Genomic DNA, 43,422 nt, shown 5'->3' with positions numbered 1-43,422 from the left:
TGCTGTTCATCAAGCGCGGCATGGCGGCCGGCTATGCCGGCGTCGAGAACGAGCTGTTCTTCCGCGACAACACCATGATGCTCTTCGCCGACGCAAAGAAAATGGTCGAGGATATCGTCAAGAACCTCTGACGGGCGGACGACATCCTTCCCCTCGACGCGAAAGGCCGGGCGAAAGCCCGGCCTTTTCGTTGTCTGCCTCTGCGTCAGCCATGCTGCGGCGCGGCGACTCTTTTCGTTGACGTCAGGTGTATTGCATACCAGACTTAGACAAAAGAAGAAGATGAAGTGACGGTCACGGCTCCAAGATCAGAGGGAAACGCCATGCTTGTCGCCGATCTCATGAAGCTGAAAAACGCTCGCGTGCCCACGATCCGCATGTCGGAAACCGTTGAAATGGCAGCGACCTTGCTCAACCGCGAACGTATCGGCGCCGTCGTCGTCAAGGACGCGTGCGGTTCCGAGGGCGACACGGTGGTGGGCATCTTCTCCGAGCGCGACGTGGTGCGCGCCATCGCCGAGCGCGGTGGCGCCGCGCTCAAGACCAGCGTGGCCGACCTGATGTCGCGCAACATGATCTCGTGCCAGATGGACGACAGCGTCGACCAGGTGCGCGCGCTGATGGACGAGCATCACGTGCGCCATCTGCCGGTGCTGGAGGAGCACCAGCTGGTCGGCGTGCTCAGCATCCGCGACGTGTTGGCCCATGATGTGCGCCTCGCCGCCAGCCGCGCCGGCGCCGCGATGCGCCCGACCACCGAAGGCTCGGCGCTGTCGGCCTGACGGCCCGCAAACCGATCCTCCGTCCCGCGGCCGGTGCGAACGGCTGGACGGGCCCACCGGAGATGTGCGCCGACTCCCCGATCTTATGTGCGCTTTACGGAAAACGCCCTCGCGATTCCGGACCGCTCGGACGAGGGCCGGCTCGCTCGTCAGAGCGGTCGACCCCTACCGTTCCGGCCGAACGTCCCGGCGGGCGGGATGCTGGCGCACCCCGCGCGCCGGAACGCCGCGTCGTGGTTTACGGATGTCGCTCAGTTCGCCGATTCCAGGCTGGGCGAGGCCGACTCCATCTGATGCACGCGGTCGATCACTGCCTTCTGCACCTTCTCGAACGCCCGCACCTCGATCTGGCGCACGCGCTCGCGCGAGACGCCGAACTCGGAGGCGAGGTCCTCCAGCGTCATCGGGTCGTCGGAGAGGCGGCGCGCCTCGAAGATGCGCCGCTCGCGGTCGTTGAGCACGGAGAGCGCGCCGGACAGCGCGCTGCGGCGATTGTCCATCTCCTCGCTTTCGGCGAGGATCTGCTCCTGGCTGTCGTGATCGTCGGCGAGCCAGTCCTGCCACTCGCCGCCGCCTTCCACGTCACCGCGCAGCGGCGAGTTGAGCGAGGCGTCGCCGGACAGGCGCCGGTTCATGTCGATCACGTCCTGCTCGGTGACGCCGAGCTTGGTGGCGATCTGCTGGACCTGGTCGGGACGCAGGTCGCCTTCCTCCAGCGCGGAGATCTGGCTCTTGGCCTTGCGCAGGTTGAAGAACAGCTTCTTCTGCGCCGCCGTGGTGCCCATCTTGACGAGACTCCACGAGCGCAGGATGTACTCCTGGATCGACGCCTTGATCCACCACATCGCATAGGTGGCGAGGCGGAACCCCTTGTCCGGCTCGAAGCGCTTCACCGCCTGCATCAGGCCGACATTGCCCTCCGAGATCACCTCGGAAATCGGCAGGCCGTAGCCGCGATAGCCCATGGCGATCTTGGCGACGAGACGGAGATGGCTGGTGACCAGACGGTGCGCGGCCTCGGAATCCTCGTGCTCGCGCCAGCGCTTGGCGAGCATATATTCTTCCTGCGGTTCCAGCATCGGGAACCGGCGGATCTCGTTCAGATACCGGCTCAGGCCGCCCTCTGCGGACGGCAAGGTCATGGCGGAACGGGCCATATCAGCACCCTCCTTATTCGCGGTCCCCATTATTGGGCGACCGGTCTGCGGCCGCACGGAGCCAACCGCTACGCTATATTAGCAGCAACGGCGCTTTTTTGCGAAACCGCAAGGCGACGTGGTGTCACGAAGCCTTGAGCGGGCGTCGCTGCGCCATCTAGCCCGCCTCTTCCAGCGCGCGGTGCAGCCGGGCGAGCTCCGCGGGAAGAGGGCTCTCGAACAGCAGGAAGTCGCCGCTTGCCGGGTGTTCGAAGCCGAGCCGGGCGGCATGCAGCGCCTGCCGGCCAAGCGCGTCGAGCGCGCCGCGCGCCTTCTCGCCGAGCCGGTTGGCCTTGGTGCGCTGGCCGACCCCATAAACCGTGTCGCCGAGTAAAGGATGGCCGATATGGGCCATGTGGACGCGAATCTGGTGGGTGCGCCCGGTCTCGAGCTGGCACTCCATGAGGCTGGCGACCGGGCGACCGGCGGCGTCGGCGAAGGTCTCGAGCCGCTGCCAATGGGTGATCGCGGCCCGCCCGTCGCTGCGCACCGTCATGCGCTCGCGCGACACCGGGTGGCGGCCGAGCGGCGCGTCGACCGTGCCGCTCGGCAGGTCGGGCACGCCCCAGACAAAGGCAAGATAGGCGCGCTCCAGCGGCCCGCTGCGCCCGTGATCGGCGAACTGGGCGGCTAGGGCGCGGTGAGCCCGGTCGTTCTTGGCGACCACGAGCAGGCCGGACGTCTCCTTGTCGAGCCGGTGCACGACGCCCGGCCGGCGCACGCCGCCGACGCCCGAGAGGCTGGCGCCGCAATGGAACAGCAGCGCGTTGACCAGCGTGCCGTCCGGATTGCCCGGCGCGGGATGGACGACAAGGCCGGCCGGCTTGTCGATGACGATCAGGTCGTCATCCTCATGGACGATGTCGAGCGGGATGTCCTGGGCGACCGGCGCCGCCGGCTCGGGGGGCGGCACGCGCAGGACGAATCGATCGCCAGGCGCGACCTTGACCGACCCGCTGGAGACGAGGCGGCCCTCGCGGGTGAGGTTTCCGCTGCCGATCAGCGCCTGGAGGCGCGTGCGGCTGAGCTCGGGCAGGTGGCGGGCGAGCACGCGGTCCAGCCGAAGGCCTTCATCCTCGCGTGCGGCGATGATATCGACGCTGGTCGCCTCGTCCTCGGGCGCGGCCTCGTCCAGATCATCCAAGGGTTCCTGCGGTGCCGGCATGACATCTCCCGATTCCGAAGACCAACTCGATCCGGCCGCCGAGCGCGTGCTGCGCAAGATGCGCGGCTTCGCGGCCTTCTCCGGCCTGTTGATGGGCTTCGGCTTTCTCGCCGTGTTCGGTGCCATCGGATACAGGGTTGTTGTCGGCTGGAAAAGCAAGCCCGCCGAGATCACCGGCACGATCCGGCTGCCCGAGGGGGCGCAGGTGCGCTCCGCCATGGTCTCCGGCGACCTGATCGCGGTGACGGTGGAGCGTGCGGGCGTGGTCGAGACCCATTTCTTCGACGTCGCGACCCGCGCGCCGCGCGGCGTGCTGACCTTCGCCAGCGAGCATTGAGCGGCCCGCGAAAAATAGGCTCGGGAAAGCGGCCCTGGCGCCTTGATCCCGGTGCCGAATGGCTCTAAGAGAGCCGCCTCTGCCGCGCAGCTCCCATCGTCTAGCGGTCTAGGACGTCGCCCTCTCACGGCGAAAACACCGGTTCGAGTCCGGTTGGGAGCGCCACTCCGGCCGCAGCCTTCTCCATCAGTACCGATCAGGTTTGCCCGGGCGTGATGGCTGCCCCGCCATTTCCCCACCTGCGTCTCCATTCCCGCTTGCGGCTTATGTCGCGTGAGACGATCGTCTATCTTGCCGAAAACGGCTCGGACGGCGATTGCAGCGCCTTCAAGAGCCACAACGACAAAAGTCGGCGTCAAGAGGGGAACGTGCGATGGATGGGCTGCTCGCGCTCAGCCGCGGCATCGATTGGCTGAATGAGAAGTTCGGCCGCCTCGCCGCGTATTTCGTGCTTTTCGCGGTGCTCATCAGCGCCGGCAACGCGACCGTGCGCTACCTGCTGAGCTTCAGCACCAACGGCCTGCTGGAAATCCAGTGGTACCTGTTCGGCGCCGTGGTGCTGCTCGGCGCGCCCTATACGCTGAAGCTGAACGGGCATGTGCGGGTCGACCTGCTCTACATGATGCTGTCGCCGCGCGGGCGGCTCTGGCTCGACACCGGCGGCTTCATCCTGGTGCTGATCCCGGCGGGCATCTACCTCACCTCGCTCTGCTTTCCCTTCTTCTGGCAGTCCTTCCTCTCCGACGAGGTGTCGCAGAACGCCGGCGGGCTTATCCTGTGGCCGGCGAAGATGCTGCTGCCGCTGGGCTTCTCGCTGCTGACGCTGCAGGGCCTTTCGGAGCTGATCAAGCGCGTGGCGGCGCTGCGCGGGCTCATCACGGTCGAGACCGAGTACGAAAAGCCGATGCAGTGAGGCTCGGCGCGACCCCACCCCTTTCCCGATCCCGATAGCAGAGAGTTCGGCATGTTCTCCCACGGCGTAATGCCTCCGCTGATGTTTGGCGGCATGATCTGCTTCATGCTGGCCGGCTTCCCGGTCGCCTTCTCGCTGGTCGCGGTCGGCCTGTTCTTCGGGACGATCGGCATCCTGACCGATCATTTCCATCCGAGCTTCCTGCAGGCGCTGCCGCTGCGCTTCTACGGCATCATCTCGAACGATCTGCTGCTCGCCATCCCCTTCTTCACCTTCATGGGTGCGGTGCTGGAGCGCTGCGGCCTCGCCGAGGACCTGCTCGAGGGCACCGGCAAGCTGTTCGGCAAGCTGCCGGGCGGGCTCGCCTATGCCGTCATCCTGGTCGGCGCGGTGCTGGGCGCCATCACCGGCACGGTGGCGGCCTCGGTCATCGCCATGGGCGTGATCTCGCTGCCGGTGATGATGCGCTATGGCTACGACCAGCGCCTCGCCACCGGCGTGATCGCCGCCTCGGGCACGATCGCCCAGCTCATCCCGCCTTCGCTGGTGCTGATCGTGCTGGCCGAGCAGCTCGGCCGCTCGGTCGGCGACATGTATCTGGGCGCCATCGGCCCCTCGATCCTGCAGGTCACGCTGTTCCTGACCTACATACTGGTGCTGTCCTTCATCCGGCCGAAGATGATGCCGCCGCTCCCGCAGGAGGCGATCGGCGACAGCGGCTGGCAGGTCGTGAAGCAGGTGCTGCGTGGCATGATCCCCTCGATCGTGCTGATCGGCCTCGTGCTCGGCACGCTGGCGCTGGGCCTCGCGACGCCGACCGAGGCCGGCGCCATGGGTGCGGTGGGCGCCATCGTGCTCGCCGCCGCGCATCGCCGCCTGACCTGGGACCTGCTGCGCCAGGCGATGAACTCGACCATGCGGCTCACCGCCATGGTGGTGTTCATCCTCATCGGCGCGACCTGCTTCAGCCTGGTGTTCCAGGGCATGGACGGCGCGCTGTGGATCGAGCACCTGCTCTCTCAGCTTCCCGGCGGGCGGCTCGGCTTCCTGATCTTCGTCAACATCTTCGTCTTCTTCATCGCCTTCTTCCTCGACTTCTTCGAGATCGCCTTCATCATTGTGCCGCTGCTGGTGCCGGTGGCGCAGAAGCTCGACATCAACCTGATCTGGTTCGGCGTGCTGCTGTGCGCGAACATGCAGACCTCGTTCATGCACCCGCCCTTCGGCTTCGCGCTGTTCTACTTGCGCGGCATCGCGCCGCCCTCGATCCGCACCTCGCAGATCTATCGCGGCGCGATCCCGTGGCTGTTCATCCAGCTCATCGTGGTCGCGGTGGTGACGCTATGGCCGGAGATCGTGACCTACTGGCTCGACAGCGGGCCGAAGGTCGATCCCTCGACCATCGAGCTCAACATTCCCCAGTTCGAGCCGCCGGCGATGGATATGGGCCCGCCGCAGTTCTGAGGCGGGCCGCTTTCCAGCCCCGCGTCAGGCCGCGGCGCGCGTGAGGCCGCGCGAGCCGCGCACGGCGACGAAGCCGGCGACGGCGAACAGGACCAGCACCACGAGCTCGGCGATGGCGAAGGGCGGCTCCGACTGGGTCGGGGCCAGCGCCTGCAAGGCCGGGACCTTGGCGAAGGCCTGCGCCACGCCGACGAAGACCAGCAGGTAGAGGCTGACGACGACGCCGACCGCGTAGACCGCGTTCCAGAACCCCGCGCGGTGGAAATGGTAGCGGGCGGGCAGGGTCACGGCGAGCACCAGCAGCGCCACGATGCCGACGATGTGGGACGGCAGCACGCCGGTGAAGGGGAAGCCGAAGCCGGTCGCGCTGGTGCCGACGGCGGTGGCGAGGAAGACGGCCGTCCAGCCCGGGCGATCCCGGCCGCCGATCAGGTCGCTCAGAAGTACGAAGCCGGTGACGATGGCGATAAGGCTCAGCCAGGTGTGGAACCCGGTCCAGGTCGTCGGATCGAACATGGTGGCAGCTCCCCTCCGCGCTCCGTTCCCTGCGGAGCGGCACCGACTCGCTGCCGGACCATCCGACGTTTCGAGCGGTGGCGTTTTGAGGATAGCCGTCATCGAATCGGCCGACTAGCGTCTACGAAGGTAGCAGAGTCCCGTCCGCTCCCGCGCTTGTGAGCCCGGGCAGGCCGCGCGGCGGCGCGGCTTCGTCTTCCGTCGAGTTGGGGGCGCGGCACTTTTGGGGCATAAGTCTCGGTGCGGCGCGTTCGCGCCGTGCTCAAGCATCGGACATCACATGACCACCGTAGCTCCCACGCCGGAGAGCCCTCATCCCGGCATGGGTTTTCGCCAGTTCGTTATCTTCGTCGCGATGATGATGGCCACCAACGCCCTCGCCATCGACTCGATGCTGCCGGCCCTGCCGTCGATCGGCGTGGACCTCGGCATCGACACCGCCAACCACATCCAGCTCGTGATCACGGCCTATCTGCTCGGCTTCGGCGCCGCGCAGATCATCTACGGAACGCTCGCCGACCGCTACGGCCGGCGGCCGGTGCTGCTGTTCGGGCTGTCGCTCTATACCGTCGCCTCGCTCGGTGCCGTGTTCGCGGGCACGTTCGAGGCCATGCTGACCGTGCGCATCCTGCAGGGCGTCGGCGCGGCGGCGATCCGCATCCTCGCCATCACCATCGTGCGCGACTGCTATGCCGGGCGGCAGATGGCGCGAGTGATGTCGCTGGTGTTCATCGTGTTCCTCGCCGTACCCATCGTGGCGCCGTCGGTGGGCCAACTCATCGTGCTGTTCGCGCCCTGGCGCGGTATCTTCCTGGTGCTGTGCCTCATGGGCGCCGTGCTCATCACCTGGACCCTGCTGCGCCTGCCGGAGACGCTGCATCCGGAGGACCGCAGCCCGCTGTCGATAGCGAGCATCCGCCACGCCTTCGGGGTCGTGTTCAGCAACCGGGTGACGGTCGGCTACATGCTGGCCATGACCATGGCGATGGGCTGCCTGTTCGGCTTCGTCAGCTCGGCCGAGCAGATCTTCACCGACACGTTCCAACTCGGGCCGACCTTCACCCTGATCTTCGCGGGCATCGCCTGCAGCATGGGGCTCTCCTCGCTGGTCAATGCGCGGATCGTCGAGCGGCTCGGCATGCGGCGTGTGTCGCATGCCGCCCTCATCGGCTTCCTGCTGACGGCGCTGCTCCATGCCTGGATCGTGCTGGCGGGCGGCGAGAACCTCGTCACCTTCTCGCTGATCCAGGCGGGGATGATGTTCTTCTTCGGGCTGATGGTCTCCAACTTCAACGCCATGGCGATGGAGCCGGTGGGCCATGTGGCGGGCACCGCCTCGTCCTCGCTCGGCTTCGTCAGCACGGTCGGCGGGGCGCTGCTCAGCTTCCTGGTCGGCCAGAGCTTCGACGGTACTACGCTGCCGCTGACGGTCGGTTTCGCGCTGCTGTCGTTCTTCGCGCTGTGCTTCGTGCTTATCGCCGAGCGCGGACGGTTGTTCCATGCCCATGGTGCGGCGGGGCTCGGTCATCCGCATCACGCTGAAGAGATGATGGAAGAATAGAGTCCAGTAGTTTTAATATACCGTCGGCGTTTTCGTACCGCATGGAACTCATCGCGCGGTCGCACGTTGCTCAGCACACTGGATGGGCAAGGGACGACAGGAGATTACCATGATACGTCACGCCGTTATTGTTTCTGCTCTGCTTCTTTCCGTTCCGGTCGCCGCGAGCGCCCAGCAGTCCGGCGTCGGCGCCGCAGCCGGTGCCACCACCGGCGCCGTGGGCGGCGCGATCGTCGGCGGTCCGGTAGGGGCCGTTGTCGGCGGCGTTGCCGGCGCGGTGGTCGGCGGCATCGCCGAGGACAACCAGACCCGTTTCCATCACTACGTGGTGGAGGAGCAGACCCCGTCCTACGCCTATGACGGCCAGGTGGCGGTCGGCACCGCGCTGCCCGCCGAGGTCCACTATTACGAGGTGCCCTCGCGCTTCGGCTCGACCAAGTACCGCTATACGGTGGTGAACCAGCGCACCGTGTTGGTCGACCCGCGCACCCATGAGGTGGTTCAGGTCATCAACTGACCCGCGGGAGCGTCGAGCGCGAGCCGCGCGGCCCCGCGCTCACGCCCCTGCCGGAGAGAGCTGCTCGCCTTCGCGCCTCACCGGGCGTGACGGCAGCAGCTTTCGCCATGTTTGGGACTGCGCAAACTCGGTGATCAGCGCGCCGAGATCGGTCTCGTCCACCAGCAGCGCCGCATCCTCGGGCGTCATCCAGCGCCGCTCGCGCTCATGCCGCTCGGGCCAGTCGCCGAGTTGGCGGCGCACCGCGAGCGGGAATACCGAGACCTTCACCAGCGCGAAATGCGTGTCCAGCCGCTTCCAGTAGAGATACTGGCCGATCCGCTTGCGGCTGATGTCGCCGACGATGCCCGCTTCCTGCCGGGCTTCGATCTGCGCGGATTTCCAGTCCTTGCGGTTCCGCATCGGCCAGCCCTTCGGAATCACCGCGCGATGGGTCTCCCGCGAGCTGACGAGAAGGATCTGCAACCTTCCCTGATCGTCGACACGAAAAGGGAGGGCACCGACCTGCTGCAGAGGTCGGCCGTCGCTGGCGCGCCGATTTTTCTGTTTTACCTTCGCCATGCTGCTAATTTAGGTCGAACGGCGATCAGATGCGACCGGTCGCGCGACAAATCAACTGCCGCGGTACGTCATGACCACAGAGCTGACGCTGCTAGCCTGGACGCTCGTTCTCGCCCTCGTGCAGATCCTGCTTCCGGCGGCGATCAGCACGCGCAGGGTCGGGCTCACCTACAAGGTCGGGCCGCGCGACGTGCCCGAGCCCGACAGCGGCGCGGTGACGGCGCGGCTGCGGCGGGCGCAGGCCAATCTTTTCGAGACGCTGCCGCTCTTCGCCGCCGGAATCCTCATCGCCCATATCGCCGACCGCAACGGGGTGCTCACCGAGGCGGGGGCGTATCTGTATTTCCTCGGGCGCCTCGCCTATCTGCCGCTCTATGCGGCGGGCGTGCCCTATCTGCGCACGGCGGTGTGGACGGTCGCGATCCTCGGGCTCGTCCTGGTGCTGCTCGCCCTGCTCATGCCGGCCTGATCCTCTCGCGGACCTCTCCCATGCCGATCGATTTCAGCTCCTTCGATTTCCTCGTCGTTCCCGGGCGCGAGAATGCGCCGGCGGACCATTGGCAGTCGCATTGGCTCGGTGCCTTTGCCAATTCGACCCGCCTGCTGCAGGAGGACTGGAGCCGCCCGCAGCTCGGCCCCTGGACCGGCCGCCTCGGCGCGGCGGTGGAGGCGGCACCGCGGCGCGTGGTGCTGGTCGCCCATTCGGTCGGCGTCGCTACCGTCATTCGCTGGGCAGCCGCGGCGCCCGAGCTCGCCGCGTCGAAGGTGGCGGCCGCTTTCCTCGCGGCGCCGACCAATGTCGACGACCCGCACCCGTCTTTCGACGTGGTGCGCAATTTCGGGCCGATGCCGCTCGGCCCGCTCCCGTTCCCGGCGCTGGTGGCGGCGAGCCAGGACGACCCGCGCGTCGCGTTTCCCCAGGCGAAGGCGTTCGCCGAGGCCTGGGGCGCGGATTTCGCCGATGTCGGCGCGCTGGGGCATATCGGCAGCGCCGCCCGGCTCGGCATCTGGCCGAGCGGCCTGCTTCATCTCGGCGGGCTTCTGGCGCGTATCTGAGTGACGCCGGAACGGCCCCTCGAGGCGCTTCAGTGCTGGGCGAGCATCTGGGCGATGGCCTGCGCGACCGGCCTGGTCACGCGGCGCCGGTACCGGCGGTGGACGAGCTGGCCGTTGTGGTAGACGTCCTGCTCGACGTAGAGGTCGGCGCCGTCCCAGCGCAGGATATTGTCGGATTCGACGGTCTCGATGACACCGATTCCCGGGAGCAGCTGACCTTCCGGCACCGTGGCTGACATGCCTTCCTCCTTGTACCAACACGCGGGCGAGGCTCTTGGGGCCTCTAGCGCCGGAGGATAGCGCCTTGTCACCGTCCCGTCATGGCCGGCGTGCGTCTACGCGCGCGTCCGGCGGCGCGTCGCCCGGTTCGATCCGACCCTCGCGCTGGAGCACCAGCGCGATCAGCCAGCACAGCAGCGCCCAGGCGCCGCCGGCGCACCAGCCGGCCGCCACGTCGGTCGGCCAGTGCACGCCGAGATACAGGCGGCTGATGCCGATCAGCAGAGTCAGCCCGACCGCCACCCCCAGCACATAGGCCTTGATGCGCCGCTCCTGTTCGCTGCGCACGATCAGCACGCCGAGCGTCAGGTAGGTCACCGCCGAGCCCATGGCGTGGCCGCTGGGAAAGCTCAGCGTATGCACGTCGACGAGATGGGCGACGAGGTCCGGGCGCGGGCGGTCGAAGCCGATCTTGAGCAGGTAGTTCATCAGCGCGCCGCCCACCACCGCCAGCAGGACGAAGGCGGCGGTGGCGCGCTTGCGGTCGACGATGAAGAAACCGACTGTGATGAGCGTCACCAGCGTCAGCACCGTCGTGCTGCCGAGCGCGGTGAGGTCGCGCACCGCGATCTCGAGCCAGGCCGGGCCGAGCGGATCGGCCGGATCGCCGGGGGAGCGGAAGGCGAGCAGGATTGCCTCGTCGAGGGCGTGGGTCTCGCCCTCGACCACCTCGTCGGCAATGTAGGCGAAGACGAGGAGGCCGGTCGCCACACCGACCAAAGCGATGAGCACGCTGATCTCGGCCGCGGCCCATTTCGGCAGCAGCCCGCGTGCGCGCTTGCGTAGTCCCGCCAGCCTGTCCCGCATGCCTTGCTCCCTTTCGTATCGTTCCGGCGCTACCCGCTGGAACTAAACGGACCAGCTTCGTGTTGCTCTACCCGAAGTTCGCGCTGATGGGGATGTGATCGAGCGCGACGGGCATCATGAGTCGGATTGGCGTTTCCATTCGGCCCCTTCGGGCTTATGGGCACCGCGGGCGGCAAAGATGCGGGGATCGGGAGTCTCGGACAGGTGACGATGGATGTGGTCGGCTCACATGATCCAGTGCTCGTGGCACTGTCGATCCTGATTGCCATCGCCGCCTCCTACACAGCACTGGATCTCGCGGGGCGCATTCCGGGCGCGGCCGGGGCCGCAAAGGCCGGCTGGCTCATCATCGCCGCGATCGTGCTGGGGGGCGGCATCTGGTCCATGCATTTCGTAGCCATGCTGGCGCTCTATCCGGGCTTGCCGGTCTCCTACGACATCGGCCTCACGGCGCTGTCGCTGGTCATCGCCATCGTGGTGACGGGGCTGGCCTTCCTCTGCACCAGCCATCCGCATGTGACCCGGCGGCGCGTTATGGCGGCCGGCATCTTCATGGGGCTCGGCATCGTCGCGATGCACTATGCGGGCATGGCCGCGATGCGGGCGCAGGCCGAGACGGTCAATGACTGGCGCTACGCGCTGGCCGCGACGGCGGTGGCGATCGTGGCCTCGACCGCCGCGATCTGGCTGGCGCTGCGCCATCATTCGCTGGGCGAACGCATCGTCGGTTCGGTGGCGCTGGGATGCGGCATCTCCTGCATGCACTACATCGCCATGTTCGGCGTCAGTTTCGTCGTCAACGAGAATCGGCTCTCGCCGGATGTGGCCCCCGGCATCGGCAATGTCGACATCGTCATCGCGGTCAGCGCCGCCACCTTCGTGATCCTCGCCGCCGCGCTGATGGCGGCGATGTACGACCGCCGCTCCAGCCTGCTGGCCGAGCGCGAGGCGCAGATGTGGCGCGAGGGCGAGGAGCGCTACCGGCTGCTCTATCGCCGCACCCCGCTGCCGCTGCACTCGCTCAACGATGAGGGGCGGATCGAGCAGGTCAGCGACACCTGGCTGGAGCTGCTGGGCTATCGCCGCGACGACGTGATCGGCCGGCGGCTGACCGACTTCATGACTGCTGAGTCGGCACGCCAGCGGAACGAGGAGCACTGGCCCCGCCTGCTCGACGTCGGCGAGCTGCGCGAGGCCGAGTACAAGCTCGTCGCCCGCGACGGGCGGATACTCGACTGCATTCTCTCGGCCGTGGCCGAGAAGGACGAGCAGGGCCATCTGGTCAAGACGCTGTGCGGGCTGATCGACGTCACCGACCGCCGTCAGGCAGAGGAAGCGCTGCGCCAGGCGCAGAAGCTCGAAGCCGTCGGCCAGCTCACGGGCGGCATCGCCCACGATTTCAACAATCTGCTGGCGGTGATCCTCGGTAATCTGGAACTCGCCCGCAAGCGCGCGCCCACCGACCCGCGCCTCGTCACGCTGATCGACAACACCATGCAGGCGGCCCAGCGCGGCGCCGCCCTGACGCAGCGCATGCTCGCCTTCGCGCGCCGGCAGGACCTCAATCCCGAGCCGGTCGACGTGCCGGAGCTGGTGCTCGGCATGGCCGACCTTCTGCAGCGCTCCATCGGGCCGGGCGTGCGGATCGAGACCCGCTTCCCGCTCGGCCTGCCGAAGGCGAGGGTGGACGCCAACCAGCTCGAGCTGGCGCTGCTCAATCTCGTGGTCAATGCGCGCGACGCCATGCCGGACGGCGGCGCTGTGACCATCGCCGCCCGGGAGAACACGATCGCGGCTACCGAGAGCGAGGAGGAGGGCGGCGAGCTGCGGCCCGGGCGCTATTTCTGCCTCAGCATCACCGATACCGGCACCGGCATGGACACCGAGACGCTGGTGCATGCGGCCGAGCCCTTCTTCACCACCAAGGGGGTCGGCAAGGGCACCGGCCTCGGCCTCGCCATGGTGCACGGCCTCGCGGCGCAGTCGGGCGGGCGGCTCAAGCTGACCAGCCAGCCGGGCAAGGGCACCTGCGCCACCATCTACCTGCCCGTCGCCGATTGCATCGCCGGGGCCTCGCCCGAGGTGGGCGCGGAATCCGGGACGGAGACCGGATCGGAAGGCGGGGGCGCCCGCATCCTTGTGGTCGACGACGACCCGCTGGTGCTGTCGGCGACCGCGGCGATGCTGGAGGATCTCGGCTACGGCGTCTGCGAGGCGTCGTCCGGCCCGGAAGCGCTGGTGATCCTCGACCGGGAAGGCCCGTTCGACGCGGTGCTCACCGACCAGGCGATGCCGGGCATGACCGGGGTCCAACTCGCCGCCGCGATACGCGAGCGCCAGCCGGAGCTGCCGATCGTTCTCGGCACCGGCTATGCCGAGCTGCCCGCCGACGCCGGCACGGGGATGCTCAGGCTCGGAAAGCCGTTCGGCCGCGAGGCGCTGCACCGGGCGATCAGCACCGCCATGCGGCGCACGCCCGCCAATGTCGTCAACCTGTCGTCCCGGCTGCGATGACACCGGAATAATGTCGACGGCACGGTGACATTTGCCGGTTGCGCGACTATATCAACAAGCGTCCAGGGGAGCCTCGTCAGGAGGCTGAGAGGCCATCGGCGCGTCGGTGACGCGGCATGGCGACCCTTTGAACCTGATCCAGTTGAGACTGGCGGAGGGAGGCGTGCATGACATCCCCGAATGGAGCGCATGACGGAGCGGTGACAGGCCGTGCCGCCAATGCGATGCGTGTCACCGTGGTCGGTGCCGGCGTGGCCGGGCTGACCTGCGCCCATGCGTTCGCCCAGCGCGGCGCGCAGGTGACCGTGATCGAACGCAGATCGGGCTCCGGGCAGGGCTGCTCCTGGTATGCGGGCGGCATGCTGGCGCCGTGGTGCGAGCGCGAGAGCGCCGAGCCGCTGATCGCCGAGCTCGGCCTCGAGTCGCTCGCCTATTGGCGGCGCGAGGTGCCGGACGTGCCGAACGAGGGCAGCCTGGTGCTCGCCCAGTCGCGCGACCTGCCCGACCTGAGGCGCTTCTCGCGCCGCACGGAAGGCTATGAGTGGGTCGACGGCGCGCGCATCGCGGCGCTGGAGCCGGACCTCGAGGGGCGTTTCGACCAGGGACTGTTCTTCCCGACCGAGGCGCATCTGGAGCCGCGCAAGGCGCTCGCCGCGCTGACCCGCCGGCTGACCGACGAGTTCGGCATCGACGTGCGCTTCGAGGCCGACGGGCCGGACGGGGCGGGCGACGAGGCCGATCTGGTGGTCGATTGTCGCGGCCTCGCGGCGCGCGACCAACTCGCGGATCTGCGCGGCGTGAAGGGCGAGATGCTGGTGCTCTATTCCACCGAGATCGCGCTGAAGCGCCCGGTGCGGATGCTGCACCCGCGCATCCCGGTCTATATCGTGCCGCGCGGCGACGGGCATTTCATGATCGGCGCCACCTCGATCGAGAACGACGAGCGCGGGCGCGTCACCGGGCGCTCCATGCTGGAGCTGCTGGGGTCGGTCTATGCGCTGCACCCCGCGTTCGGAGAGGCCGAGATCGTTGAGATCGGTGCGGATGTGCGCCCGGCCTTCCCGGACAACCTTCCGCGCCTTCGCCGGCGCGGCAAGACCATCTATGTGAACGGGCTGTATCGCCACGGCTTCCTGGCTGCGCCGGCGCTGGCGCGCCGGGCGGCGGAACTGGCGTTCGACGGGACCCGTTTCCCGGAGGTTATGGATGAAGATCCTCGTGAATGGTGAATCGGCCGACACCCGGGCCGGCACGCTCGCCGAGCTTCTCGGCGAGCTGGGCCTCGGCGAGGCCATCGTCGCGACGGCGCTGAACGGCGCCGTGGTGCGCGCGGTCAAGCGCGCGGCAACGCCGATCGCTTCCGGCGATCGCGTGGAAATCCTCGCTCCGATGCAGGGAGGCTGAGATGGACGCTCTGACACCCAATGCGGCCGGCCTTGCCGACGCCGTGGAATTCTATGGCACGCGCGTGGCCTCGCGGCTGCTGCTGGGCACCGCGCAATATCCCTCGCCCGCCATCCTCTCCGAGGCGATCCGCGCCAGCGGAGCCGAGATCGTCACAGTCTCGCTGCGGCGCGAATCCGGGGCCGCCAAGGCGGGGCAGAGCTTCTGGCAGATCATCCGCGACCTCGGCGTGAAGGTGCTGCCCAACACTGCCGGCTGCAAGACGGTGAAGGAAGCCGTCACGACGGCCGAGATGGCGCGCGACCTGTTCGACACGCCCTGGGTCAAGCTGGAGGTGATCGGCGAGGACGACACGCTCCAGCCCGACGTGTTCGGCCTCGTCGAGGCCGCGCGCATCCTCTCGCGCGACGGCTTCCAGGTGTTCCCGTACACGACCGACGACCTCGTCGTCGCCGAGAAGCTGATCGCGGCCGGCTGCGAGGTGTTGATGCCTTGGGGCGCGCCGATCGGCTCCGGCCGGGGGCTCAACAATCCCTATGGCCTGCGCTCGCTGCGCGCCCATTTCCCGCGCGTGCCGCTGGTGGTCGATGCGGGCATCGGTCTGCCCTCGCACGCCACGGCGGCGATGGAGATGGGCTATGACGCGGTGTTGCTGAACACGGCGGTCGCCAAGGCGGGCGATCCGGTGCGCATGGCGCGCGCCTTCGCCCGGGCCATCGAGGCCGGGCGCGAGGCGGTGATCGCCGACCCGATGGAGGTGCGCGACATGGCCGCGCCGTCCACCCCGGTGATGGGCCGCGGCGTTTTCGGCGAGTGAGTTGTCCGGCAGGCAGGTTATGAAGCTCGATCCCTTCTATCTCATCGTCGACCGGGCCTCCTGGCTGCCGCGACTTCTGCCGCAGGGCGTGAAGCTGGTGCAGCTTCGCGCCAAGGACATGGAGCAGGCCCAGCTTCGCAGCGAGATCGCCGAGGCGCGCGACATCTGCCTGCGCTACGGCGCCCAGCTCGTCGTCAACGACTACTGGCGGCTCGCCATCGAGGAAGGGTGCGATTTCGTCCATCTCGGTCAGGAAGACCTCGCCGAGGCCGACGTGGCGGCGATCCGGCGCGCCGGGCTCAAGCTCGGCATCAGCACCCATGACGAGGATGAGCTGGAGACCGCGCTGAAGGCGGAGCCCGACTATGTCGCGCTCGGCCCGGTCTACCCGACCATCCTGAAGAAGATGCGCTGGGACCCGCAGGGGCTGGAGCGCGTCACCCAGTGGAAGCGCCGCATCGGCGACATACCGCTGGTGGGTATCGGCGGGCTGACCATCGCCCGCGCCGATGGCGTGTTGCGGGCCGGCGCCGACAGCGTCGCCGTCGTCACCGACGTGCTGCTGAACGAAAATCCCGAAGTGCGCGCACGCGAATGGGTGGTCGCCACCCGCGAGGCGCCCATCTAGCACCCAGCCCGGCGAAACGGGCTTTCCTGGCGTGTGGACCGGTTGGCGTTCGTGGTAATTTTTTCCGGTGCGGGAGATACCGAGTGCGGCCCGCACCGTGGCCGATCCGTTTTGCGTTCCTGAGTGGCATGAGCGAAACGCGCGTGCCGCGTCCCGACGGGCTCCAGCGCGGGTGAAGTGCATTGCGTCGGACGGTCTTCGCTGGCGGCGTTACGCGCCGCTTGCAGGTTGTGTCTCGGCCCCCTAAAGGTATCGGGATCATGTGCGCTCTGGAGTGGACTCCGCATTGATGATCGAGCTCTTTCTGCATATCGGCATGGGAAAGACGGGAACCACGTCGATTCAATATGCCCTGGGCTCAAATCAGGACTGCCTGAGCCGACAGCACACGCAATATCTGGGGTTGTGGTTCGACCTGATCGATCCGCGCTTCTTCGGGGCCATGGGACATGAGGTCTTCGGCGCGCTCTCCGAGGCCGAGATGCGACGGGCCGCCGGAACCTTCGTCAAGCGGCTCGAGCAGTTGCGGGCGGAATCGGGGATCACGCGCTTCATCATTTCCAGCGAGGCGATCTATGGCCTCACCGAGGAGAACTCCATCCGACTGGCCGATCACTTCGCGCCCTTCATCGCGACGCTCAGAAGGCATCTGAAGGTCCGGATCATCGTCTATGTGCGCGATCCGTATGACTGGCTTCCCTCGGCCTATACGCAGTGGGGAATCCACCACAAGACCATGCAAGGACCCGTGCGGCCCTATGGCGAGATGGCCCGCGCGCTGGTCGGCAGCTATGCGGGGCTGCCGCGGTGGAAGCACCATCATCCCGACTTGCTGGAGGTGCGCCGCTTCGACAAGTCGATCGATGTGGTCGACGATTTCTGTTCGACCGTGGGCATAGAGCTCGAGAACGCGCAGGACCGCGTGCTTGAACGCACCTCCGTTGCGGAATCGGTGTTCAGGTTGGTCTTCAATAATCGCTTCGAGGAAGATGTGATGCCGGACCGGTTCGACATCGCCATGGGCGGGCTGAGCCTTTCCGACGCGCCAACCCTGCACCAGATCATCCGCGACGGCTTCTGCTATCGCGAGACGGCCGACATCGTCGAGGAGAACCGTGAGATGTTCTCCTCGATCCGCGACAGCATCGGGATCGACTTCCTTTCCGGGCCGCTGAACGCCGAGCTGCCAAAGGAGGGGCCGGTGCGGGAGCGCCTGCTCGAACAGCTCGTCTATGTCGTCGCGGCCCAGTCGGACCGGATCGCCTCGCTGGAGGCGGCGGTCGCGAAGCTCAAGGGGCGGCGGATGCGCCGGCTGCTCGGGCGCCTCGGAGCCTCGTTTCCCGACATGATGCGCACGAAGACCATGCGCTAGCCGCCCGGGAGGCCGCGCGGCTACGCGCTCGCCCGGTGCCGGTGATGGGGAAGGCCCGGTCGGGCCTATTCCGCGGCGAGCGACGTGCCGGCGAAAGCGCGCTCCATCTCGCGGCGCAGGCGGATGATGGCGCTGTCGCCCGCATCCACGTCCGCCCAGCCGACGACCTCGCCGGCGAGAATGTCGCGCTTCAGCGTCATGTGATGGGCAAGCCCGATCGGCAGCGCGCCGCGCGCGAGCGAGGTGGCGGCCGGCAGCAGCTTGCCCCACACGGTGAAGCCGCCTTCGCCGTCCAGCACCTCGCCGGCCTTCAGCGCCCGCTTGGCGACGGCGACGACGTCGCCATTGAACGCGTCGGTGGTGCCGGTCGGCTCGCCGCGCAGCGCCGCCGAGGCGACGCTGACGCCGAGCTCCAGCCCGATCAGGTGATTGGGGCGGTAGAGTGCGGTGTAGCGGCCGGTGGAATCGGTCACGACGCCATATTCCTTGAAGCAGCGCCGGGCATAGTCGCCGCTCGGGCCAGGATCGGCCTCGAACACGACATAGACGCCCCAGCGCAGGTCCCGGTAGACCGGGCGCCCGTCGCGCTCCAGGCTGGAGATCGTCTCGACGATGCCCGCCTGCTCCATCAGCCCGCCCGCCGCGCGAGGGCGCAGGATGGTGGCGAGGTCGTCGACGCCGCAGGGCGGGAAGACGAGCCCGTCGGACGGCGCCCGCAGCCCGGCGGCATTGGCGATGGCGGCCATCTCGATCGCCGACTTGGTGCCGTCGAGGAAGGAATTGAACATCTGCGGGTTCATGCCGCCCTCGGCCGCCTGCTCGGGGGTGAGGCCGTAATGGTCCCACACCGTGTCGGGCGTCGAGGCGTGGTAGGCGGGCAGGTACTTCGTGCCCTTGCCGGCAGCCACCACCGAGAAGCCGCAGCAGCGCGCCCAGTCGACCATCTCGCACACCAGCGCCGGCTGGTCGCCATAGGCCATGGAATAGACGATGCCCGCCTGCCGGGCGCGGGCGGCGAGCAGCGGGCCGACCAGCGCGTCGGCCTCCACCGTCACCATCACGATGTGCCGGCCGTGCTCGATCGCCTTGAGCGCATGTGCGGCGCCGGCGGCCGGGCTGCCGGTCGCCTCGATCACCACGTCGAGCCCGTCGGCCGTGATCAGCGCCTCGGCATCCTCGGTCAGCATGGTGCGGCCAGTGCGGCGCGCCTCGTCGAAGGAGGCGGCGATGGCAGCGTCCGCGTCCCAGCCGGTCCGCTCAAGCGCCGCGCGGGCGCGGGGCGCTGACAGGTCGGCGATGCCGAGCAGGTGCAGGCCGGGCGTGGTGCGCACCTGCGACAGGAACATGGAGCCGAACTTGCCGGCGCCGATCAGGCCGACGCGGACCGGGCGGCCGGCATCAGCGCGCTCTTTGAGCAGGCGGGCGAGATTCATGGGACGCGTTTCCTCCTGGCGAAGCGCCCTTCGGCGCCTTTGTCACGGGGCGCCCGTTGATGGACGCTCCACTTGCGGGACCTTCCGGCGCGTCCCGTCGGTCGGTGGCTGGGCGCGGGTCTGGCGCCCCGCGCGGCCGTTCCTAGCCGGCGACGGCCCGGTTCTGGGCCGGGCGCTCGGCGGGAGCCGTGCTGGCGTTGGAAGCCCCGTTCGCGGCTCCATTGTTGGCGGTCGGCGCCTTGGCGGAATCGGCCGCCTTGCCGGCATCGCCTGCCTTGGCGGCCTTTTCCTGCAGCGCGCGGATGCGGTCGGCGAGCGGGAGCGGGTTGTTCTTCTTGCGCTTGCCCGCCGGCGCGGCCGCCAGCAGGGCGTCGATCGGCGAGCCGGGGCCTTCCAGCGCTGCGGTCAGGGCGGCTACCTCGGCGGCGATGTCGCTGATGCGCTCGCGGAGCTGCGCGCCGTCGTCGACGTCCTCCGGCACGCCGGCGGCGGTCGGGATCAGCGCGTCGAGGCGCTTCTGCAACTCGGCGCGGTCCTCGCGCGCCTTCGCCAGCGCGCCTTCCAGCATCGCCTTCTCGGCGCGCACCATCTCGGCGGCGTCGTTCGCCTGGCGGGCGGCGGCCTCGGCGCTCGCCTGCGCGGCGCGGGCCGAGCCGGTGACCTCCCGGGCGTCGGTCTCGGCGGCGTCGCGCCGGGCTTCGGCGCTGCGGGTGCGCTGCTCAAGGGAGTCCGCGCGCAGGCTTAGCGCGGCGACCTCGGCCCGCAGCGCGGCGGCTTCGGCGCTGACGGTGCCGAGCTCGTTCTCGGTCTCGGCGAGGCGGGTCTTGAGGTCGCGATTGCTCGTCACCTCGACCGACAGGCTCTCGGAGGTGGCGCGCAGCGTGGTGCGCTCGGTCTCGAGATGGGCGTTGGTCGCGGCCAGCAGCCGCTCGAGCTCGGCGACGCGGCCGTGAAGCGTGCCGCGCTCGGTGGTCAGCGCGACATGCTCGATCTTGAGCTCGTTCTCGCGCGAGGTGGTCTCGTCGAGATCCTGGCGGGCGGTGGCGAGCTCGGCGAGCGTGGCGGCAAGCCGGGCGCGCGTCTCCTCCAGCTCGCGCTCGCGCAGGGCAAGGCTCTCGCTGGTCTCGACGTCCTTCCGGGTGAGGCTATCGTGGCGGGACTGAAGATCCTGGAGCCCGGCCAGCGCCTCGTCGAGGCTGGCCTTGCGCGCGCGCAGCTCCTCATCCCGGCGGGTGACGTCGGCGAACAGCTCGGCGGCGCGGGCCTGATGGCGGTCGACCTCCAGCTCGAGCCGGCGGGTCTCGACGGCGAACTCTGCGCGCTGCTCGTCCTTGTCGGCCTGGATCTCGGCCAGCGTGACGGGAATGGCGTTCTCGACGCGGCGGCGGGTGAGCCGGACCGCGCGGCGCCAGACCGCCGGCAATACCAGCAGCGCCAGCAGCGTCGCGGTCAGGAAGCCTATCGCGGCATACATGATCGGCTCGATCATGTGCGGTCTCACCTCGTGCGTGGCGTGTCGGGCGTGTCGATCGGCACAGCCTAGCGGCCAACGGTTACAAACACCAAAACGGCCGGGGTCACCCCGGCCGCTATCCTGCAACGCCCCGTTAACTCAGAACGGATTCCAGGTCGCGGTGGGCGTGAACTTGAGGTAGCCGATATTGGCGCCCAGGCGTACACCGACGCCGGAGCGGATCGGTACCACCACGATATTGTCCGAGGCGAGGGCCGTCATGCCGAATCCGGCGACGAAATAGGCCGAGCCCGAAATGCCGCCGAAGCGGCGGAAGATGTCGTTTATCGAGTTCAGATTGTAGACTAGGATCATGGTCCGCGCGCCGTCGCCGCCGAAGTCCCAGCCGAGCGAGGGTCCCTGCCAGAACACCTTCATGTCGCCGGCATTGCGGGTGTAGAGCGTGCCCTCGCCGTAGCGCAGGCCGCCGACGAAGGCGCCGGAGCCTTCCTGGCCGAGGATGTAGCCGTTTGGCTGGCCCCACTGGTTGACGGCCTTCTCGATCGACAGGGCGAGGCCGCGCGAGACCTCGCCGAAGAAGCCGTGGCCCTGCTGGAGCAGTTCGTCGCTGGAATAGGTGCTCTGGGCCGGCGCGGCGGCGGGCTGCTGGTACTGGCCCTGGGGGTACTGTCCCTGCGCGTACTGGCCCTTGCCGGCCGGGGCCTGGGCATAGGGACCCTGGCTGTACGGGCCCTGATTGTACTGTCCCTGGTTGTACTGGCCTTGGGGATACTGGCTCTGTCGGGGCTGGCTCTGGGCGTAGGGGTCTTGCGCATATTGGGCCTGCGCGGGCGCTGCGGCGATGGGTATGGCGGCGAGCGAGGCGAGGCAGGCAAGAAGGGCGCGCAAGGTCGGCATTGGCGGTCTCGCGTTCTGATCTGAAGACGTGTGCAACGGCCGTGAGGGCCGCCGGCCCGGGTATCATTAGCATGGAGTAAGACCTTAGGAAGGCGTCAGGGACCCCCTCGCGCCCGGTTGCGCGCGGGTGTGATCCACAAGCCTCGCCCCGGACGTCGCCGCGACCTCACGTAACGTCCCGATGCGTTCTGCCGCCTCGCGGCGCCCGCCGGTGCCGGCGCACCGGGCGAGTGGACAGGGTATGGGATGCGGCTCGGCGCGAGGTTGGCGGGAGCAGGCGCGCGGTGTATCCAGCGATGAAACCGCGCCGCGCCACAGCCGGTGATTCGTCCAGATCCGACAGACAGAGGGACGCGATGACGACCGCCATCGACCTCGACAAGCTCGACCTTGCCGCCCTTTTGTGCTCGCGCGTGTGCCACGACGTGATCAGCCCGGTGGGCGCGATCGTGAACGGGCTGGAGGTGCTCGAGGACGAGGACGACCCGAGCATGAAGGCGTTCGCGCTCGACCTCATCGCCAAGAGCGCCAAGCAGGCCTCCGCCCGGCTCCAGTTCGCGCGGCTCGCCTTTGGCGCCGCCGGCTCGGCGGGTGCGCAGATCGACACCGGCGACGCGGAGAACGTCGCCCGCGGCTTCATTCAGGACGACCGCACCAGTCTCGAATGGACCGTGCCGCGCGCGCTGCTGCCGAAGAACAAGGTCAAGCTGCTGCTAAACCTGCTTCTGGTCGCTGTCTCCACCATTCCGCGCGGCGGGCGCATCGCGCTGAGCGCGACCGGGGAGGGCGAGGCGGGCGGCTTCCAGCTTCGCAGCGAAGGCAGCCACGCGCGCATTCCCCCGCATCTGGCGGACCTGCTGGCCGGCAACGCGCCCGATGGCGGCATGGTCGACGCGCACGCCATCCAGCCGCATTATACCGGCCTGCTGGCGCGGGCGACGGGCTTCGCCATCCGGCTCTCGCACGAGGGCGATGCCGTGGCGATCACGGTCGAGACGGCCTGAGCCCGATTCACCCAGCGGCATCTTTCAGAAGACATTAACGCGATCCGGGGAAAACTCTGGCTGCGCGCCCTGCGTGGGGCGCGTGAGTTGAGTTTACCCGTGGTTGCCCATGTTGATGCCCGACGCCGATCGCTTCCTGTCCGCCACTGCCCGCCCGGTGCGTGTTCCACCGGCGCCGGAGCGTGCGCAGGTGCTCGTCTTCTCGCTGCACGGCATGCAGTTCGCGCCGCCGGCGAGCCGCGCCATCAACGTGATGCCGCTCTCCGGGGAGCGCTGGGACCGCATGGCCCGCATGGCGCAGGCGGGAACGCTCGGCACCAGCGGGCTGCCGCTGGTGCGCCTTTCCGACCGGCTCGGCCGCGCGGAAGCGATCGCGCCGGGCGAGGGCGCGCTGGTTCTCTTCGGCACCGAAGGCCGGGTGCGCGCGACGTTGCTGCTCGACGCCATGCCGCAGCGCGTGACGGCCGAGGTGGCGACGCTGCCGGCCGACTGGCGCGACCGCTTCGCGCCCTGCGAGGATATGATCGCCGGCATCGCCCGGCTGGCCGATGGCAGCCAGGCGGCACTGCTCGACATGCCGATGGGCATCGCCGCGGCGCGCCCGCGGGTGAGCGTGCCCTGCGCGCGAGACACGGCCCATCTTCTGGTGCGCGCCGGAAGGCGCGAGCTCGAGGCGGTGCGCGTGGCCGCGCTGCGCGGAATGAACCCGATCGACGGGCGCAGCGGGCGCATGCTGCTGCTGCTCGGCGGGGAGGGCGAGGCGGTGGCGGTCGACGAAGTGGTCGGGCTGGCGCCGGCCGGGCGCATCGAGCGGCTCGGCGGCGAACGCTTCCTGGTGACGGGCGAGACCCGCTATCGCCTGCTCGAGCCGGGCGAGACCGTGCCGAGCACGACCGGGGCGGCGCGCGTGCTGCTGACCGCGCCGCAGGGGCCCGGGCGGGCGCTCATGTGCGACATCGTCCGCTCCATGGGGCACGACGTGTCGTTGGCCGACGACCCGCGCGCGGCGCGGCTGGTGGGCGATCGCTTTGACGTGGTGCTGGTCGACCTCGACGCCTATGAGCTGGCCGGCCGGATGGACGGGGGCCGTGCCCGGCGCATCGGCTTCACGGCCGCGGGACACCCCCCGGTGCCGGACGGCTTCGACGCCGTGGTGCCGGCCGGCGACGGCGTGGCGCTGGTCGCGGCGCTGCTGGCCCGGCGCGCCCGCGCCGCCTGATCGCGTTCCATCGTTCACGGTCGCGGCATCCGGCAACGCCCGTGCTTTCCGGCGGCTGCGGCGGTGATATCCTCGCGCCAGTGATCCTCGGAGCGAGCCCTTTCCCGCATGAACATCGTCCGGCTCTGGTTGCGGCTTTCGCGGCTGGTCGTCGCCCTGCTGGCGCTGGGAGCGATGCTCGCCGCCCATGACGCGGGCGCTCCTCTCGCGGCCACGCACGACCATGCCGGCATGACCGGAGCGGCCCCGCCGGCCGGCCCAGGGCGCGCCATGCTCTTCCTGCATCTGTGCTGCGCGCTCGGCCAGCTCGCCATGGCGCCGTCGGACGGGGCGGGCCTTGCCCGTCCCGAGGCGCGCCCGCTCGCCTTCGACGCGGCCGCGTCCCGCCTGCCCGCCGGCTGGACGCTCGCCATCCCGGAGCCTCCGCCCCGTTCCGTCTGACCGCATGCCCAAGCGCCGGGCGTCCATGCGGGCGCCCGATCACACGGAACAGACGGAGATTCCAATGAGAACCCTGATCACGGCGGCGCTCGGCGCCGCAGCCATCCTCGCGCTTCCCACGCTAGCGGCTGCCCAGAGCAGCCCGATGCCGATGGACCCCGGCACGATGAAGCACGGCACGATGGAGCCTGGCACCATGGGGCACGACATGTCGATGCCGGGAAGCGCGGCGAGCGGCTCGACCCGCGCCTTCGAGGAGGCCAATGAGCGCATGCATCACGACATGGGGATCGAATATTCCGGCAATGCGGATGTCGATTTCGTGCGCGGCATGATCCCCCATCACATGGGGGCGGTCGAGATGGCGCGGGTCGAATTGCAGTTCGGCAAGGATCCCGAGCTGCGCAAGCTGGCCGAGGACATCATCGCGGCGCAGGAGAAGGAGATCGCCTTCATGAAGGGCTGGCTGGCCGGCAACGCCAAATAGCCGCGCCTTTCCACGGTGCCGGGCCGGCGATGCCGCGCCCGGTGCTTCGCCCGAGGGCGCCAAAAACGAAAACCCCGCCGTGAGGCGGGGTTTTTTGCGATCGGGCAGGGGAGGCCGGTTCAGGCCGGGATGCGCTGGGGCTCCTCGCCCATGTCGCGCAGCACGTAGCCGCGGCCCCATACGGTCTCGATGAAATTGTGGCCCTGCGAGGCGTTGGCGAGCTTCTTGCGCAGCTTGCAGATGAAGACGTCGATGATCTTCAGCTCGGGCTCGTCCATGCCGCCATAGAGATGGTTGAGGAACATCTCCTTGGTGAGCGTGGTGCCCTTGCGCAGGGAAAGCAGCTCCAGCATCTGGTACTCCTTGCCGGTGAGGTGCACGCGGTTGCCCGCGACCTCGACCGTCTTGGTGTCCAGGTTGACCACCAGGTCGCCGGTGATGATGACCGACTGGGCGTGGCCCTTGGAGCGGCGCACGATGGCGTGGATGCGGGCCACCAGCTCGTCCTTGTGGAACGGCTTGGTGAGATAATCGTCGGCACCGAAGCCGAGGCCCTTCACCTTGTCCTCGATGCCGGCGAGGCCGGAGAGGATGAGGATGGGCGTCTTCACCTTGGCGACGCGCAGGCCCTTCAGCACGTCATAGCCCGACATGTCGGGAAGGTTCAGATCCAGCAGGATGATGTCGTAATCGTAGAGCTTGCCGAGATCGACACCCTCTTCCCCGAGATCCGTCGTGTAGACGTTGAAGCTCTCGGACTTGAGCATCAGCTCGATGCTCTGCGCGGTCGCGCGGTCGTCCTCGATGAGCAAGACGCGCATGCCAATCCCCTTCCCTCGCCATGGCCCCGGGGGTTTTCAGCGCTCAATCGGACAACTCCCGTACCGAGCGTGACCCCACCCCGCGCCCGGCTCAGCACACCGATTCGTTCTTCCGTGCGATATGGGTAACAAAATCTGATTCCCAAGCACAAGCGGGAACTCGAATTTTCTTCGAGTCTTCCCGCAAGAGGCTGGCAGCGAACCAGAAAATTTGAACTCAGTCGCTAAAGTCGAACGTTAAGATGCACCCATAAGTGAGTCAGCCGACTCTGCTTTTGGCATTGATCGGCAGTCCACACCGGACGATGACGCGATCATTAATGAGGCCGGTAAACAAATCGTTTCCATCGCCTTGAAGAGTCGTGGATTCCCGTGCCGCGGTACCTTTAAGGCGCAACGAGTAAGGAAGCGGCAACATCTGTTGGCGATCATGAGGCTGCCGCCGCGTAAGGGCGGACCGAACCGGATGCGTGCCCGCCAGCCGAGAGAGCCCGGCGTGCATACGGCCCGAGCAGGAGTAAAGCCGGCCATGAAGTCGCTCGATACAATCGTCCGCCTCAAGCGGTTCCAGATGGAAGAGAAGCGTCGCCATCTGGTGCAGATCCAGACCATGATCGCGGATTTCGACCGCATGGCGCGCGATCTGGAGCGCGAGATCGAGGCCGAGGAGCAGCGCTCCGGCATCGTCGACACCCAGCATTTCGCCTATTCGACCTATGCCCGCGCCGCCGCCAACCGGCGCGACAATCTACGCCGCTCGGCCGACGAGCTGAAAGGCCAGCTCGACGAGGCGCAGGTCGCGCTCGACGCCGCCCGCGAGGAACTGGAGAAGGTTGAGGCGCTGAGCGAGCGCGAGCGCGCCGACACGCCGGTCGAGATCGCCCCGCGCAATGCCGGCGGGCGCGCCCGCGCCGTCCTCGGCGCCTGAGGCGCCGTCCTTTCAGTCGATCAGAGGGGCATGGGGCGCGGCATCGGCCGCCAGAAGCCCCGACAGGCGCGGATCGCGCGCCACCTCGATGGCCCGCGCATAGGGCACGAAGCCGGCCCGCCGGTAGAACTCCACGGCGCCCTGCATGTCGAGCGTGCAGGTGTGGACATGTACCCGGCGTGGATCAGCCGCCCAGGCCAGCGCCAGCGCGCGGTTCATCATGAAGCTTCCCGCGCCGCTACCCACCATCTCCGGCACTACGCCGAAAAAGGCCAGCTCCACCTCGCCCGGCCGGCGGAAGTCGAGCTCCAGCAGGCCGACCTCCACGCCCGCACGCTTCAGCACGTAGACGCCCACCATAGGGTCGGCGAGCAGCGCGCCGAGCGCCGCCTCGTCCATCTCCAGCCGCGAGAACCACAGCCAGCGCTCGCCCACGCGGCGGAACAGCGCACGGTACCAGCGCGGATCGGGCGAGGGGACCTTCTCCAGCACCAGGCTGTGGCCGGGCTTCTCGGGCAGCGGCGGCGACGGTGCTTTCATTTCCATGAAGGTCACGACCGCCGCGATGCTGCCCGCCGGCAGGGGCGTATAGCCGTTGAGCTCGAGCGTCGGGGCGGCCTTGGCCGGGTGGTCGGAGGTCGTCATTCGGGTGCCCTGATGAACCGCTTGCGCTATATCATGAGCGTGCGCGGCGGGCTTCACAGGCCGGTAATTTCCGATATTATGCGGATAATTATATTCAATACATAGAATGAGAGTGAATTAATGACGGTGGCGGTCACCATCGAAGAGGTCGGCAAGTCGTTCGGCAGCGGCACGCCCGCGCTCGCCGGCATCTCGCTCGACGTGGCGCCGGGCGAGCTGGTGGCGCTGCTCGGTCCGTCCGGGTCGGGCAAGACCACGCTGCTGCGCATCGTCGCCGGGCTGGAGCAGCCGAGCACCGGGCGGGTGCTGTTCAATGGCGAGGACGCGCTGTCGGTGCCGGTGCGCCGGCGCGGCATCGGCTTCGTGTTCCAGAACTACGCGCTGTTCCGGCACATGACGGTGGCCGAGAACGTCGCCTTCGGCCTGCGCTCGCGCCCGCGCGCCCAGCGCCCGCCCGAGGCCGAGATCAAGGGTCGGGTGGCGGACCTGCTCGCGCTGGTGCAGCTCGAAGCCTTCGGCGGCCGGTTCCCGGCCCAGCTTTCCGGCGGCCAGCGCCAGCGCGTGGCGCTCGCCCGCGCGCTCGCCATCGAGCCGCGGGTGCTGCTGCTCGACGAGCCGTTCGGCGCGCTCGACGCACTGGTGCGCAAGGAACTGCGCCGCTGGCTGCGCGAGCTGCACGACCGCACCGGCCACACCACGCTGTTCGTCACCCATGACCAGGAGGAGGCGCTGGAACTCGCCGACCGCGTGGTCGTGATGGGCCGCGGCCGGATCGAGCAGGTCGGCACGCCCGACGACGTCTATGACCGCCCGGCCACTGCCGCGGTGTTCGGCTTCATGGGCGAATCGAGCCGTATCGAGGTCGATGTGCGCGAGGGCGTCGCGGTCGCCGGCTCCACGGCCATCGCCGCCGCGACCCAGCCGGTGCCGGACGGGCCGGGCCTGCTCTATGTGCGCCCGCACGACATCTCGCTCGGCCTGCCGGGCACGCCCGGGCTGAGGGGCGAGGTGCGGGCCTTCCGCCGCCACGGCGCGATCCGCCGGGTCGAGGTGGAGGTGGGCAACGCGCTGTTCGAGGCCGACATCGCCCCGACCGTGCGGGTGCCGATCGGCGAGAAGGTGGCGGTGCGGCTGGACCGGGCGCGGCTGTTCGCGTCCGGCGGGCCGGGCGTGGACTGCCGCCCGCCGCCGCCCCAGCAGCCGGGCGATTACGCGATCTGAGAACGCATCAGACGGCGTCCCCGTGCGGGCGCCATCCCGCGGGCGCCGTCCGGTCAGCGCGGCGTGAGGAGGTAGGCCGCCTCGCGAGCGGGATGGCCGCCCTTCAGCCCGCCCTTCATCTCGTGCATCTCGGCGCAGGCGACGTGGTAGGCGGCGCCGTAGTGGCGGCGCACCTCGTGCTCGGTCACCGAGAAGGGCGGGCCGATCGCCAGCGAGGGGTCGTATTCGAAGGTGATGAGAAGCTGCGGCGCGTGGCGGGTCACGGCCGCGAGATGGGCGGCGTAGCGCCCGCGCATCGGCTCGGGCAGGGCGACGAGGGCGGCGCGGTCATAGACGCCGGCGACCTCGCCCAGCGTCTCGCGGTCGAGATCGAGGAAATCGCCGACGAAGACGGTGAGCCGGCCCGCCTCGAAGCGCTCCAGCGGCCCCTGGTCTGTCACTTCGGGGTCGAGGCCGAGCTCGGCGAAGAGCTGCTCCACCGCCAGCCGGCTCAGCTCGGCGCCGACCACGGCGTAGCCCTGTCCCAGCAGCCAGTGAACGTCGCGGCTCTTGCCGCATAGGGGCACGAAGACGCGGGCACCGGGAGCGAGGCCGAGCGCGGAAAAGTGCCGCAGCAGCAGCGCGTTGGTCTCGCCCTGGTGGAAGCCGATCTCGTCGCTCCGCCACTTCCGATGCCAGAATTCCTCGTCCATCGCAGCGACCTCCGGAGTGTGCGCGGGCGGCGCGCCCGCGGATCCGCATCCATAGGCCGGCCTCCGGCGCCGTTCAATCGGCCGGACGTCGCGGCGTCAGGGTCCAGTGCGGCGGATGAAGGCGCCGAAGGCGCGCGGGCCGTCGGCGACCGGGATGTCGGCGAGGAGCTTCAGCGTCTTCGCATCGATCACGCCGAGCGTGTTGGTCTCCCAGTTGGCGACATAGACCAGCGTCCCGTCGCGGCTCGCCTCGATGCCTTCGGGATAGTCGCCGACCGGGATGGCGGCGAGCTTCTCGAAGCTCGTCACGTCGAACACGGTGACGGTCGAGGCGTACTGGTCGGTGCTGAAAGCGCGACCCTGCGCCAGTGCCACCACATAGGGGTGATCGCCCACCGGCACGGTGGCGACGACCTTGCGCGCGGGAATGTCGATCACGCTGACGTCGTTCGAGACCACGTTGGCGGTGTAGGCGCGCTTTCCGGCCGCGTCGATGGTGACACCGAAGGGCCGTGTGCCGACGGCGACGGTGGCGACTCGCTTGAGGCTCGCCGTGTCGATGAGGCTCACCTGGTTGGAATCGCGGTCGGCGGAGAGCAGCAGCCGGCCGTCCGGCGTCACGGCGAGGCCGGAGGGGGAGTCGCCCACCTTCACCTCGCCGGTGATCGCTCCGCTCGCCGCGTCGACCGCGACGATGCGGTGCTGGTACCAGTCGGCGACATAGACCGGGCTGCCGGAAGGATGTACCGCGACGCCGAGAGGCCCGCCGCCGACATCGACGCGATGCAGCACCTTGCGGGCGGCCGCGTCGATGATGGTCAATGCCTTGCCGTCCGGCGAGGTGACGAAGGCGCGGGCGCCGTCGGGGGAGACGGCGATGCCGGCCGGCTTGCCGGGAATCGGCAGCGTCGCCACCACCTTGCGGGTGGGCAGGTCGACGATGGAGAGCATCTCCGCCGGCTGCGAGGTGACGAACGCCTCGTCCGCCCGCGCGCCGGGCGCCATCAGCGCGGCGCCGAGGAGGGCGGCCGGCAGAAGCGCGCGGAGCCGGCGGGCGGCGGGGCGCGGGAGATGGGCTGCGAGGTGTTGCGGCATGGAGCTTTTCCTGCCTTCCGGGCGCTCATCGCGGCGAGAGGGCGAAGGCTTGCCGTGGCTCGGCGGCGAGGTGGTGCCGGCATCCGCGGCGAGCGCCCGCGCGGGGCAGATGGCGGGCGGAGGGTCAGGCGCCGGGCACCCCAAGGGGTGCGCAATAGGCGCGCCGGAGGGGCCGGAAGGGCGCGCCGCGGGGACGCGCCCGAAGCGGCGGCTCAGCTTCCGCCTTCGACCTTCTTCTTCAGCCCGGCGAGGCCGGCCTTGTAGACGGCGGTGACCGCCTTGATCGCCGCCTCGTCGTTCAGCTCCGGCGGGGGATCGTTGTTCGGGTAGCCGCGGTAGAAGGCGCCCTTCCATTCGACCTCGGACTTCTTGCCGTCGTCGAGCGGGGTCACGGTGAGCCAGGACGAGTAGTTGGTGACCGGGAGCACCTTCACGTCGACCTGCTCGATCCGGTACATCAGCATCATCTTCTCGGGCTCGTACTTGGCGATCACCTCGTCGATGGTGCCGCCCCCCTGAAGAACGAGGCGCCGCTTGGCGCCGACCACGTTGCCGCCCGTGCCCTCGGTCTTCTCGACCGGCGGCAGCCAGCTCATGTCGTGGAACTCGCCGATCACCGCCCAGACCTTGGCCGGAGGCGCGTCGATCTCGATCGTCTCGGTGATCTTCTGGCGGGTCGGCCCGTGCGCGTGCGCGGAGTGCGGCGCGGCCGTGAAGGCGAGGGCGGCCGCCGCGAGCGCGGCGGTAAGCAGCTTGAGTTTCATCGTTTCCATCCCGGAGTGGTCTCGGCCGGGCGTTGGGCGCCCGTTATCCGCAGTCTAGGGAGAGAAACCGGCTTCGTGAACTCTTCTTACGGCTAAAATCGTCGCAGGATATTCTTAGAAGTTCTTAAGAAAATTCTTTGAGAATCCTAAGAAAGGCGGCGCCGAATGCCTCCAGCTTGGCGGCGCCCACGCCGCGTATGCCGCCGAGCTCGGAGCGCGTGCGCGGATGGCCGACGGCCATGTCCTCCAGCGTGCGGTCGGCGAAGATCACATAGGCCGGCACGCCGCGCTCGGCGGCGAGCTCGCGGCGCAGCGCCTTCAGCTTGCCGAGCAGGGCGGCCTCGGCCGGCGGCAGCTCCACCGCGTCCTCGCGCCGCGCATGGCGGTCGCGCTTGTGGCGGGTCGGTGCGCGCAGGGTGAAGGCGCGGGTGCCGGCGAGGATCGAGCTGCCGGCCTCGGTGAGCTCGAGCGCGCCGAAGCGCTGCGGATCGGCATGCAGCGCATTGGTGGCGACGAGCTGGCGCAGCAGCGCCCGCCATTCGCTCGCCGGCTTGTCGGCGCCGGCGCCGAACTCGGCGAGCCGGTCATGGCCGCGCCCGCACACCTGGTCGCTGCGCTGGCCGGTGACGAGGCTCGCTATGTAGGCGGCACCGTAGCGCTCGCCGCTGGCGCGCACCAGCCGCAGCACGAGCTGGGCCGAGCGGCTGGCGTCCACCACCTTGGGCGGATCGCGGCACACGTCGCAGGCCCCGCAGGCCTTGGCCCGCTCGCCGAAATAGCCGAGCAGCACCGCGCGCCGGCAGGTGACGGCCTCGCAGAAGCCGACCATGGCGTCGAGCCGGCGGGCCTCCACCATCTTGCGCTCGGGCGAGGAATCCTCCTCGTCGAGGAAGCGCCGGCGGGTGGCGATGTCGCCGGCCGAATAGAGCAGCAGCGCCTCGGACGGCGCGCCGTCGCGGCCGGCGCGGCCGATCTCCTGGTAATAGGCTTCCAGCGTGCCCGGCGCGTCGGCATGCAGCACATAGCGCACGTCCGACTTGTCGATGCCCATGCCGAAGGCGACGGTGGCGACCATGACGACGCCGTCCTCGGCGAGGAACACCTCCTGGTTGGCGGCGCGCGCCTCCGGGCTCATGCCGGCATGGTAGGGCAGGGCGCGGATGCCGAGGCCGGAGAGCCGCGACGCGGTCTCCTCCACCTTCTTGCGCGAGATGCGGTAGATGATGCCGGAGACGTTCGGGCGCGCCTTCACGAAGCTCTCGATCTGCCGCACCGGGTCCTTCTTGTCCTCGACGCCGATGAAGATGTTCGGCCGGTCGAAGCCGGAGACGAACACCCGCGCCTGCCCGCCGAACAGGCGCTCCACGATGTCGTCGCGGGTGGCGCGGTCGGCGGTGGCGGTGAGCGCCACCAGCGCGATGTCGGGGAAGATCTCGCGCAGGCGGCCGAGGCCGAGATATTCGTTGCGGAAGGAATGGCCCCATTGCGAGATGCAGTGCGCCTCGTCCACCGCGATCAGGCCGAGCGGCAGGCGGGAGATGGCCGAGAGCATGCGCTCGGTCATCAGCCGCTCGGGTGCGAGGTAGAGCAGGCTGACCTCGCCCGCCGCCACCCGGCGCCAGATCGCGACATTGTCCTCGCGCGACTTGCCGGAATGGATCGCCTCGGCGGCGACGCCCTGCAGCTTCAGCGCGTTCACCTGGTCGTCCATCAGCGCGATGAGCGGGGAGATGACGAGCGAGAGCCCGCCATGCACCAGCGCGGGAAGCTGGTAGCACAGCGACTTGCCGGCGCCGGTCGGCATCACCGCCAGCGTCGGCACGCCGGCGAGCACCGAATCGACCACGTCCTGCTGGCCCGGCCGGAACCGGTCGAAGCCGAACACCTCGGCGAGGCGGCTGCGCTTCAGCGCCTCGATCTCGGGCGGCAGCACGGCGGCGGTGGGCGAAACCATGTTCATCAGGCGGACGTCGTGCTCCGGCTCGTGTCGCGGCCCTTGCCCTCGCGCGGCGGCGCGGAAATGGTGTCGGACGCCGTTCCAACGGATTCGGCGCGCCCGATCCTTCCGACAGAATCACCCGCGATGGCCCTCGACCTTACTCTCGGTTTAACCCTGCTGGCGCTGCTGTGCGAGGCCGCCTTCGGCTATCCGCGCTTTCTGTTCGATCGCATCGGCCATCCGGTGATGTGGATCGGCTGGCTTATCCACCTGCTCGACACCCATCTCAACAGCGAGGCCGACGCGCCGATGGAGCGCCGGCTCGACGGCGTGGCGACGCTCGCCGTGGTGCTGGCGGTGTGCATCGGCGCGGGCGTGGCGCTGCAGGCGCTCGCCCTCGCGCTGCCGGCCGGCTTCGTCATCGCCGCGCTGGCGGGCTCGACCCTGCTCGCCCAGCGCAGCCTTTACGAGCACGTGGCGCGGGTGGCGGACGGGCTGGAGCACGGCCTTGCCGAGGGGCGGGCGGCGGTGGCGCACATCGTCGGGCGCGATCCCGAGGCGCTGGACGAGGCGGGGGTGGCGCGGGCGGCGATCGAGAGCCTGGCGGAGAACTTCTCCGACGGCATCGTCGCGCCGGCGCTGTGGATGGCGGTGGGCGGCATCGCCGGCGCGGTCGCCTACAAGGGCGTGAACACGGCCGACAGCATGATCGGCCACCGCACCCGCCGCTATGCCGAGTTCGGCTGGGCCTCGGCCCGGTTCGACGACCTGCTCAACCTCCCAGCGGCGCGGCTCGCCGGGGTGCTGGTCGGGATCGGGGCGGTGTTCGTGCCGGGCGCCTCGCCGCTGCGGGCATGGCGGGCGATGTGGCGCGATGCCGGCGAGCACCGCTCGCCCAATGCCGGCTGGCCGGAGGCGGCCTTCGCCGGCGCGCTGGGGCTCGCTCTCGCCGGGCCGCGCCAGTATGGCGGGCAGATGAGCGACGACGGCATCATGGGCGCGGGCGGCCGGCGCGATTGCACCGCGCAGGACATACGCCGGGCGCTCAGGCTCTATCGCGCGGCGGATGTGGCGACGATCGCGCTGGCGGCGATCGGCTGGCTGGCGGCGGTGCTGGCGATGTGAGGCCTCAGCCGCGCGCCAGCTCCAGCAGCCGGTCGAGATCGACATGGGCGGCGAGGTGGGCGGCGAGGGCGTCGAGCGTCTCCTCCACGCCGTCCTCGTAGCGAAGTCCGCTCGGGGCGGCGCCGAGACGCGCGAGCCAGGCGGTGCGCTGGGCATCGCCGGCGAACAGGCCGTGCGCATAGGTGCCCATGACGCGCCCGTCGGCCGAGACCGCGCCTTCCGGGCCTTCGCCGTCGATCAGCGCGAAGGGGCGCGCGCGGCCGGCGCCCTCGGTCACGCCCATATGCATCTCGTAGCCGCTGAAGGCCACGCCCTCCGCTGTGCCGGTGACGGCGACGAGGCGCTTCTCGCCCGAGAGCACGGTGTCGACCTCGATCAGGCCGAGGCCGGGGACCGTGCCGGGCGGGCCCTCGATGCCGTCCGGGTCGGACAAGGTGCGCCCGAGCATCTGGTAGCCGCCGCACAGGCCGAGCACCCGCCCGCCGCGCCGCACATGGGCGGCGATGTCGATGTCCCAGCCATTGGCGCGCAGCGCGGTGAGGTCCGGGATGGTCGATTTCGAGCCGGGCAGGATGACGAGGTCGGCATCGCCCGGCAGCGCCTCGCCCGGGCGCACGCGCACCACCTCGACCCCGGGCTCGGCGTCGAGCGGGTCGATGTCGTCGAAATTGGCGATGCGCGGCAGCAGCGGCACCGCTATGCGCAGTTTCGCTCCCGGCTTGGCGGGCGGCGCGGCGTCGAGGGCCAGCGCGTCCTCGGCCGGCAGGCGGCGGGCCTCGGGAAAGAAGGGGACGAGGCCGAGTGCCGCCCAGCCGGTGCGGGTGGCGATCTCTTCCATGCCGCGCGCGAACAGCGCCGGGTCGCCACGGAAGCGGTTGACGAGGAAGCCGCGGATCATCGCCGCGTCCTCCTCCGCCAGCACCGCCCGCGTGCCGACGAGGCTGGCGATGACGCCGCCGCGATCAATATCGCCGATCAGCACGACGGGCACGTTGGCGGCACGGGCGAAGCCCATATTGGCGATGTCGTTGGCGCGCAGATTGATCTCGGAGGCCGAGCCCGCGCCCTCCACCAGCACGAGGTCGGCCTCGGCGGCGAGGCGCTCGTAACTCTCCATCACGGCGGCGAGGAGAGAGGGCTTGAGGCGCTGGTAATCGGCCGCCTTCGCATTGCCGCGGGCGCGGCCCTGCACCACGACCTGCGCGCCGATGTCGCTCTGCGGCTTCAGCAGCACCGGATTCATGTGGACGGAGGGGGCGATCCGCGCGGCACGGGCCTGCAGCGCCTGAGCGCGGCCGATCTCGCCGCCGTCGGCAGTGACGGCGGCGTTGTTCGACATGTTCTGCGGCTTGAAGGGGCGGACCTTGAGCCCGCGATTGGAAAAGGCGCGGGCTAGGCCGGCAACGATCAGCGACTTGCCGACATCCGAGCCGGTACCCTGGAACATGAGGGCGCGTGCCCTCATGGCACGCCCGCGCCGCGCGGGCCGGTCAGGCCCGGCGCGATTCCAGATAGTCCACGCGGCGCTCGAGATTGGCCTCGCGCACCATGCCCGGGATCAGGAACAGGTCGACGAGCTGGCCTATGCCCAGCAGGCCGACGGTCAGCAGCCACAGCGCGCCGGTCCAGTAGCGGCCGGCATAGAAGCGGTGGATGCCGCACACACCGATCAGGCCGAAGAACCAGAACAGATAGGCGATGGGGGTGGAGCGCATCGGCGCGGAACTCCCTGAAGCCGCGCCGCGACAGCCGGCGCCTTTCCTCACATAAGGATGCCTCAGCGGAATTTCGAGGTCGCGCGGCGCGGAAGGCCATCAGAATTCGATGCCCTTCTGCGCCTTCACCCCGGCCTTGAAGTGATGCTTGACCAGCGTCATCTCGGTGACGAGGTCGGCCGCCTCGATCAGCGCCGGCTTCGCGTTGCGGCCGGTGACGACGACGTGCAGCCCCTCACGGCGGGCTTCGAGCGTCGCGATCACCTCGTCGAGGGGGAGGTAGTCGTAGCGCAGCGCGATGTTGAGTTCGTCGAGGATGAGGAGGCCGATGCTCTCGTCGGCCATCAACTCGCACGCCTTCTCCCACGCGCGGCGGGCGGCGGCGGTGTCGCGGGCGAGGTCCTGCGTTTCCCAGGTGAAGCCCTCGCCCATGGTGTGCCATTCAACACGCGCGCCGAAGGCCGCGAGCGCGTCGCGCTCGGCCGAGTGCCAGGCGCCCTTGATGAACTGGACGACGCCGACCCGCGTGCCCGCCTGTCCCTCCGGCTGGCCCAGCGTGCGCAGGGCGAGGCCGAAGGCGGCGGTCGACTTGCCCTTGCCGGCGCCGGTGTGGACGATCAGCAGGCCCTTTTCCTGCGTCTTCGAGGCGACCTCGGCGTCCTGCACCGCCTTGCGCTTTTCCATCTTCGCGCGGTGGCGGGCGGCCTCTTCGGCGGGGATGTCGCTCATCCTTTGACCCTCATGGGAAGCCCGGCGACCATGAAGATCACCCGGTCGGCCTTCTCGGCAACCATCTGGTTGAGCCGGCCCTGCGCGTCGCGGAAGCGCCGGGCGAGCGCGTTGTCCGGCACGATGCCGAGCCCGACCTCGTTGGAGACCACGACCAGCGGCGCCTCGCACGCGCCGAGCGCGGCGGCGAGCGCGGCGCTCTCGGCCGCGACGTCGGCCCCGGCCAGCATGCGGTTGGTGAGCCAGAGCGTCAGGCAGTCGACCAGCGCCGGGCGATCCGCCGACAGGCCGGCAAGGGCGGCGGCGAGGTTGTGCGGCGCGTCGAGCGTGTGCCAGTCCGCCGGGCGGCGGGAGCGGTGGAGCGCGATGCGCTCCGCCATCTCCGCGTCATGGGCCTCGGCGGTGGCGATGTAGGTCCAGGGCGGGGCGAGGCGCTCGACCAGTTCCTCGGCGTGCCGGCTCTTGCCCGAGCGGGCGCCGCCGAGGACGAAGGTGAGGCTCACGCCGGCCGGGCCGCGAGCGGCGCGGAGGCCTGCGCGGCGAAGCGCGGGCGCAGATAGCCGCAGAGCCCGCCGAGCAGCGCCCAGAACACGAAGCTCGCGACCGTGCTCGCCACCACGAAGCTGTGGTGCAGCGCTTCGGGGATCGGCGTCTCGTAGCTCGGCGGCTGCGGCGCGCCGATGGCGTGTGGCACCACGATCACCGCCACGCCGAGGGCGGCGAGCAGCGGCGAGCGGCCGAACACCAGCAGGCCGAGCCCGGTCGCGGTGGCGGCGGCGGTGCCGATCCACCAGAGCTGGCGCGCCATGAGGTCGGCGGCCGGCATGGCGGGAAGCTCCGGCGGAAGGCCGATTTCGGGGGCGATGGTGAACACCGCGAAGCCGGCGAAGCCCCACAATATCCCCTGCCGCCAGTCCTTCAACCCGCCGGCGAGCTCGCTCGCCGCCAGCAGCAGCAGCGCGAAGCCGAAGCCGGTGAGCGCCATGAACACGAAGGTGAGGCCGTTGCGCTCGAAGCCGTTGGCCGGCTCCCAGCCCTCGTCGTCGTGCACGTGCGCGGCGACCGCGGTGGTGGCGGCTGTTTCCCCGGCGCCGGCCTCGTGCGCGGTGGCGGCATCGTGGGAGTGGGCGGCCGGCACGGCGTCGCCGGCTTCCTCGTATACCTCGGCCTTGAGGATGAGGGGCGCGGTGCCGACCATATGGATGCCGGCAACCACTACTCCAGTACCTATGCCGGCGAGAGCGGCAGTGAACAGCAAAGTCCTGAACAGCGACATGTCGAACGCTTCCTCAGTGGCAGGGGAAGGCGTTGGCGTGGCGCACGTCGTGCGAGGCGTTGTGGACGGCGCTGATATGGGAGAAGCCCACGCCGCCGATCACGAACACGCCGAGCAGCGCGACGAAGGTGAGCTGGACGGCGCGCGAGGCGGTCGATTCGTGGGAGGCAGCCGCGACGGGGCTGTGGGAGGTCTTCATGCCAGTCTCCTTTGGCCCTCCACCCGAGGGCCGGTTCGGGTTCTGTCGCCGGCCGGTCTCCTGGCTCGCGGGTCTTGGCCCTTTCCTCCGCCTTCCCGGGACGAATCCCAGTGACTTGCGCCAATGGCCAGTGGAGGGGGCTCACCGCTTACAGTTGCGGGGGCAGCCGCGGAATCGGCGGAAGGCTTTCGCTCTCCACCCCACCGCGTTCCCGTCTTGCGTCCCGTGTCACCACGGGAACCGACGACAGGGCAACTATAGGCGTCAGCGTCGCGACTGCAATCGCCATGTGCGGCATTCGGCGCCGCCGCGGCATCTTGCGGCACCGTGGTAGGGTCTCTCATGGCTTCGCTGCGGCGCGCTGCCAGCATGGCCGCGCGCGGGGAGGAGAGCGCATGGCCGGGTGGTCCGCATGGTCGGGACGAGGCGCTCCGGCGCGCCTGCCGATGCTCGTCGCCATCCTCGCCGTGGTCCTTTCCATCGCCATGTCCGGGGCGCCCGCGCGCTCGGCGCCGCTGCCCTGCGGGGCGCCGCCGGCCGCCGGCGAGGGCTGGGAGGTCGCCGCCCCGGCCTCGGTCGGGCTCGATCCCGCCCTTCTGTGCACGATCGGCGCGCGGCTGGAGAACCCGGACCGGCCGAACGTGCATGCGCTGCTGGTGATCCGCCATGGCAGGCTGGTCTACGAGGCCTACGCCTCCGGGCGCGACGAGCGGTGGGGCGAGGACATCGGCCTCGTCGACCACGATGCCGGGCGCCTGCACGATCTGCGTTCGGTGACCAAGAGCGTGGTGTCGCTTCTTTTCGGCATCGCGCGCGACCGCGGAATGCTCGGCAGGCTCGACGCGCCGATCCTCGATTTCTTCCCCGCCGAGACCGGAAACGCCGCGCCGGAGGTCCGTGCCGTCACGCTGCGCGACCTGCTGACCATGACGCCGGGCTTCACCTGGAACGAAGGCGGGCCGTGGTGGAGCCCGGCCAATGACGAGCGGCTGATGTACGAGGCCGCCGACCCCTATGCCTATGTGCTGTCGCGGCCGATGAGCGCACGGCCCGGCACGCGCTGGGAATATAGCGGCGGCGCCACGACGCTGCTCGGCGGCGCTCTGGAGCGGGCGAGCGGCGAAAGGCTGGAGGGCTTCGCGCGCGAAGCGCTGTTCGAGCCGCTGGGCATCGACATGTTCGAATGGGTGGCGATGAGCAATGGCGATGCCGCCGCCGCCAGCGGGCTGAGGCTCACTGCGCGCGACATGGCCAAGATCGGGCAGCTCGTGCTCGACGGCGGCGTCTGGAAGGGGCGGCGCGTCGTCTCCCAGGACTGGATCACCGAATCGACCGCGCCGCGCTTCGAGGGCTGGCGGCCGATGCGCTACGGCTACCAGTGGTGGATCGGCGCCTCGCCGCATGCGGGCGGGGAGGTGAGCTGGATTGCCGCGATCGGTCTTGGCGGCCAGCGCATCTTCATCGTCCCCGCGCTCGACCTCGTGGTGGTCAGCACCGCCGGGCTCTACCGGGACCCGGATCAGGGCGCGTTCTCGCGCGCGGTGCTCGAGAAGGTCGTGCTGCCGGCCGTCCGCGAGGGCGGGGAGCGGCCGTCCGCCCCGCGTTGACATTCGCCGCGCGGGCTCCTTAAGTGAAGGCGACCGACGGTTTCCTCCCCCCGGGGAGGGACGAAGAGGGAATGCGGTGCGGGACGCCAACCGGAAACGGCGCGTCCCAATTCCGCGGCTGCCCCCGCAACTGTGAGCGGCGAGCCCGTGCCGGATGCCACTGGGATGTTCCCGGGAAGGCGGCGACGAGGCGGCGACCCGCGAGCCAGGAGACCTGCCATCGGTTCGGTCGTGATCGCCGGCGGGGTGCCCGGCGTTCAGGCAGAGCCGACGGGCACCCATTCCCGGCGGCTTCGCGCGGAAATCTCCGCGGCCGGCGCATCCCGTGACCCGACCGGCCCGCTGGAGACGCCGCATGAGCCAGACCGACCCGACCAACCTTTCGCGGGTGCCGTGCACCATCGTCACCGGCTTCCTCGGCTCGGGGAAGACCACGCTGATCCGGCATATCCTTGAAAACGTGCGCGGAAAGCGGCTCGCCGTGATCGTCAACGAATTCGGCGACGTCGGCATAGACGGCGAGATCCTGAAGGGCTGCGGCATCGAGACCTGCCCGGAGGAGAACGTGGTCGAGCTCGCCAATGGCTGCATCTGCTGCACCGTGGCGGATGACTTCGTGCCCGCGCTCGACGCCATTCTCGCCCGCAGCCCGAAGGTCGACCACATCCTGATCGAGACCTCCGGCCTCGCCCTGCCCAAGCCGCTGGTGCAGGCCTTCCACTGGCCTGCGATCCGGAGCCGGGTGACGGTGGACGGCGTGGTCGCGGTGGTGGACGGCGACGCGCTCGCCTCCGGCCGGGTGGCGCACGACCACGACGCGCTCGCCGAGCAGCGCGCCGGCGACGTCCAGCTCGACCATGACGACCCGATCGAGGAGGTGTTCGACGACCAGATCGCCTGCGCCGACCTCGTCATCATGACCAAGGCCGACCTCGTCGACGCCGAGGGCCAGGTCCGGGCGCGGGCCGCGCTCGACGCCGAGCTGCCGAAGGGCGTCAGCGTGGTGAGCGTGGCGCAGGGGCGGATCGACCCGGCGGTGCTGATGGGCCTTGGCGTGGGCACCGAGGACGACATCGAGAACCGGCGCACCCATCACGACGACGAGGCCGAGCACGACCATGACGACTTCGACAGCTTCGTCGTCGAGGTGCCCGAGATCGAAGATCCGGCGGCCTTCGCTGCGCGGGTGGCGCGGGCGGCGGAAGAGGCGGACGTGCTGCGGGTGAAGGGCTTCCTGCCCGTCGCCGGCAAGCCGATGCGGCTGCTGGTGCAGGCGGTCGGCCCGCGCGTCAGCCACCAGTTCGACCGTCCCTGGGGCGCGGGCCCGCGCACCGGGCGGCTGGTCGCGATCGGGCTGAAGGGCCTCGACCGGGCGAAGGTGGAGGCGATCCTTTCCGGCGCCGGCGCCCGCAGCGGCGTCTCGGTTCCGGCCTGACGCGACGCCCGAACGACGCGCCGGGCCGGGAGCCGAGCGATGCACATCCTCACCACCACCTCGACCAGCCTCGACGATCTTGTCGAGCCGGTCGACCTCGGCCAGACGCCGGGGGAGGTGGTGGTGCTGTCCTTCACCGACAGCGATCTCGGCGCGCTGGCGCGGGCGCAGGAGGCTGCTCTTGCGGCGGGCGATCGCCTGCCCAGCCTGCGGCTCGCCAGCCTGCGCGACCTGCGCCATCCGATGTCAGTCGATCTGTGGATCGACAAGGTGGCCGTGCATGCGCGCGTGATCGTGGTCCGCCTGCTGGGCGGGCTCGACTGGTGGCGCTACGGGGTGGAGCGGCTGGCGAGCGAGGCGCGCACGCGCGGCATCGCGCTCGCCGTGCTGCCGGGCGAGGACCGCGACGATCCGCGCCTCGCCGGGGCCTCGACCCTGCCAGCCGAGGATCTCGCCGCGCTGCTTTCCTATTTCCGTGCCGGCGGGCCGGATAATATGCGCGCCCTGCTGCGCCGGCTCGGCCGGCATGCCGGGGATGATCCCGCAGGGCACGATATGCCCCCCGTGCCGGTGCCGATGGCCGGCACGTATGAATGGGGCGGGGAGGCCGGGCAGGGGCCGGCCGTTCCCGTGATCTTCTACCGCTCCATGTGGCTCGCCGGCGATACCGTGCCGGTCGACGCGCTTTGCGCCGCGCTCGCCGCGCGCAGGCTGGCACCGAAGCCGCTCTTCGTCGCCAGCCTGCGCGAGCCGGCCTCGGCGGCCTTTCTGGCGTCGGCGCTGGCGGGGATGGAGCCCGCCGTCATCGTGACGCTCACCGCCTTCGCCGCCGCCGATCCTGGGGAGACGAGCGTGCTCGACGCGCCGGGCGTGCCGGTGCTGCAGGCGGTGGTCGCGACCACGCGGCGCGAGGCGTGGGCGGAGGGCGCGCGCGGGCTCACCGCCTCCGACCTCGCCATGCATGTCGTGCTGCCGGAGATCGACGGCCGGGTGCTGGCCGGGGCGCTTTCCTTCAAGGCGTCGGAAGAGGCCGGTGCCGTGCCGGGCTTCACCGCGCTGGCGAACCGGGCCGAGCCGGATCGCGTCGGGCAGGTGGCGGCGCGGGTGGCGGCGCTGGTGCGGTTGCAGGGGCTGGCGCCCGCGGCGCGGCGGGTGGCGGCGCTGATGCCGGACTATGCCGGCGTGCCGGGCCGGACCGGCTGGGCGGTCGGGCTCGACGTGCCTGCGAGCATCCTCGCGCTGCTGGAGGACTGCCGCGCGGCCGGCTACGCGGTCGAGGACCCGACGCCGGACGAGCGCGCGCTACTGGAATTGCTGAACAGGGGCGAAGCCTCCCTGTCGCTCGCCGAGTATCGCCGGCTGACGGCCGCGCTCCCGGCCGAGGCGATGGCCGCCATCGAGGCCGCCTGGCGCGCCCCGGAGGATGATCCGGGGCTGGTCGACGGCGCCTTCCGCTTCCGCGCCCGCGCCTTCGGCAACCTCATCGTCGCCATCGCGCCCGACCGCGGCTCGCAAGAGGAGCGGCGCGCGCAGTATCACGACCCGGCGCTGCCGCCGCGCCACGCGCTGCTCGCCTTCGGGCTGTGGCTGCAGCGCGAGGCGGACGCGCTGGTGCATATGGGCGCGCACGGCACGCTGGAATGGCTGCCGGGCAAGCATGTCGCGCTCACCGCCGGCTGCTTCCCCGAGCTGGTGCTGGGCGCGCTGCCGGTGGTCTACCCCTTCATCGTTTCCAATCCCGGCGAGGCGGCGCAGGCCAAGCGGCGCATCGCCGCGCTCACGCTCGGCCATCTGCCGCCGCCGACGCTGGAAGCGGGGCTGGCGGGCGAGGCGCGCGAGCTGGAGCGGCTGGTCGATGAATATGCCGAGGCCGACGGGCTCGACCCGCGCCGGCGCCAGCGGCTTGCGCGGCTGATCGTCGAGGAGGCCGGCCGCACCGGCTTCGCCCGCGATGCCGGGCTGACGACGGAGTTGGCGCCGGACGAGGCGCTGAAGCAGATCGATGCGTTCCTGTGCGATATCAAGGAGATGCGGCTCAAGGACGGGTTCCACGTCTATGGCCGGGGAGCGTGCGGGGAGGCCGAGCGCGCGGGGCTGATGGCGGCGCTCGACGGGCGGCGGGTCGCGGCCGGGCCGGCCGGCGCGCCGGGGCGCGGGCGCACCGACGTGATGCCGACCGGGCGCAACCTCTACGCCACCGACCCGCGCGCCCTGCCCACGCCCACCGCGATGGATCTCGGCACGCTCGCCGCCGAGGAGGTGCTGCGCGCCTATGCGCAGGCCCATGGCGACTGGCCGCGCGCGCTGGTGCTGGACCTGTGGGGCAGCGCGAGCCTGCGCACCGGGGGCGAGGAGATCGCGCAGGGGCTGGCGCTGATCGGCGCGCG

At 69.8% G+C, this 43,422-nt stretch carries 46 protein-coding genes, 1 tRNA gene and 3 riboswitches (1 of these 50 running past the window's edge); of the genes, 26 read left to right on the top strand and 21 right to left on the bottom strand.

Annotation, left to right across the window (positions count from 1 at the left end):
- Both NVS83_RS18690 and NVS83_RS18685 read left to right on the top strand, forming a co-directional pair.
- Window positions 1-131 (top strand): NAD(P)(+) transhydrogenase (Re/Si-specific) subunit beta (locus NVS83_RS18690; RefSeq protein WP_258733595.1); only part of this gene is annotated, 131 nt, incomplete at its 5' end.
- 192 nt (window positions 132-323) lie between these two features.
- Window positions 324-782, top strand: a complete 459-nt coding sequence (locus NVS83_RS18685) for a CBS domain-containing protein (protein ID WP_258740650.1) — start codon at window positions 324-326, stop codon at window positions 780-782.
- Between the two features lie 251 nt (window positions 783-1,033).
- Here NVS83_RS18685 and rpoH read toward each other — a convergent pair whose 3' ends face one another.
- A complete protein-coding gene (rpoH, locus tag NVS83_RS18680) occupies window positions 1,034-1,939 on the bottom strand; it encodes an RNA polymerase sigma factor RpoH (RefSeq protein WP_258733577.1) in 906 nt (301 codons plus the stop codon).
- A 157-nt stretch (window positions 1,940-2,096) separates the two neighbouring features.
- Window positions 2,097-3,143, bottom strand: coding sequence for an RluA family pseudouridine synthase (locus NVS83_RS18675; protein WP_258740649.1), 1,047 nt, complete (start codon window positions 3,141-3,143; stop codon window positions 2,097-2,099).
- Between NVS83_RS18675 and NVS83_RS18670 the strand changes: the two genes are divergently transcribed.
- The 4 genes from NVS83_RS18670 (at window position 3,142) to NVS83_RS18655 (ending at window position 5,857) form a co-directional block, all read left to right on the top strand.
- On the top strand, window positions 3,142-3,480 hold the full coding sequence (locus tag NVS83_RS18670; protein WP_258733575.1) for a hypothetical protein: 339 nt from the start codon (window positions 3,142-3,144) through the stop codon (window positions 3,478-3,480). The two genes, NVS83_RS18675 and NVS83_RS18670, sit on opposite strands and share 2 nt — an antisense overlap.
- Before the next feature lie 89 nt (window positions 3,481-3,569).
- Window positions 3,570-3,645 (top strand) — tRNA-Glu (locus tag NVS83_RS18665).
- A gap of 208 nt (window positions 3,646-3,853) precedes the next feature.
- The gene (locus NVS83_RS18660; protein WP_258733573.1) at window positions 3,854-4,393 is read left to right on the top strand and encodes a TRAP transporter small permease subunit; all 540 of its coding nucleotides are present in this window, start codon (window positions 3,854-3,856) and stop codon (window positions 4,391-4,393) included.
- 51 nt (window positions 4,394-4,444) lie between these two features.
- Window positions 4,445-5,857 (top strand): TRAP transporter large permease, encoded by a 1,413-nt coding sequence (locus tag NVS83_RS18655; protein WP_258740648.1) that lies wholly within the window; start codon window positions 4,445-4,447, stop codon window positions 5,855-5,857.
- Between the two features lie 24 nt (window positions 5,858-5,881).
- On the opposite strand, the gene NVS83_RS18650 is transcribed toward NVS83_RS18655, so the two are convergent.
- Window positions 5,882-6,373, bottom strand: coding sequence for a hypothetical protein (locus NVS83_RS18650; protein ID WP_258740647.1), 492 nt, complete (start codon window positions 6,371-6,373; stop codon window positions 5,882-5,884).
- Between the two features lie 280 nt (window positions 6,374-6,653).
- Between NVS83_RS18650 and NVS83_RS18645 the strand changes: the two genes are divergently transcribed.
- Window positions 6,654-7,934, top strand: coding sequence for a multidrug effflux MFS transporter (locus NVS83_RS18645; RefSeq protein ID WP_258740646.1), 1,281 nt, complete (start codon window positions 6,654-6,656; stop codon window positions 7,932-7,934).
- Window positions 7,935-8,043: 109 nt separating this feature from the next.
- A complete protein-coding gene (locus NVS83_RS18640; RefSeq protein WP_258733569.1) occupies window positions 8,044-8,451 on the top strand; it encodes a DUF1236 domain-containing protein in 408 nt (135 codons plus the stop codon).
- 39 nt (window positions 8,452-8,490) lie between these two features.
- Here NVS83_RS18640 and NVS83_RS18635 read toward each other — a convergent pair whose 3' ends face one another.
- Window positions 8,491-9,012 carry an NUDIX hydrolase gene (locus NVS83_RS18635; RefSeq protein WP_258740645.1) on the bottom strand — a complete coding sequence of 174 codons (522 nt, stop codon included), beginning with the start codon at window positions 9,010-9,012 and terminating at the stop codon, window positions 8,491-8,493.
- Window positions 9,013-9,082: 70 nt separating this feature from the next.
- Between NVS83_RS18635 and NVS83_RS18630 the strand changes: the two genes are divergently transcribed.
- Together NVS83_RS18630 and NVS83_RS18625 are read left to right on the top strand one after the other, a co-directional pair.
- Window positions 9,083-9,481: an MAPEG family protein gene (locus NVS83_RS18630; RefSeq protein WP_258740644.1), complete on the top strand. Its 399-nt coding sequence runs from the start codon at window positions 9,083-9,085 to the stop codon at window positions 9,479-9,481.
- Between the two features lie 20 nt (window positions 9,482-9,501).
- Entirely contained in the window at window positions 9,502-10,068 is a 567-nt protein-coding gene (locus tag NVS83_RS18625) for an RBBP9/YdeN family alpha/beta hydrolase (protein WP_258740643.1), read from the top strand.
- 29 nt (window positions 10,069-10,097) lie between these two features.
- On the opposite strand, the gene NVS83_RS18620 is transcribed toward NVS83_RS18625, so the two are convergent.
- Together NVS83_RS18620 and NVS83_RS18615 are read right to left on the bottom strand one after the other, a co-directional pair.
- Window positions 10,098-10,307: a hypothetical protein gene (locus NVS83_RS18620; RefSeq protein ID WP_258733565.1), complete on the bottom strand. Its 210-nt coding sequence runs from the start codon at window positions 10,305-10,307 to the stop codon at window positions 10,098-10,100.
- 79 nt (window positions 10,308-10,386) lie between these two features.
- Window positions 10,387-11,154, bottom strand: coding sequence for a phosphatase PAP2 family protein (locus tag NVS83_RS18615; protein WP_258740642.1), 768 nt, complete (start codon window positions 11,152-11,154; stop codon window positions 10,387-10,389).
- A gap of 210 nt (window positions 11,155-11,364) precedes the next feature.
- Here NVS83_RS18615 and NVS83_RS18610 point away from each other — a divergent pair, with 210 nt between their 5' ends.
- From NVS83_RS18610 to NVS83_RS18585, 6 genes are all read left to right on the top strand, one after another.
- Window positions 11,365-13,668, top strand: a complete 2,304-nt coding sequence (locus NVS83_RS18610; protein ID WP_441296847.1) for an MHYT domain-containing protein — start codon at window positions 11,365-11,367, stop codon at window positions 13,666-13,668.
- Window positions 13,669-13,722: 54 nt separating this feature from the next.
- A riboswitch (TPP riboswitch) is annotated at window positions 13,723-13,844 on the top strand.
- 48 nt (window positions 13,845-13,892) lie between these two features.
- Window positions 13,893-14,897, top strand: a complete 1,005-nt coding sequence (locus tag NVS83_RS18605) for an FAD-dependent oxidoreductase (RefSeq protein WP_258740661.1) — start codon at window positions 13,893-13,895, stop codon at window positions 14,895-14,897.
- Window positions 14,875-15,072 carry a sulfur carrier protein ThiS gene (gene thiS, locus NVS83_RS18600; RefSeq protein WP_258733562.1) on the top strand — a complete coding sequence of 66 codons (198 nt, stop codon included), beginning with the start codon at window positions 14,875-14,877 and terminating at the stop codon, window positions 15,070-15,072. The genes NVS83_RS18605 and thiS overlap by 23 nt, the downstream gene beginning before the upstream one ends.
- Before the next feature lies 1 nt (window position 15,073).
- The gene (locus NVS83_RS18595) at window positions 15,074-15,889 is read left to right on the top strand and encodes a thiazole synthase (RefSeq protein WP_258740640.1); all 816 of its coding nucleotides are present in this window, start codon (window positions 15,074-15,076) and stop codon (window positions 15,887-15,889) included.
- 19 nt (window positions 15,890-15,908) lie between these two features.
- Window positions 15,909-16,517, top strand: coding sequence for a thiamine phosphate synthase (locus NVS83_RS18590; RefSeq protein ID WP_258740639.1), 609 nt, complete (start codon window positions 15,909-15,911; stop codon window positions 16,515-16,517).
- A gap of 286 nt (window positions 16,518-16,803) precedes the next feature.
- Window positions 16,804-17,889 (top strand): hypothetical protein, encoded by a 1,086-nt coding sequence (locus NVS83_RS18585; RefSeq protein WP_258740638.1) that lies wholly within the window; start codon window positions 16,804-16,806, stop codon window positions 17,887-17,889.
- A gap of 65 nt (window positions 17,890-17,954) precedes the next feature.
- On the opposite strand, the gene NVS83_RS18580 is transcribed toward NVS83_RS18585, so the two are convergent.
- The 3 genes from NVS83_RS18580 to NVS83_RS18570 form a co-directional block, all read right to left on the bottom strand.
- A complete protein-coding gene (locus NVS83_RS18580) occupies window positions 17,955-19,322 on the bottom strand; it encodes an NAD(P)H-dependent oxidoreductase (RefSeq protein ID WP_258740637.1) in 1,368 nt (455 codons plus the stop codon).
- 142 nt (window positions 19,323-19,464) lie between these two features.
- The gene (locus tag NVS83_RS18575; RefSeq protein ID WP_258740636.1) at window positions 19,465-20,811 is read right to left on the bottom strand and encodes a coiled-coil domain-containing protein; all 1,347 of its coding nucleotides are present in this window, start codon (window positions 20,809-20,811) and stop codon (window positions 19,465-19,467) included.
- Between the two features lie 123 nt (window positions 20,812-20,934).
- Window positions 20,935-21,693 (bottom strand): DUF1134 domain-containing protein, encoded by a 759-nt coding sequence (locus NVS83_RS18570; protein WP_258740635.1) that lies wholly within the window; start codon window positions 21,691-21,693, stop codon window positions 20,935-20,937.
- Window positions 21,694-22,049: 356 nt separating this feature from the next.
- Here NVS83_RS18570 and chpT point away from each other — a divergent pair, with 356 nt between their 5' ends.
- From chpT to copM, 4 genes are all read left to right on the top strand, one after another.
- The gene (gene chpT / locus NVS83_RS18565) at window positions 22,050-22,697 is read left to right on the top strand and encodes a histidine phosphotransferase ChpT (RefSeq protein WP_258740634.1); all 648 of its coding nucleotides are present in this window, start codon (window positions 22,050-22,052) and stop codon (window positions 22,695-22,697) included.
- A gap of 109 nt (window positions 22,698-22,806) precedes the next feature.
- Window positions 22,807-23,916, top strand: a complete 1,110-nt coding sequence (locus NVS83_RS18560; RefSeq protein ID WP_258740633.1) for a chemotaxis protein CheV — start codon at window positions 22,807-22,809, stop codon at window positions 23,914-23,916.
- A 108-nt stretch (window positions 23,917-24,024) separates the two neighbouring features.
- On the top strand, window positions 24,025-24,357 hold the full coding sequence (locus tag NVS83_RS18555; RefSeq protein ID WP_258740632.1) for a hypothetical protein: 333 nt from the start codon (window positions 24,025-24,027) through the stop codon (window positions 24,355-24,357).
- A gap of 64 nt (window positions 24,358-24,421) precedes the next feature.
- Window positions 24,422-24,844, top strand: a complete 423-nt coding sequence (gene copM / locus NVS83_RS18550; protein ID WP_258740631.1) for a CopM family metallochaperone — start codon at window positions 24,422-24,424, stop codon at window positions 24,842-24,844.
- A 119-nt stretch (window positions 24,845-24,963) separates the two neighbouring features.
- Here copM and ctrA read toward each other — a convergent pair whose 3' ends face one another.
- Window positions 24,964-25,665: a response regulator transcription factor CtrA gene (gene ctrA / locus NVS83_RS18545; RefSeq protein WP_258733551.1), complete on the bottom strand. Its 702-nt coding sequence runs from the start codon at window positions 25,663-25,665 to the stop codon at window positions 24,964-24,966.
- Between the two features lie 529 nt (window positions 25,666-26,194).
- Between ctrA and NVS83_RS18540 the strand changes: the two genes are divergently transcribed.
- Window positions 26,195-26,593: a flagellar FliJ family protein gene (locus NVS83_RS18540; protein WP_258733550.1), complete on the top strand. Its 399-nt coding sequence runs from the start codon at window positions 26,195-26,197 to the stop codon at window positions 26,591-26,593.
- A 12-nt stretch (window positions 26,594-26,605) separates the two neighbouring features.
- Here the strand turns inward: NVS83_RS18540 and NVS83_RS18535 are convergent, their stop codons facing one another.
- Window positions 26,606-27,238, bottom strand: a complete 633-nt coding sequence (locus tag NVS83_RS18535) for a GNAT family N-acetyltransferase (protein ID WP_258740630.1) — start codon at window positions 27,236-27,238, stop codon at window positions 26,606-26,608.
- A gap of 120 nt (window positions 27,239-27,358) precedes the next feature.
- Between NVS83_RS18535 and NVS83_RS18530 the strand changes: the two genes are divergently transcribed.
- On the top strand, window positions 27,359-28,459 hold the full coding sequence (locus NVS83_RS18530; protein WP_258733548.1) for a sulfate/molybdate ABC transporter ATP-binding protein: 1,101 nt from the start codon (window positions 27,359-27,361) through the stop codon (window positions 28,457-28,459).
- A gap of 53 nt (window positions 28,460-28,512) precedes the next feature.
- Here NVS83_RS18530 and tmpT read toward each other — a convergent pair whose 3' ends face one another.
- The 4 genes from tmpT to recQ form a co-directional block, all read right to left on the bottom strand.
- Entirely contained in the window at window positions 28,513-29,151 is a 639-nt protein-coding gene (tmpT, locus tag NVS83_RS18525; RefSeq protein WP_258740629.1) for a thiopurine S-methyltransferase, read from the bottom strand.
- A gap of 96 nt (window positions 29,152-29,247) precedes the next feature.
- Window positions 29,248-30,246 carry a YVTN family beta-propeller repeat protein gene (locus NVS83_RS18520; protein ID WP_258740627.1) on the bottom strand — a complete coding sequence of 333 codons (999 nt, stop codon included), beginning with the start codon at window positions 30,244-30,246 and terminating at the stop codon, window positions 29,248-29,250.
- Between the two features lie 212 nt (window positions 30,247-30,458).
- Window positions 30,459-31,010, bottom strand: coding sequence for an SRPBCC family protein (locus NVS83_RS18515; protein WP_258740626.1), 552 nt, complete (start codon window positions 31,008-31,010; stop codon window positions 30,459-30,461).
- Window positions 31,011-31,134: 124 nt separating this feature from the next.
- Window positions 31,135-32,970 (bottom strand): DNA helicase RecQ, encoded by a 1,836-nt coding sequence (gene recQ, locus NVS83_RS18510; RefSeq protein ID WP_258740625.1) that lies wholly within the window; start codon window positions 32,968-32,970, stop codon window positions 31,135-31,137.
- A gap of 123 nt (window positions 32,971-33,093) precedes the next feature.
- Here recQ and cbiB point away from each other — a divergent pair, with 123 nt between their 5' ends.
- A complete protein-coding gene (gene cbiB, locus NVS83_RS18505) occupies window positions 33,094-34,074 on the top strand; it encodes an adenosylcobinamide-phosphate synthase CbiB (RefSeq protein WP_258740624.1) in 981 nt (326 codons plus the stop codon).
- Window positions 34,075-34,078: 4 nt separating this feature from the next.
- On the opposite strand, the gene NVS83_RS18500 is transcribed toward cbiB, so the two are convergent.
- The 6 genes from NVS83_RS18500 to NVS83_RS18475 all read right to left on the bottom strand — a co-directional run bounded on the left by NVS83_RS18500 (window position 34,079) and on the right by NVS83_RS18475 (window position 37,993).
- Window positions 34,079-35,521, bottom strand: a complete 1,443-nt coding sequence (locus NVS83_RS18500; protein WP_258740623.1) for a cobyric acid synthase — start codon at window positions 35,519-35,521, stop codon at window positions 34,079-34,081.
- Window positions 35,522-35,564: 43 nt separating this feature from the next.
- Window positions 35,565-35,789, bottom strand: a complete 225-nt coding sequence (locus NVS83_RS18495; RefSeq protein ID WP_258740622.1) for an NINE protein — start codon at window positions 35,787-35,789, stop codon at window positions 35,565-35,567.
- Window positions 35,790-35,888: 99 nt separating this feature from the next.
- A complete protein-coding gene (cobO, locus tag NVS83_RS18490) occupies window positions 35,889-36,518 on the bottom strand; it encodes a cob(I)yrinic acid a,c-diamide adenosyltransferase (RefSeq protein WP_258740621.1) in 630 nt (209 codons plus the stop codon).
- Complete coding sequence (gene cobU, locus NVS83_RS18485; protein ID WP_258740620.1) at window positions 36,515-37,021, bottom strand: bifunctional adenosylcobinamide kinase/adenosylcobinamide-phosphate guanylyltransferase; 507 nt, start codon at window positions 37,019-37,021, stop codon at window positions 36,515-36,517. The genes cobO and cobU overlap by 4 nt, the downstream gene beginning before the upstream one ends.
- Window positions 37,018-37,794, bottom strand: a complete 777-nt coding sequence (locus NVS83_RS18480; RefSeq protein ID WP_258740619.1) for a CbtA family protein — start codon at window positions 37,792-37,794, stop codon at window positions 37,018-37,020. Before NVS83_RS18480 ends, cobU begins: the two co-directional genes overlap by 4 nt.
- A gap of 13 nt (window positions 37,795-37,807) precedes the next feature.
- On the bottom strand, window positions 37,808-37,993 hold the full coding sequence (locus NVS83_RS18475) for a CbtB domain-containing protein (protein WP_258733537.1): 186 nt from the start codon (window positions 37,991-37,993) through the stop codon (window positions 37,808-37,810).
- Window positions 37,994-38,026: 33 nt separating this feature from the next.
- Window positions 38,027-38,253, bottom strand: a riboswitch (cobalamin riboswitch).
- 135 nt (window positions 38,254-38,388) lie between these two features.
- On the opposite strand from NVS83_RS18475, the gene NVS83_RS18470 reads away from it, so the two are divergent.
- The 3 genes from NVS83_RS18470 to cobN form a co-directional block, all read left to right on the top strand.
- On the top strand, window positions 38,389-39,600 hold the full coding sequence (locus NVS83_RS18470) for a serine hydrolase domain-containing protein (RefSeq protein ID WP_258740618.1): 1,212 nt from the start codon (window positions 38,389-38,391) through the stop codon (window positions 39,598-39,600).
- Window positions 39,601-39,620: 20 nt separating this feature from the next.
- A riboswitch (cobalamin riboswitch) is annotated at window positions 39,621-39,836 on the top strand.
- A gap of 119 nt (window positions 39,837-39,955) precedes the next feature.
- Window positions 39,956-41,035 carry a cobalamin biosynthesis protein CobW gene (gene cobW / locus NVS83_RS18465; protein ID WP_258740617.1) on the top strand — a complete coding sequence of 360 codons (1,080 nt, stop codon included), beginning with the start codon at window positions 39,956-39,958 and terminating at the stop codon, window positions 41,033-41,035.
- A gap of 39 nt (window positions 41,036-41,074) precedes the next feature.
- A protein-coding gene (cobN, locus tag NVS83_RS18460) for a cobaltochelatase subunit CobN (RefSeq protein WP_258740616.1) crosses the window boundary here: on the top strand, window positions 41,075-43,422 show its 5' portion. Its footprint extends 934 nt past the window's final position; 2,348 of the gene's 3,282 nt are visible here — the first part of the coding sequence; its start codon is at window positions 41,075-41,077; its stop codon lies beyond the right edge, outside the window.

Origin of the sequence: Ancylobacter mangrovi, from assembly GCF_024752335.1 — a bacterium.
Classification (GTDB): Bacteria; Pseudomonadota; Alphaproteobacteria; order Rhizobiales; family Xanthobacteraceae; genus Ancylobacter; species Ancylobacter mangrovi.
This window is presented reverse-complemented; position numbering and strand designations above follow the sequence as displayed.

Bases quoted from the DNA above. Each gene is read 5' to 3' on its own strand.
- NVS83_RS18685 (WP_258740650.1), top strand. From the start codon at position 324: ATGCTTGTCGCCGATCTCATGAAGCTGAAAAACGCTCGCGTGCCCACG.
- rpoH (WP_258733577.1), bottom strand. From the start codon at position 1,939: ATGGCCCGTTCCGCCATGACCTTGCCGTCCGCAGAGGGCGGCCTGAGC.
- NVS83_RS18670 (WP_258733575.1), top strand. From the start codon at position 3,142: ATGACATCTCCCGATTCCGAAGACCAACTCGATCCGGCCGCCGAGCGC.
- NVS83_RS18675 (WP_258740649.1), bottom strand. From the start codon at position 3,143: ATGCCGGCACCGCAGGAACCCTTGGATGATCTGGACGAGGCCGCGCCC.
- NVS83_RS18660 (WP_258733573.1), top strand. From the start codon at position 3,854: ATGGATGGGCTGCTCGCGCTCAGCCGCGGCATCGATTGGCTGAATGAG.
- NVS83_RS18655 (WP_258740648.1), top strand. From the start codon at position 4,445: ATGTTCTCCCACGGCGTAATGCCTCCGCTGATGTTTGGCGGCATGATC.
- NVS83_RS18650 (WP_258740647.1), bottom strand. From the start codon at position 6,373: ATGTTCGATCCGACGACCTGGACCGGGTTCCACACCTGGCTGAGCCTT.
- NVS83_RS18645 (WP_258740646.1), top strand. From the start codon at position 6,654: ATGACCACCGTAGCTCCCACGCCGGAGAGCCCTCATCCCGGCATGGGT.
- NVS83_RS18640 (WP_258733569.1), top strand. From the start codon at position 8,044: ATGATACGTCACGCCGTTATTGTTTCTGCTCTGCTTCTTTCCGTTCCG.
- NVS83_RS18635 (WP_258740645.1), bottom strand. From the start codon at position 9,012: ATGGCGAAGGTAAAACAGAAAAATCGGCGCGCCAGCGACGGCCGACCT.
- NVS83_RS18630 (WP_258740644.1), top strand. From the start codon at position 9,083: ATGACCACAGAGCTGACGCTGCTAGCCTGGACGCTCGTTCTCGCCCTC.
- NVS83_RS18625 (WP_258740643.1), top strand. From the start codon at position 9,502: ATGCCGATCGATTTCAGCTCCTTCGATTTCCTCGTCGTTCCCGGGCGC.
- NVS83_RS18620 (WP_258733565.1), bottom strand. From the start codon at position 10,307: ATGTCAGCCACGGTGCCGGAAGGTCAGCTGCTCCCGGGAATCGGTGTC.
- NVS83_RS18615 (WP_258740642.1), bottom strand. From the start codon at position 11,154: ATGCGGGACAGGCTGGCGGGACTACGCAAGCGCGCACGCGGGCTGCTG.
- NVS83_RS18610 (WP_441296847.1), top strand. From the start codon at position 11,365: ATGGATGTGGTCGGCTCACATGATCCAGTGCTCGTGGCACTGTCGATC.
- NVS83_RS18605 (WP_258740661.1), top strand. From the start codon at position 13,893: ATGCGTGTCACCGTGGTCGGTGCCGGCGTGGCCGGGCTGACCTGCGCC.
- thiS (WP_258733562.1), top strand. From the start codon at position 14,875: ATGAAGATCCTCGTGAATGGTGAATCGGCCGACACCCGGGCCGGCACG.
- NVS83_RS18595 (WP_258740640.1), top strand. From the start codon at position 15,074: ATGGACGCTCTGACACCCAATGCGGCCGGCCTTGCCGACGCCGTGGAA.
- NVS83_RS18590 (WP_258740639.1), top strand. From the start codon at position 15,909: ATGAAGCTCGATCCCTTCTATCTCATCGTCGACCGGGCCTCCTGGCTG.
- NVS83_RS18580 (WP_258740637.1), bottom strand. From the start codon at position 19,322: ATGAATCTCGCCCGCCTGCTCAAAGAGCGCGCTGATGCCGGCCGCCCG.
- NVS83_RS18575 (WP_258740636.1), bottom strand. From the start codon at position 20,811: ATGATCGAGCCGATCATGTATGCCGCGATAGGCTTCCTGACCGCGACG.
- NVS83_RS18570 (WP_258740635.1), bottom strand. From the start codon at position 21,693: ATGCCGACCTTGCGCGCCCTTCTTGCCTGCCTCGCCTCGCTCGCCGCC.
- chpT (WP_258740634.1), top strand. From the start codon at position 22,050: ATGACGACCGCCATCGACCTCGACAAGCTCGACCTTGCCGCCCTTTTG.
- NVS83_RS18560 (WP_258740633.1), top strand. From the start codon at position 22,807: ATGTTGATGCCCGACGCCGATCGCTTCCTGTCCGCCACTGCCCGCCCG.
- NVS83_RS18555 (WP_258740632.1), top strand. From the start codon at position 24,025: ATGAACATCGTCCGGCTCTGGTTGCGGCTTTCGCGGCTGGTCGTCGCC.
- copM (WP_258740631.1), top strand. From the start codon at position 24,422: ATGAGAACCCTGATCACGGCGGCGCTCGGCGCCGCAGCCATCCTCGCG.
- ctrA (WP_258733551.1), bottom strand. From the start codon at position 25,665: ATGCGCGTCTTGCTCATCGAGGACGACCGCGCGACCGCGCAGAGCATC.
- NVS83_RS18540 (WP_258733550.1), top strand. From the start codon at position 26,195: ATGAAGTCGCTCGATACAATCGTCCGCCTCAAGCGGTTCCAGATGGAA.
- NVS83_RS18535 (WP_258740630.1), bottom strand. From the start codon at position 27,238: ATGACGACCTCCGACCACCCGGCCAAGGCCGCCCCGACGCTCGAGCTC.
- NVS83_RS18530 (WP_258733548.1), top strand. From the start codon at position 27,359: ATGACGGTGGCGGTCACCATCGAAGAGGTCGGCAAGTCGTTCGGCAGC.
- tmpT (WP_258740629.1), bottom strand. From the start codon at position 29,151: ATGGACGAGGAATTCTGGCATCGGAAGTGGCGGAGCGACGAGATCGGC.
- NVS83_RS18520 (WP_258740627.1), bottom strand. From the start codon at position 30,246: ATGCCGCAACACCTCGCAGCCCATCTCCCGCGCCCCGCCGCCCGCCGG.
- NVS83_RS18515 (WP_258740626.1), bottom strand. From the start codon at position 31,010: ATGAAACTCAAGCTGCTTACCGCCGCGCTCGCGGCGGCCGCCCTCGCC.
- recQ (WP_258740625.1), bottom strand. From the start codon at position 32,970: ATGAACATGGTTTCGCCCACCGCCGCCGTGCTGCCGCCCGAGATCGAG.
- cbiB (WP_258740624.1), top strand. From the start codon at position 33,094: ATGGCCCTCGACCTTACTCTCGGTTTAACCCTGCTGGCGCTGCTGTGC.
- NVS83_RS18500 (WP_258740623.1), bottom strand. From the start codon at position 35,521: ATGTTCCAGGGTACCGGCTCGGATGTCGGCAAGTCGCTGATCGTTGCC.
- NVS83_RS18495 (WP_258740622.1), bottom strand. From the start codon at position 35,789: ATGCGCTCCACCCCCATCGCCTATCTGTTCTGGTTCTTCGGCCTGATC.
- cobO (WP_258740621.1), bottom strand. From the start codon at position 36,518: ATGAGCGACATCCCCGCCGAAGAGGCCGCCCGCCACCGCGCGAAGATG.
- NVS83_RS18480 (WP_258740619.1), bottom strand. From the start codon at position 37,794: ATGTCGCTGTTCAGGACTTTGCTGTTCACTGCCGCTCTCGCCGGCATA.
- NVS83_RS18475 (WP_258733537.1), bottom strand. From the start codon at position 37,993: ATGAAGACCTCCCACAGCCCCGTCGCGGCTGCCTCCCACGAATCGACC.
- NVS83_RS18470 (WP_258740618.1), top strand. From the start codon at position 38,389: ATGGCCGGGTGGTCCGCATGGTCGGGACGAGGCGCTCCGGCGCGCCTG.
- cobW (WP_258740617.1), top strand. From the start codon at position 39,956: ATGAGCCAGACCGACCCGACCAACCTTTCGCGGGTGCCGTGCACCATC.